The organism is Granulosicoccus sp. 3-233 (genome assembly GCF_052681095.1).
Window position 1 is genome coordinate 202,336 of sequence record NZ_JBQYLE010000006.1, and the last position, 57,671, is coordinate 260,006.

The following is a 57,671-nucleotide window of genomic DNA, read 5'->3' on the forward strand; positions in this document are numbered from 1 at the left end:
CCTGATGGCTCTGGGCCGCGCCGGCTTCGACGACATCACCAAGGTCAAGTACATCGGCGTGGATGGCGGAGCCGATGCCATCACCCAGACCATCGGTGGCTTCACCCAGGCGATGACTGGCGACATTTCCGAAGTGGTCGGCTTCCTCAAGGCCGGTGATGTTCGCGTCCTGGCATCGTTCACCGATGAGCGTCTGCCGGGGGAATTCAGTGACATTCCCACTGCAAAGGAACAGGGTATCGATGTCGTCGCCGTCAACTGGCGCGGACTGTATGTCCCCAAGGAGATATCCGATGACGACTACAACAAATGGGCCGATGCCCTGACGGCGGTCGCCGAATCCGATGAATGGGCCGAGCAGATGACGGCCAATGGCCTGGCTCCCTTTACTCGTATCGGTGCCGACTTCCAGGGCTATGTGGACGGTGTCATCGAGGAAATTCGCACCTTGTCGAAAGAGATTGGCGTTATCCAGTAAACGCCCCGTCCTGCGCCATGCCCGGCCACGATCGGCAAGGATGCCGTGGCTGCGCCAGCCAGGCAGATCTCCCTGTAACCCGCCGGCAGGAACACCGGCGGGGCTTGACGACCATCGATTCTGTCTGTTCAGAGCCCGGCCTGCCTTGACTGCCTGCGTCTTGGTCAGCCCCACTCCGGTACTTTCTGCCGCTTCCCGTTTCAACCCGTGTGCGAGATGATATTCAGCCATGAGTGATCGTTTGTTCGGACTGATCGTCCTGATTGCCTCTGTCGCCTATTTCATGGCAGCAGCGAATATTCAGACAGGTTTTCTGGTGGACCCGGTCGGTCCCAAGGTGTTTCCACGTCTGGTCAGCGCCATTGCAGCACTGTGTGCTCTGCTGATCATCCTCAAACCCGATGACGAGCCCAGCTGGCCCGGCGCGGCTACCTGGTTCAAGCTGTTGCTGGCCCTGCTGGTGCTGATCGCCTATGCCTATACCCTCAAGCCACTGGGCTTTCTGATTCCCACGGCCATCGCCGCGGGTGTGCTGAGTTTCCAGATCCATTCGCGCCCCGTATCGGCGCTCCTGACCGGCATTGGCCTGTCCGGCGGACTGTTCATACTGTTCAAGTTCGCACTCGGACTGAGTCTGTTTGCAGTGCCTCGCAGTTGGATGGGGGGCTAGATCATGGAAACCTTGTCGCTGCTCGCCCAGGGCTTTGCCGTTGCCCTGACACCCACCACTCTGGCACTGGCCGTTGCCGGCTGCATCATCGGCACCATGGTCGGAGCCTTGCCCGGTCTTGGCCCGTCCAACGGTGTTGCCATCCTCATTCCACTGGCTTTCTCACTGGGGCTGGATGCCACCGAAGCCCTCATTCTGATGACCAGCGTCTACTACGGCGCGATGTATGGTGGACGCATATCATCCATCCTGCTCAATATTCCCGGGGATGAACCGGCGCTCATGACCACGCTCGATGGCTACCCCATGGCCAAAGCCGGGCGCGCCAGTGATGCCCTGGTACTCTCCGGTGTGGCGTCCTTCGTCGGGGCCATGCTGGCCACGATCGGCCTCATGTTTCTCGCGCCCATGCTGGCCAGGGTTGCCTATCTGTTCGGCCCCTCCGAGTACTTCGCCCTGTACCTGCTGGCCTTCTCCACGCTGGGAGGCATTGCCTCGGACAACCAGCGCAAGGCGGCCCTGGCCGCCTGTATCGGTCTGGGCATTGCGATGATCGGACTGGACAATTCCACCGGCATGGGACGCTTTACCGGCGGTAACCTGCACCTGATGGACGGCGTGGATTTCCTGGTAGCCATCGTTGGCCTGTTTGCGGTGTCGGAAGTCTTCATTTTCATCGAGAGCCACGGCCGTGCATCAGCCATCGGGGTCAAGCTCGACGCCATAACCATCCCCTTCAAGGACATCGCACGTTCCTTCGGCACGATGCTGCGCGCCTCGGTGGTCGGATTCATTGCCGGCATATTGCCCGGGGCAGGTGCCTCTCTCGGCAGCTTTCTGGCCTACATGGGGGAAAAGGCCTGGGTACGTGACAGCAGTCGTTTCGGCAAGGGCGACCCACGCGGGGTCGCCGCTCCCGAGGCCGGCAACAATGCAGCGGCAGGTGGCGCACTGGTGCCCATGCTGACACTGGGCGTTCCCGGTTCCGGCACTACCGCCGTGCTGCTGGCGCTGTTGATGACACTGAACATCACGCCCGGCCCGCTGCTGTTCACCGAACGCCCGGAAGTGGTCTGGGGTCTGATGGCAGCCCTGCTGATTGCCAATATCGTGCTGCTGATTCTGAACGTGCCCATGGTACGCATCTTCGTCAAGGTACTCAGTGTGCCGCCCTGGATCCTGTTGCCGGGTGTCTGCATGGTGTCCTTCGTGGGCATCTACTCCCTGTCCGGCAGTTACTTCGACCTGGTACTGATGATCCTTTTCGGCCAGCTGGGCTACTTTCTGCGTAAACTCAACGTACCAACCGTACCGATCATCCTCGGCATTCTGCTGGGCAATCACATGGAAGACAGCCTGCGGCGCGCCATGGTCATTTCCGGCGGTGACTGGAAGTATCTGTTCCAATCCGGCATTGCCATCGGATTCTGGATAGCGGCGGTCACCGGTTTTGTCGCACCGGTATTCCTGCGACGATTTCTCAAGAAACCCCAGGCACATATCACATGATTTCCCGTACTCGAGTCCTGGTGCCATCCGGCGTTCTGGGTCTCGGTTTTGACAGCGAAGCGCTGGCCAGAGCGGTGGCTCTGTCCCCGAATGTCATTTGCATCGACGGCGGCTCCACCGACAGTGGCCCCTATTCCCTCGGCACCAGCACGTCCAAGTATTCGCGCGCTGTCTGTGTGCGCGAATGGCGTCAGTTGATGCAGGCCCGTGCCGCACTTGGCATACCGCTGATCATCGGCTCTTCCGGTACCTGTGGCAGCGATGACATGGTCAACTGGATGCTGGACATCACCCGGGAGATTGCCGCAGAGACCGGGCAAGACCATGATGCAGCGCCTCTCAAGGTCGCGCTGCTTTATACCGAACAGAACAAGACGAATCTGCAGGAACAACTGGCGCAGCAGCGCATCAAACCGCTGGAACCCGCCGTGCCGCTCGACCAGGCCATTCTGGACAGTTGCACCCACATCGTAGCCCTGGCCGGTGCCGAGCATATCCAGGCCGCCCTGGCTACCGGTGCCGATATCATCATCGCCGGACGCACCACCGATACGGCCGTGGTCAGCGCTCTGCCTCTGGCACGCGGCTGTCATCCCGGTGCCTGCTGGCACGCAGCCAAGATTGCCGAGTGTGGTGCCTTGTGCTCCACCCACCCCACCAGCGGCGTGATCGTCGTGGATATCGACGATACCGGTTTCACCATCTATCCAACGGCCGACCAGGCTCACTGCACCCCCCACTCGGTATCGGCCCACATGCTCTACGAGAACACCGATCCTTTCATCCTGTATGAACCGGGTGGCCATCTGGATGTACGTGAAGCCCGCTATGAGGCGCTGGACGATACCCGGGTCAGAGTCACCGGCTCTCGCTGGATACCCACCCAGCCCTATACCGTCAAACTCGAAGGAGCACGGCTCGGTGGCTTCCAGACAACCCTGCTGGCCCTGTTGCGCAGTCCTCGCTATGTGGCCAACGCCAGAGCCTGGGTAAAGCGTCTGGAAGGGCATCTGCATCGTGAGATCAGCGCAAGCCTGTCACTGTCGGAGACTGCCTTTCAGCTGGACTTTCGCCTCATCGGTGAAAACGCCACGCTGGGTGAGCTGGAAACGCAGACTTCGACCGGTCATGAAACCGGTGTGCTGCTGATCATCACGGCGGAGACGCAGGAAATGGCCAACGAAATCGGCAAGCTCAGCAATCCCTTTCTGCTGCACTATCCGCTGACGGACGATGAATCGCTGCCGACATTCGCCTTCCCCTACTCCCCGGCACAGACGGCACGTGGCCCCCTGTACGAGTTCTGCCTCAATCACATTCTGGAACTGGACGAACCGATGAGCGCCGTACGACTCGAGGAGGTCCTGGTATGAAAGTGAGCGATCTGGCAGACAGCGTGCGCTCCAAGAATGCCGGACCATTCTGGGTCACCATAGATATCTTCTGTGGCAATGAATCCGCCTTTCACAGCATTCGGGACAGCTTGCAGACAGAGCAGATTGCCACCGCACTGGGTCAGCCGACCAGCGCTGTCAAACGGTTCGACATCGACGATCTGAACGTCGTCAAGTTCAGCGTGCACCGCCCGGTTGTGCAGGGTCACCCACTGGACAGAGACCAGCATGGCGCACAATGGTCCATGCTGATCGAAGAGCTCGAACTGCGCGATTAGCGGCTCCATCCACCTGCCCATCCAGGGAACAGGTGGCAGACCGCCCCTCAGCTATGCATCCAGATCGGTACAGTAGGAATAGAATGTGGTGGTGGCCGGCCAGTCGCTGAACACCGCAGTGACTCCCACATCCCTTGCCAGCACGTCGAGCACTCGCAGCGTATCGCCGTCATCGTCGATCACCGGGCTGACACTCGAGTAGTAGAATCCTCCGCCCTCGTTCAATGAACCGGAACGCTCCAGCGTCCAGGTGATCAGTTTCAGCCCCCTGCTGCTGGCTTCGCTGGCATACACCGACGGCACGATGTTCTGCTGATCATCCAGCGTGACCAGAAACGGGATGGGAGGCGCCAGATACTGGACTCCCTGATCGACAAGCTCCTGCATGCTCGGGTTGAACGTGGTCGCGTCTGCCGGATCGAATCCTTCCACGGTATAGCGATCATCCAGAAAAACCGCCTGCTCACCGAATTCCGGTGTCTCGGTAATCCAGTACAACACGTCTTCCAGCTGAAAGGACTGAGGATAGACGCGATCGGCACTGATACCGGCTGCGGTGTAGTCGTCGATCAACTGCTGCGCATAGGCCGCCTGGGTGTAATCGCCTTGATACGGCATGTCCACCGCAGCTTCCTTGAGTTCCGGTGTCATGGCAACACCGTATTCATCGAACAGGGCAATGCTTTCGCGATGCGTGATCAGGGTACCGTAGTCAGTGGCCTCGTCAGTCGTCCAACCGGGAGTTCCTGCCAGATATTCCGCCAGCGTCGGCGCGGCAGAGTCGGCACCGTCACGCTTGGCGCGCAGTGTGCGGAACTCGGCCAGTGTCAGATCGCTGGTGCAGCACTGCACATCCTGATAAGGCGTTGCACTGTCCATGTCCGGGGGCACGGTACATTTCTGTGCCAGATCCGTGGTGAGAATGTCGGTGGTGGTGTGCAGATCGCACTGCGAATGCCGGCAGACCAGCTCTCGATCGCTGGTGAAGGTGACATCGCATTCGATGACCCCCGCGCCCTGCTCGGCCGCCGCTCTGTAGCCTTCGACGGAATGTTCAGGGTACTGAAAGGGCGCACCACGATGCGCGATGGAAAACGCCTGTGGCCGGATAGCGGATACATCGCAGCTTTCCAGTCGGGATCTGAGCTCTCCTTCGGGAAGTTGTGCTACCAGCGATGCGGGGCGCTCACCCAGCACCACGGCTTCGACCGCAAAGCCATCCTCGTTGCCGGTATCAATCGGGTCGTTGTCCGCATCATCGTCGCTGCTGCAGGCTGTCAACAGCAACAGCAGACTCAGGCACGCAGTCCTGTACAGTTTGCACTTCATCGGCTCACCCCTTCCGGCTCTGGATCTGGATCGATCTCAAGGTGGTTACTACAATGACATGATCATTGCAGCAACCGCAAGGATTATCCTTGCGGCCGGAAAGGGTGTGTCAGCCTGACTATCGGCTCAGCAGCGAGGCGATCGTCTTGTTGTTGGCGTCAGCTTCGGTCTCGCCCAGGAAAACCAGACTGCCTGTCTGACCAGGTGCAAAGAAGACCACGCCATTGTAGGTATTGCTGTTCCAGGTAAAGCTCAGCAGGGAAACGTCGCCGAAGTTGGAAATGCTACCGTCGATGGGCACTGCGAAACTCTCTTCGCCGGCTTCATTGAGCAGAACCGTCCGACCGTCCGCATTGTTGCCACTGAAAGTGATTTCAGTACGGAGAACCGTGCAGACATCTTCATTGTTGCAGTAACGATGGTTGCCGGTCCAACTGCCCGCTATATCCGCAGCATTGGCAGGTGCCAGATCACCAGCGACGGCAAAACCCAGGCTGACGTCCGCGCCTGAAAGACTGGTGATGGTCTGACCATTGATGATGTTCAGATCGAATTCCGTCGGCGCAATCACATCGGCCAGTTCACCCGGTTCACCGGCTGCGAAAGAACCCTCACCCGCCGGGGTATTGGCCGGATGCGTGTAGGAGCGCAGCGATCCGTTGAAGGTATCCCCGGCGCCGATGTCCCCGAACAGGGAGTTGGCCGAGCCATTCGCTGCCAGCGCAAGACCCGAAAGGTTGTTGTCATTGTCGATGACATATACACCGTTGCCAGAGCCGAAATCACCGATATAGGCGCCCGCCTTGGTTGCAGCCGCCGGGCCTGAATTGCCATCGGTGCTGCCACCATCCGTCGCCCCACCATCCGTACCACCATCAGTTCCACCGTCCGTGGCGCCACCGGTCGTACCGTCAGTTCCGCCGGTATCACCATTGGAATTTGAATCACTGCTACTGGAACAGGCTCCCAGTGCGAAAACCATCGTTGATACAGCCAGAATGTTCTTGATCATTGGATATCCGTTTACTTGTTGAACTTGCCGTAGATTGACAGCGCAGTGTCATTATCGTGTGCAACGACTTGCCTGTGTGAGAACTGCGTCTCATCGAGTAGTCCATCGAACAGCCGATAACTCTGGCATGTCCAACTCACTGATGACCATTTCCCTGCAGGCGCGCTGGCAAGTCCGACATGTGCTCTGGCTGTTGTTGCTGAGTTTACAACTGTTGGGGCTCCCGGATACGAGTATTGCCGCCATATACACTTGTCCTGCAGCGGATGGAAGCACCATATTTCAGGATCGCCCCTGCCCGCAGAAGGCGAGTGCCGGGACCGATAGCCGTGCTGTTCGAAAACTGCCATTCGACATCCACCCTTCCTGGTTCGAGCTTCCCGAGCAGGCCGAAGAACGCGCCTTCTGCGATCGGCGGCGTTGTGAATGCGGCTTGCACGAACGAGAGCATGGCAGCGCTCTGGCTCGTGCCGTGGCCGATGCGCTCTACATGGACGGTGGCTGGCATCGGTATCAGGTCAGCTATCAGCTGTGGCGCAACGAACCGGCCGCCTCCGCACGAAACCCGCAGCTGAATGCCGCCATGCAGGAGGCCGCTTGCAGCGTCATGATGTCACAGCAATTGCTGCGCGATTTTTCCGATGAAGTGAGCGAAGAACTGCGCCACCGGGTCCGATCCGCCGAGGAACGCGGATTCGACGAAGCCGGCCCTTGCGAGGCCGATGTCGAGCAGGCATGCGACTATCTGGACTCTGTGGAGCTGTATCAGCGTCTGCTGCTGGACGCCAGGGCACTGCAGTCGCCACGCGAACTGATCACCAGTAACGAACGCCTACCAGTTGATGAGTGACCACCTGCCTTCGATTCGTCTGCTACTGATGGTGCGATCACGATAGGCCGGCGAAGGAGTCGCTCGATCTCCGTTCTCCCGGATCATTCTGACGATTCGCAATCGCGCGTTGATGGACTTGTCTGCATTGGTTACCCGAATCTGGTCGATACTGATATCGAGTTTCGAGAACTGTGACATGAGCTGTCGGAACAGCGCGTTCTGACCGGAAGGCTCGGTCAGGGACTCCACCACCGCCACATCGTTGTCCTCGATGGCCCTGCGCAACCGATCGAAGCGCTCGATGACCTGATCGAAATCGCTGTCGCTGACCGGTGTACGGGCGTCGATCAATGCGACTCTCCAGCGGCTTCGCAAGGATTTCAGTTCCGCATCATTGCGGTCCAGAGAGGCCGCCTCATCCAGAGCCGCTTCGGCCTCGTCCAGCAAGCCCTCATCCAGACGGAGCTCAGCGGTACTCAGAGCCTGTGCCAGTTGCTGACGTCGCGCCCGCAGGCGAGCCCGTCGATCGGTTTCGAGCGCCTCCAGTCTTGCCTTTTCCGCAGCAGCTTCGGTTTCGGCAAGCCGGCGTGCCTCTTCGGCAGCAGCCTCCTGCTTCTGCAGGCGAGCAGCCTCAGCCTTCTCACGAGCCGCTTCAGTCGCCAGTTCCAACTGATCGTCCGTCGAGCCCGTTTCCGTCAGTCCTGCCTGCGTCGGTGCAGCACTGTCCACACCGGCAGATGCGCGTTCACCAGCGTCCGTCCCGGCCGTGGCGGCATCGCCCGACCCGGAAGAGCGAGCCTCCCCTGAATCAACCGAGACCTGCCTGTCCGAGGCCGCCGGGTCTGTGCGCGTCGAGGCACCTTGCTTGTCAGGCCCCACATCGTTGATGACCAGCACCAGCCAGGACATCGCCAGACCACTGGCAATAACCAGAGGAGCCAGCCAGTACAGTGTGCGAAAACGCTTGCTTCTCTGGCTACGGCCTCGCGTCTGCGTTCGCGCCGCCAGTCTCTGCGTGGGACGCCGATCTTCGCTGTCTCGCCCGTGAAAGGCTCTGGCCCCGGACCCTCTGCCCGCATTGCCTCGTCGGTCTCGCACTGCCCTGATTTCCGGCGGCACCGCTTCATCCAGCATGGATATACCACCCAGGGAGTCATCGGAAGCGGTGACCTTGTCAGCCAGATCTGTTTCATCAGGCGTCACCTTGCGCGTGATCCGGGCACTGATCCTGTCGCGAAACAAGGCCGGAACCCAGTCTGCGAGGGTCTGCGGACGATCGGCAATACGGAACGCCAGCGCCCAGTCGATGGCGCTCAGAAATTCCTTCGAGTATCGCCCCTGCCCCAACAGCCCAGCCGGCAACAGAGGATCCTTGCCGCCATTGAGCAGGGCGGACCCGCGTTTGACGCTGTCAACCGGTTCGCAACCGGTCACCGCAAAATACAACACGGCACCCAGCGCATAGATATCCGTCCAGGGACCCTGCTGCTGGTCACCGTCGCCGCTGTACTGTTCCAGCGGTGAATAACCGGCCGATACCAGCGCCGTATGAACATCGCTGGCAGCCTGCGCCGAATTGCGGGCCGAGCCAAAATCCAGCAGCACCGGGGAGCCATCGTTGCGCACCAGGATATTGGCGGGCTTGATGTCACGGTGAACGAAGCCATGTCGATGAATTTCGGCCAAACCCTTGGAAATCGGGCGGATCAGCGCCTTGAGCGCTTTCTCGGTGGCGTTCTCCGGCTTCTGCAAGTGCTCCCGCAGATCGCTGCCCTCTTCGAACTCCATGACCATATAGGCCGTGTCATTGAGTTCGAACACCGACATTACCCGAACAATGTTCGGATGCTTGAAGCGCACCAGATTACGCGCTTCACGGATGAAACTCTGCACACCGTCTCTGGCAGCGTGTTCCGACTGGCTTGTGCTGCCTTGCGTCTCCGAGTCGCCACCCGGCAACAGTACCCGATACTCCTTGATGGCGACCAGCACATCCAGATTGGTATCGGTAGCCAGATAGATGACACCAAATCCCCCACGCCCAAGGATTCGCTCGACGCGATACCAATTGAGCATCTCTCCATGACGGAGTGATCGATAAGGGGCGTTGGTTTCCATCTAACGCAAAAGTGGCCCGATGAGTTGAGTGTGAGATAGTACTCGATTCATGTCATTGATTCACAACTGATGTCAGATTTGGCATCGTAATAGTGAGTATTTTACGTTTCTCCACGCGCGAGCCGCTAAGATCTGCGTCCGATAGCGACACATTCCTTCTCGACTCACTCACAAAAGGCAGCGCAGTGACAGAACCCCGCACCCATCTGACCAACTATATCGAGGAACAAGGACTCGCCGAGCGAATGATACCGGCAGTTGGATCCCTCTATCGCGATCGCGGTGTCATCATCACCGTATTCGGCCGCAAATTGATGAACGGTTCCACCATCGACATCATCAAGGCTCACCAGCAGGCCCAGCAAGTCGTTGGCGAAACGGTGTCTCTGGCAGAGACCAGTGCCGTGCTGAAGATCATTTCCGACATTCAACCCGGCAGTTCGCGTGTCGATGTCGGCAAACTGGCCTTTGCCGCGCGCCAGGCTGGTAAAGCCGACGACCAGACAGAACTCGACGCCTTCCTGCGTGATGCCTTGCAGGGCATCCCCGATACACCTTCGGTGCTCGACAAGCCGCGGGACGTGGTGCTCTATGGCTTTGGCCGAATCGGTCGCATCCTGGCACGCCTGCTGATCGAACGCACTACCTCCAGCAATCCGCTGCGCCTGCGTGCCATCGTCGTGCGAGGCGGCAAGGACGGCGACCTGAGAAAACGCGCCAGCCTGTTGCGACGCGATTCCATTCATGGTCCGTTCAATGGCCATATCACGGTGGATGAGGCCAACAGCGCCATCATTGCCAACGGCAACTTCATCAAGGTCATCTATGCCAATCAGCCGGAGGACATCGATTACAGTGCCTACGGTATCGATAATGCCCTTATCGTGGATAACACCGGCGTCTTCAAGGACGAAGCCAGCCTGGGCCGGCATCTGGTGCCCAAGGGTGCCAGCAAGGTACTGCTCACCGCCCCCGCAGGCGGTGCCATCAAGAATATCGTGTACGGTGTGAACGAGGACATGATTGCGGACGAGGACACCATTGTCTGCGCCGCCAGTTGTACCACCAATGCCATCACGCCTGTGCTCAAGGTCATCAATGATCGTTACGGCATCATCAACGGACATGTCGAAACGGTTCACTCCTACACCAACGATCAGAACCTGATCGACAATTATCACTCGGCTGAGCGCCGCGGCCGCAGCGCACCACTGAACATGGTACTCACCTCTACCGGTGCCGCCAAGGCGGTATCGAAGGCCTTGCCCGAACTGGAGGGCAAGCTGACCGGCAATGCCATTCGCGTACCGACACCCAATGTGTCGATGGCCGTGTGCAACCTGAACCTGGGCGAAGAGACCACACGCGATCAGCTCAACGACCATGTACGCGAAGTTGCCTACAACTCGGCACTGAGCCAGCAGATCAGCTACTCCTACAGCACCGAGGTCGTATCCACCGATTTCGTCGGCACTCCGGAACCCGCCATCTTCGATTCGGTAGCCACCATCGTGGATGGCAACCGCTGTGTCCTGTACGTGTGGTACGACAATGAGTTCGGTTACAGCACCCAGGTACTACGCGTCATGCAGCACATGGTAGGCCTGCACATCCGCAACGTGCCGGCCGACTGAGACGCTGCGCCGGAATGCGTGCTCAATGCGTCATGCCATACATGACGTAGTTGACGCCCAGGCGATACGCCGTGGCGGTATACAGCGCACTGTATTCTTCCATGTCGGCATGCTCCCAGGCGTCTCCGAGATCCATGTTCCAGTTGATGATGGCCATGACCCGGCCATCATCATCGAGCACACCGCGCCATCGTGGCTGCTGCCGTGAGGCATTGCTTTCGCTGATGGCCGAGGACTTCATGATGGGCAATTCCCAGGTTTCTCCCGGGTTCAGACACAGAGCCCGCAACCCGGGAATCTGAATGAAATCGTCGATGGCGAAATGCACGTTGAAGATCTCGTGCGTGGGCGGAATTTCAACGATGGGGCGTTCCGGAAACACCTGTCGCATCCAGCCCTCGAATTCTTCCCACTGATAGGAACCATGGAAGTCATCGACCAGCAGGAATCCGCCCCGCAACAGATACTCTCGCAGGTTGTCGGCTTCCGGCTGACTGAATGAGGCAAAGCCGGCCTCGACGATATACAACAGCGGATAATCGTAGATTCGGTCATCGAGCAGGGAAATCGACTGACTGGCCGAATTCGTGTCCAGTCGTGTCAAGCGCTTGAGTGCGGCGATGAAGTGTGGCTCCGACTCGGAGCAATCAGCCTGCCAGTGCGGGTAGCCGATGCGATCGCCCAGATTCTCGATGGCAACCTGATTGTCGGCGAACATCAAACGCGAGAAGGTGAACTCCTGCCCCGCCGGTTGAGTCAGGGCCATCGGACAGTCCGGCCGCTGTGGCGTGGTACAGATGGCCAGTTCCGCGAACGTCGGTGCACTGACGAGCATCGCTGCCAGCGCGCCGCCGAATCGCAGCAACCAGGCTCTACACGTATCTGTTGTCACTTGGTTCAAGCCTCTCCTGCGTGTCCGCATGCCAATGGAAGGTAACCTCATTCTGCAAGACCTGCGCCTCAATGTCATCAGGACATGAAACGCCATCGTGCAGACCATTCGACACTTTGTCCCTGCCCTGCGCATAATGTTCCTCTGCAGGACACGGCAAGGCATCCACATCCAACAGGACATGATGCCCAACAGCCCCTGGCATCATCGCGATTTCCCGCCTCGGAACATGATAGTAGGCCAGGGCCGAATTCGGTATGTTACCGGGACACCCGATCCTGCCTGCCGATCGGATCGTCTCCTTGGCTCTCCGGGGGCAGACAGGCAGCTCAATCGTCCTGCGTGACCGCTCCCGGTCCGGGCGTCGCTCCCGGGGGGCATTTGCCCAGAATGATCATGCCCAGTACCTCGTCACGCGTCACATCACTGACCGGCGCCGTACCCACCATCTGACCATTCTTCATGACCGCAACGCGGTCGGCCAGATCGAACACGTCCTCGATGTCGTGGCTGATCAGAAAGATGCTGATGCCCTCTTCCTTGAGCTGCTTGATCAGTTCACCCACTTGCGCGGTCTCCTGCGGACCGAGTGCCGCCGTGGGTTCATCCATGATCAGGATCTGCGCATTGAACAGAATGGCGCGGGCAATGGCCACAGACTGACGTTGACCACCAGACAAGGCCTTGACCGGCTCCTTGAAACGCTGGAAACGCGGATTCAGTCGGCCCATGACTTCCCGAGCATGCGACTCCATGGCACCATCATCCAGTGTTCCCCAGGGCGTTCGCAGTTCACGTCCCAGATACAGATTGGCGGCGGTATCGACGTTATCGGCCAGAGCCAGTGTCTGATAGATGGTCTCGATACCATAGGCCTTGGCATCGCGCGGATTGTTGATCGTGGCCTCTTCACCATTGATGAGAATGGTGCCGCCGTCTCGCTTGTAGGCGCCGGACAGCAGTTTGATGAAGGTCGACTTGCCGGCGCCGTTGTGTCCCAGCAGCGCAACCACCTCACCCTTGTGCAAGTCCAGTGAGGCATGATCGACCGCATGGATTCCACCGAATGCTATCGAGCAATCCTGCATCTCGACGACCTTGGGAGCTGATGTATGCATGTTCCTGTTTCTCCCTGGATTCGTTAAATGGAGCGACGACGATAGAGGCCATCGAGCCAGACGGCCAACACCAGCACGATACCGACGACCACATTCTGGAACGGTGCATCGACGCCAAGCAGCACCATGCCGCTCTGCAGTGACTGCATGACCACGGCCCCGATCATGGCACCGACGATCGTGCCGACCCCGCCTCCGAGTGACGTGCCGCCGATGACCGCTGCGGCAATGACCAACAGCTCATCCAGCGTGCCCTGGGCATTGGTGGATGCGTTCAGACGAGCAGTGGAAATGGCGCCTGCAATGGCACACAGAACACCCATCAGGATGAAGATCCGGGTGGTCACCCAGCGCGTGTTGATACCGGCCAGTTCCGCCGCTTCCGGGTTTCCACCCATGGCGAAGACATAGCGACCGAAACGCGTACGAGTCGTGATGAAGGTCATGATGATGCCGACGCTGATGGCTATCAGTACCGGAATGGCGATACCGTGAGCAATGAACAGCCCACCATCGGGAACTTCGATACCATTGGCTGTGGCATAGCGTCTGACGATGCCTTTGGGCCAGGCATAGCTGTTGGCCACAGCCACCGCCAGAAGGACACTGCCGCAACCGACCGCAGCCAGTGTGACTTCGGCCCATACAGGACGTTGTGGAAATCCGAAGCGCGTGCGATTGCGCCGGCCCTGGTACAGCATGGCGACAATGCCGAGACAGGCGATGGCAGCGACCACCCAGCTCCAGAAGGCGCCGATGGAACCATAGGGCCCACCGCCCATGAGACGAAAGGTCGGATCCATGGGGGCAACCGTCTGCCCGGATGTCACCCACCAGGCGGCACCTCGCCACACCAGCAGGCCACCGAGCGTGACGATGAACGCGGGCACCCCGAGATACGCAATGATGGCCCCATGCAGTCCGCCAATCAGAGCGCCCAGACACATACCGATCAACAACGCGGAAAACCAGATCATGGCGCTGCCTGAACCGAACATGTCTGCCAGGAATCCGGTCTGGGACACACCCATGATCATGGCGACAAATCCCAGTATGGATCCAACCGACAAGTCGATGTGGCGAGTCACGATGATCAACACCATGCCCGTCGACATGATGGCAACCGACGAGGTCTGCACCGATAGATTCCACAGATTGCGTGCCGTCAGGAAGCGCCCGTCAGACAACAGATGGAACGCGATCCAGATCAGGAACAGGGCACCGAGCATGCCCAGCATGCGGGTGTCCACTTCGGTGGCTCGAAAAAAGCGCTTTATCGCGGATTCTTCGCTTTGCCGCGCCCCCTGCGCAGCCGCGGTCGGTCTTGGATCGCTCATGGATTGGTATTCGCTGGAAAGGAGCCCCTCTTGGGGGCTTGGCCAAAACGAGAGGCGGCAACGTCTGTTTGACGCTGCCGCCCGGCAAAGGGAACTGCGCGCAAGAGCCTGAATTACTGGCAGGCAGCTACCGACTCGGCAGCCCCTTCACAGGCCTTGTCGCGATCAATCCAGCCAGCATCGATCACCAGGTCCAGATTGTCCTGAGTGATGGCAACCGGTGCGAGGAAGACAGCGTTGAGTGTCAGACCCTGCGGACCGCCGGCCCACTGCTCGACGCCGGGAACGTCGGCCGGTGTCGAACCGTCAGCCAACATGGTGGCAATGGTCGCTGCCCCCTTGCCCAGTTCACGCGCATCCTTCCAGACGGAAACCGTCTGTGTGCCGCGCGCCACGCGGTTCAGTGCCGCATGATCGCCATCCTGTCCGGAGACCGGTACGGAACCGTCGAGGCCCTGCGCGGCCAGTGCGGCTACCACGCCACCAGCCGTACCATCATTGGACGCCACCACCGCATCGACGTTGTTGTCGTTGGCCGTCAGAATCTGCTCCATGTTGCGCTGCGCATTTTCGGGCTTCCAGCCATCGGTATAGGCCTCACCCACATTGACGACGCGACCGGCATCCATGGCCTCTTTCAGGACTTCCATCTGCCCACCGAACAGGAAGTCGGCGTTCGGATCGGAAGACGAACCCTTGATGAAGGCATAGTTGCCTTCGGGCATGGCCTCGAGAACCGCACGAGCCTGCATGCGACCCACCTCGACATTGTCGAACGTGATGTAGAACGCATCTTCATTCTCGATCAGTCGATCGTAGCCGACAACCGGAATGCCTTCAGCCACTGCCTGCTCGACCGCCGGCCCGATGGCACTGGAATCCTGAGCCAGGATGATCAGGGCGTCCGCGCCCTGCGAGATCAGTGCCTCGACATCGGTCAACTGCTTGGCCGCAGACGACTGGGCATCCGAAGAGATGTAGCTGTCGCCATTGGCTTCGATGACGCTCTTGATGGCCGCTTCATCAGTCTTCCAGCGCTCTTCCTGAAAATTCGACCAGGAAACGCCGATAGTCTTTCCTTCTGCCAGTACCGGTCCGGACAACATCGCCGAGACTGAGGCAGCTACAACAAGTGCTCCAGAAATTTTCATGCTCACTCCAGTAGTGATTGGTGTCTGCCGCATTTAATTCACGGCTGGAATAAATGGTGACTTCTGCACGGAAATGTGTCAAGTTGTTTTTTCCCGATTTACACAACAACCACGCCCCTCCATCACAGATGCAGAAAAGATCGATAATCCGCAGTGACGACCTGCGCGACGGAAATCGACGTCGCGTGCTGGATACACTGCGCACCAAGGGTCCCTGCACGCCCTCCCGGCTGGCTGCCATGACCGGCCTGAGCGCGGCGTCCATCTCGACACTCTCCAGCCAGATGATCGACCAGGGCATCCTGAGCAGTGAGCGTTACCAGAACACCAGAACTCGACCCTCACGAGGTCGACCCCGGTCTCTGCTGTCGCTCTGTCCGGAGGCCGGCCATGTGGTGACGCTGACCCTGACCATTGATCTGATACGTGTGCATCTGGTGGACTATGCCGGCAACGTACTGGGGTCTCATCTGGAGATTGTCGATACCCGCAGCCTGACTCTGGAGCAACTGCTGGCAACGATCTGCCAGTGCATCGATCTGTTGCGTCTTGAACACCCGGATATCCGGCTGCGTCACATCGGCGTCGGCTTTCAGGGTCAGACCGAACACGCCTCCGGCAAACTGCTGTGGTCTCCGGTCATCCGCATGCGCGACGTCCCGCTGGGCGATACGCTGCAACGGCGCTACGATGTCAGTGTCAGCGTACACAATGATTGTCGGCTGATTTCACAGGCGCTGAGTCGTCGGCAGGCGGACAGGCTCGGCAGCCATTTCGCCACGGTGCTGTTCGGACACGGTGTGGGCCTCGGTCTGTACCTGAACGGTCAGCCTTTCGCCGGCACGCGTTCATCGGCCATGGAAATCGGACACCTGCGGTTCCGCACCGACGGTGCCTTGTGTCGCTGTGGCAAGCGCGGTTGCATAGAGGCCTATACCGCCGACTATGGTATCGAGCGACTTGCCAGGGGCTTGCCGGCCGACACACCGCCAGCCGGTCGTGTTGCCGACACCGCCATGCAGGCGCTGTGCACTGCCGCCGAATCCGGCGACAAGGCCGCCAGCCTGGCCTTCGAAACGGCAGGCATTGCCATTGGCGAAGGCCTGATCAGTGTATTCACCCTGCTCGACCCCTTTCCCGTGGCACTGGTAGGCTGCAGTGAACGCAGCTATACCCTGATGCGTGACGGCATCTGCCGTGTGCTGGATGCTCACCTGGTCGATGGACCGGCAGCCGAGAGTCTGCTTCACCCTTTCGAAGATGACGACCGCTTGCTCATGCAGGGGCTTGCGGACAACAGCCTGAGTGCAGTCGATCGACTGCTGGCCACTCAACAATCCGTCCCCGAAGTCACCTGATGAGCAAACGAAACATGCCCGGAACCGTCGGCACCGGTCTGATGGCAGCCGTCTGTCTGGCCCTGAGCAGTTCAACGGCGGCAGAATCCAGCAGTGTGCCACTGCGCGACATCTGGTCGGAGAGAACACTCGCCGATCCGGTGTCTCCCGGCGACTTTCAGGGTCGGCTCGAACTGCATGAACTGCAGTCACTGATGGACGCAGGCGAACACCTGTTCAACGCCCGCTTCACCACACTCGATGGCGTGGGCCGGCCCATGGCCACGCAGGCCATCATCCCCACCAAGCGCAAGCGCGCATCACGCTCGGCCTTCTCGCGAACCGCGGGGATGGATGCCAATGCCTGCGCCAGCTGTCACAACGTTCCGCTGGTTGGTGGGGCCGGCGATTTCACCGCCAATGTGTTCGTCTCCGAAGGTTTCCAGCACACCGACTTCGATACCACCGACCCACAGTTTTCCAACGAACGCAATACCAATCATCTGTTCGGCGCGGGTCTGGTCGAGCTGCTGGCGCGCGAGATGACGGTAGAGCTGCAAACGCAACGTGCGCAGGCCCTGCAATCGGCCAGAGCGTCCGGACAGGCAACGCGAGTGGAACTGACAGCCAAGGGCGTGAACTTCGGCAGGCTCGATGTGTACCCGGACGGTCGAGTGGCCACGGATCATATCGACGGTGTCGATCAGGATCTGGTGATCCGGCCGTTCAGCCACAAGGGCGTGATGACCTCACTGCGGCAGTTCACGATCAACGCGCTGAACCATCATCACGGTCTGCAGGCGGTTGAACGTTTCGGTCAACGCTGGACCGGTGAAGACGATCACGATGAAGATGGCTTCAGCGATGAAATCGGCCCGGGAGAAGTGTCCGCGCTGGTTGCCTGGCAGGCAACCCTGCCGCCGCCAGGCCGCATGATACCCACCGATGAACGCTGGCAGGCGGCGGCAGCCTCGGGCGAGAAGCATTTCGAGCAAACCGGTTGCAATACTTGTCACAGAACCTCGCTGCCTCTCGAGTCCCTGGATTTCGCCGATCCCGGCACACTGGATGCTGCCGGCACCCTGCGCCGCGGCGAAGGCATTGATGCAATCTATCCACTGGCGTTGCTGGAATGGGCACAGCGGCTGCCACGTGACGACAGCGGCCGCTATCTCGTCCCGCTGTTTGGCGATCTGAAGCGTCATCGCATCGCCGATCAGACCCTGTCCGCACTGGGCAACGAACTACTCTCGCAGCGCTTTGTCGAGCGCAATGTCTTCATGACCAGCGAGCTCTGGGGTATCGCCTCGACCGCGCCCTACGGACACCGCGGCGACATGACGACACTGGCCGAAGTCATTGATGCGCATGGCGGCGAGGCGCGCAGTTCCCGCGATGCCTGGGCCAGTCTGAACGAACGGCAGAAGAGCGAAATGATTGCCTTTCTCAAGACTCTGGTGATACAGCCATGATGATCAGGACAGCATTGATCACGAGCCTGATGCTGGCTTCCTGGTCCGTCGACAGTCAGGCCGAGGCGTCGGCAGGGATCTTCACCGGCGACATTCCGCTGATGCAGGAGGAGTCTGCGGCAGCCGGAATCACTCACAGCTATGCAGGCCCCTGGGAGTATTTCGTTGGTGGTGGGGTCAGCACCTTCGACTGCAACCAGGACCGCCTGCCCGATCTGTACCTGGCAGGCGGCAATCAAGCGGCAGCCCTGTATGTGAACCGCAGTACAACGGCAGGCCCCTTGCGATTCGAGCCTGTAGACAATACCAGTCTGGCACTGGATCGCGTCATTGGCAGCTATCCGCTGGATATCGACAACGACGGCTTTCAGGATCTGATGGTGATGCGCGTTGGCGAGAATCAGTTGTTCAAGGGTGGCAGCGACTGTCAGTTCACCCCGGCCAATCTGCTGTGGAACTTCGATGGTAGCAATGCCTGGACCACCGCTTTCAGCGCCACCTTCGAACCCGGCCATGCCTATCCCACCCTGGCGGTCGGCAACTACGTGGATCGCGCAGCCCCGGGTTCCCCCTGGGGAACCTGCCATGCCAATGAGCTGCATCGCCCTGCAGACAAGAGGCGGGACGGCTCGCCAGGCCCCGACTATGCCAGTGTATTACCGCTGGAGCCCGGCTACTGTGCACTGTCGATGCTGTTCACGGACTGGAACAAGTCAGGTGTGGACGCGTTGAGAATCACCAATGATCGCCAGTATTATCGCGGCGGTCAGGAACAGCTCTGGCGCCTCGACAGTGGCCGCTACCCGCGTCTGTTCGGTGCCGCCGAAGGCTGGGAGCCCGTGGTCATCTGGGGCATGGGCATCGCCGAAGCCGATCTGAACGCCGATGGCTATCCGGAGTACGCGCTCACATCCATGGGGGATACCAAGCTGCAGGTACTGGACTTGCAACAGGCCATCGAGGAGAATCGTCCGCATTACGACGACATGGCCTGGGATCGTGGTGCCACTGCGCATCGTCCCTATACCGGTGATGACCTGAAACCCAGTACCGGTTGGCATTCCCGCTTCGAGGACCTGAACAACGACGCCTTGATGGATCTGTTCATCACCAAGGGCAATGTGGAGAGCATGAGCGACTTCGCCGCCTACGACCCTGACAATCTACTGCTGGGCACTCACGAAGACACCTTCAGTGAACAGGGTCTGGCCGCAGGCATTGCCCTGGATCGACGGGGTCGTGGCGCCAGCATCACCGACTTCAATGCCGACGGCCTGCTGGATATCGTGGTGGTCAACCGCGGCGACAATGTCAGCCTGTTTCGCAATCGTGGCATGCAAGGCGAAGATGGTCCTCGTGTCGGTGGCAACTGGCTGAAACTGGCTCTGGAACAGCCAGGTGACAACCGCCATGCCATCGGTGCCAGAGTGTCCATCAAGACCGGCAACCGCGTGCAGACCCGCCGCCTGCAATCAGGCGGTGGCCATGCCTCGGGCAAGGCCGGCTTCATTCACGTCGGTCTCGGCGTGGCCGAGCGCGCCACCGTTCGGGTACAGTGGCCCGATGGCCAGTGGAGCGCGCCCTACAAGCTGTTCGCCAATCACCATGTGATCATCGAACGCGACAAGGACAAGACCCAGCAGTGGTTTCCTGCAACACCACTACCCTGACCCCAACAGACAAACCAGTTTCATTCAACCACCAACACCTATCACATCATGTATCTGGGAATAGACTTGGGCACATCCAGTGTCAAGAGCGTCCTGATGGACGAGTCACAACACATCGTTGCCAGCCACAGTGCCAGCCTCTCGGTTAGTCGACCGCATGACGGCTGGTCAGAACAGGATCCGGCAGACTGGATCACAGCCATCGAACAGACGCTGGAAGCGCTGCAGAGCACACATGCCCATGAGCTCTCGGCCGTTCGTGGCATTGGCCTGTCCGGCCACATGCATGGCGCCACCCTGCTGGATGCCGATGATCAGGTCATCCGCCCCTGCATGCTGTGGAACGACACACGCAGTCATGCCCAGGCTCATCGTCTGGACACCCCGCAATTCCGGCAGATTGGAGGCAACATCCTGTTCCCCGGTTTCACCTCTCCCAAGCTGGCCTGGGTAGCGGAAAACGAACCGGAGAATTTTGCCCGCGTCGCCAAAGTCCTGCTGCCCAAGGATTACGCCCGACTGTGGCTGACCGGCGAACATGTGGGCGACATGTCCGATGCTGCCGGCACCGGCTGGCTGGATGTGGCTACCCGCCATTGGTCCGATGAGCTGCTGCAAGCCACTGGCCTTTCCACCGAGCACATGCCTCGACTGGTCGAAGGCAGCGACGTCTCCGGCCAGCTGCGCGCCACCCTGGCGCAGCGTTTCGGCATGCGGGAATCGGTCGTGGTCGCTGGCGGGGCCGGCGACAATGCCGCCAGCGCCTGTGGCATGGGTACCGTGCGCGATGGCGATGCCTTTGTCTCTCTGGGCACCTCGGGCGTACTGTTCGCCGCCAACAACAGCTACCAGCCCAATGCCGAGAGTGCCGTGCATGCCTTCTGTCACGCGCTGCCCGATACCTGGCATCAGATGGGGGTGATACTGGCCGCAACCGATGCGCTCAACTGGCTGGCCAGAGCCGTGCAGTCGACGCCACAATCACTCAGTGCACCATTGGACGAACTGCCTGCCGAACCCACGGACATCGTCTTTCTGCCCTATCTGGGTGGCGAGCGCACCCCCATCAATGATGCTGATGCACGCGGCGTCTTCATGGGTCTGAAACACTCCAGCGACAGCATCGCAATGACGCGAGCGGTGTTGCAAGGCGTTGCCTTCGCCTTCAAGGATTCTCAACTGGCACTGCAAAGTGCCGGCACCACGCTCCAGCGGGCTGCCGCGATCGGTGGCGGCGCCAAATCGGATTACTGGCTGCGCGTGATTGCCAACACCTTGAATATCCCGCTGGATGTCACGGCCGATGGCGATTTCGGTGCCAGCCTCGGGGCCGCCCGACTGGGCATGATTGCCGCCGAGCAGGCAGACCCTTTCAGCATCTGCACGCCACCGGCCATTGATCATACGGTAGAGCCCGATGGTTCCAGTGAGGCCTTTGCCGCCGAGCATGAGCGCTACAAGGCAACCTACGCAGCACTGGCACCGCTGATGCGCAGCGAAACGACATGATCAGGCCCTGGCGGTCCGGCGCCGGGGCAGTGCCGGACTGGATTGTCTAACCGCCCTTGACCACGGATTCCAGCAGCGCCCGCTCGATGACGCCACTGCGTGCACCTGCCAGCTCGCCAGCGGGGTTGTACAGCAGGTAGGTGGGCGTTGCCCGGAAATCCTTGCCCGTCAGTTCCTTGTACTGCCGATGAAAGACATCAGTGAACACCACCAGGTTCGGATACGAGGGCTGATGTCGATCGATCAGCGCCTGGATCTGCTCGCGTAGCTCCATGCCGTCCAGTGCGATCCCGACCACGCGGGCATCACGCCCTGCATGATCTCGGTGGAATGCCTCGATCATGGGCTTCTGCTGTTCGCAGGGAATGCAGTCGGTTGACCAGAACATCACCAGCGTCCATTCCCCATCACCGACGTAGTCGTTCAGATCAACCCGGCTGGCATCCATGGCCTGCAGCTGGAAGGCCTGTGCCTGACCGGACAACAGCAACAACAGGGCAAGGCTCAGCCTGCGGGCGCGGCCCCTGCCGAGAAGGGAGTTCAGGCCAAAGAGGAAGGATTTCAGCAATTTCACGTTCACTGACTGGCTCGGTTTCAGGTCTTTCTGTTGAGTGTCACCACGACTCCTCGCCGTGGCAATGCCTTGCCCGAACCGTCACTTGCCCAGCAGCCTTCATCCAGAATGCGCTCCTGTGGCACTCCGGCAAACAGCAAGGCCTCTCTGACCCGACTGGCTCTGCCCAACGCCAGCGCGGCGTTGCCGCTTTTCAGTTGCGTGGGCCCCAGAGAACAGCCAAGCACGGAGAACACATCCGTTTCGGGTTGAAAGGATTCTACCATTTGTTCCACCAGTGTCTTGTTCACCGCTCCCAGCCGCAGGGAGTCGTTGGCGAAGGTCAGTATCTGCTCCCTGACGAGCAGACTGTCAGCCAGGATATCCGTGAAGTTCGACCCACCGATGTCGAAGACATTCTCGACCCTTGGCAAGGCCAGTAGCGGCATGCCGAGTTCGCGCCGACGGTCCGTCCCTGCAATCAGCGGATTCAGAGGATTGGCCTCCTGCGGCACCGCCAACCCCCGGGTGCCTGTGCTCGAGACCGGTCTCGACATGGTCGTGTCAACCGACTCGGAACCATTCGGTGCAGAGCGACCGGCCAGCTGTGATGATGGGCTGAAACGCGAGTCATCCATCACCACATCAGAAGCATCGGCTCCTCGGACATACAGCGGTGTGGCCGGAGTGATCAGACCCGATCCATCGGTGGCGAAACGGCGTCGCAATTCAACATGGCCAATGGCAACCTCATAGAGGTCCTGCCTTGACGCCCGGTCTACCCCGTTTTCATGACGGTACTGGAACAACAGCCCCGGCGCAGCGTTCTGTACCCAGCGAGTGCCATAGCCGGCAGCCTGCAAGGCCTCTCGCATGTGTCGGGTAAAGGGATCATCCCGCTCGGACTGCAGCAATGAGACGGTCGTGGAAACCGGTGGCAGAGCGGGAATCTGCCGTAACGCGATGACAAAATCCTGCGCAATGAGCTGCATGGCGGATGCCTGCCGCTGCTCTGCGGTGACTGTCGAACTGATGTCGGGTGAGCCCGGCTCCTGCCAGCTGGCGCAGCCCAGAGGCAGACTCGCCGCGATGAGAACCCCGATGAAATGACCTGAACGCATGAATCCGTTTTTGCCCTGAGTCTGATTTTTTATTGAACGATTACCGAGCCATGCGGTAATTTGCGGCTACTATACCGGTCCTGGACAGGTCGATTGAGTGGCCTGAATCACGTTTGAGAAAGGTCGTCGGGACAAAGCGTGACCCATTCTGAAATCGTCTCATGCAGAATCATTCAGTCTGTGACTTGTTGATATCGTTGGGCCCACTTCCCGGTCGGCTTGCCGATCAGCGACTCACCAAAAACCCGGAGCAGTAACCGTGATTCAACTTTCCGGCAACAGTGCCTTCACCCCTGCCCCTTGCGGCAAGCGAGCCCTGGTTCGTCTCTCGGCAAGCTGCCTCGTCATCGCATCCTTGTCATTGACTGGCTGTGCCGTGTCCAGTAGCAATGGCGGCCATGTCCCGGCGGGAACTGCAACCGCATCCAGGCCGAGCACGATCACGATCTCCGAGAAGGCCATGTTCGACGACCTCTCCGGTATTGTTGTCCAGGTCTTCGAACCGCTCAGCACGACACTGCAGATCAATCGCGACAACGATGACCCGCGCATGACGCATCTGGTGGACGGACTCGCCAGCAAGGGCTTCGGCATTCAGCGTGTCAGTGCCGACCAGGGAGCCAACTACCTGTCCTATGCGCTGAAGACCGACGAGGCAAGCGACCAGGTGCAGCTGAACATAGCGGTTGGCGCTGTCGAGCTCAGCCGGGACTATCGCAAGCTCAGAGGCAATTCGATCACGCCCGTCAGCATGGTGCGCGTAGCCGGCAGCCGCAGCCCGGTTGTGGTCAACGACGCCGATTCCAGACGATTCAAGGTAGAGGACCCGGCCCTGTCGGAAGTTCAGTATGTTGCCTCTCTGGGTCTGGAAGATACCTCTCCGATCATTGCCCTGATCACGCCAGAGATTGTCAGCAACGTGAGCAGGAGCGCCGCAGACGGGCCCAGCCTGCAAGCCCTGAACTCCAGCCAGGTAGAGGTCAACAATCTGTTCTACGGCAACGAGTCCACCTTTGCATCGATCCTGGATGATTACCAGCGCATCGACAAGCAGATCATCGTCTTCGGCAATGACTCCATGGTGCTGGGCGATACCAACAAGCAGCTGATCGAACAGTTCGTCGATGCAAAGATGAAAGACAATGATGTCATCAGTCTGGTAGGTTGCAGCAATGGTCCGACGGCGCTGGATATCGGAAATGAAGGTCTGGCACTGGGTCGTGCCCAGCGAGTCACACAGGCGCTGCTGGCCCGAGGTGTGGCTCGCGACAAAGTACTCGACGAAGGCTGTTGGGCGCCCACCAATGTCGGTGATCGCTTTCCCAGTCGTGGTGTAGTCATGGAGTTGTGGCGGAGTAATTCATGAGTTTTTTCCCCGAGTTCGCGAGAACGTCTGCCGTTCTGGCATTGGCAGCTACCCTGTCGGCCTGTGCCGGGTCCAGTGGCCCTGGTGTAGGCGAGGAAGATCTCATGCCTCGTCTGGCTGGCAATGAGGAAGCTCTGAAGGATATCAGCGCCCGGGAACGAGCCCATCTGCAGCTCATCGCGACCAATCTCGTGGCCACGCTGGTGCAGATACCCGAGATGCGTCCCGCCACGGCAACCCTGCAATTCAACAAGCCTCAATCAGCCTATGGCAATGCAGTGATCCGCGCCCTGGAAGATGCAGGCTTCGGCATGCAGATGGTCAGTGCCGACCAGGGCCAGCATTTCGTGTCCTACAGCAAGAGCCTGTCGGAAACCGAGTCGGGCACGATCACCGACTATGCCCTGGCGGTCGGCAAGATCCAGCTCTCGCGCGAATATACGGTTGACGGCAATGGCGTGTTCCCGTCCTCCCTGCTGGAAATCTCCGGCACCGAGCATATTGCCGATATCGAACTGGCGGACAACATCTTCGCCGAACAGGGAGGCGACGGAATGGTCTTCATCAGTGGCGCCCAGCGGCAGGGTACGCCAGACCCGACGCTCAGGGCCAGCACGGTCGATGTGCGCGAATTCGATCAACTGCCACAGGACAAGCGCACCCCCCAGGAATCGGTGTTCAATGAGGCTCGTCAGCGCTTTTTCGAAATCGATGCCAGACGTCAGGCGCCCGATCTCGATCGCTATGTCAAACATCGCCGTACCGTGCTCATCTTCGACGACAATCAGACCCAGATGATGGGCAGTGCCAACAAGCAGGCCGTTCGCTTGCTGGTTCGGGAATTCGATGACAAGGACATCATGGTCATCAAGGCCTGCCTGGACGCCGATGGGCGTGACCAGGCATCCATGAATCGCGCCATCCGCGTCGAGGAAGAGCTGGCCGGTCATGGCGTACCGACAGAATCCGCCTATATCGCACCCTGTGCACGCGCCAGCTATCGTCACGCCTCCGACAACTCCCCCACTCCGGTGGAACTCGTTCATTACCGCCCGCGATGATTACCATGCAGAGCAGAAAATTCCTGGCACTGGCCGCGCTGCTGGCCGGCGTCACCGGCAACAACGTTTCGGCAGCCACTCTGGAAAGCGTCTCTCAACGAGGTGCACTGCGCTGCGGTGTCAATCTGGAGCTGGCGGGCTTTGCCCGGGCCAACAGCCTGGGCGAATACAGCGGTTTTGATGTCGACGTATGCCGTGCGGTGGCCAGCGCGGTGTTCAATGACAGTGAGGCAGTTGAAATGGTGCCGGTGTCCTCCGGTGACCGGTTCACGGCCCTGCAATCCGGCGCGCTGGACATCCTCTCCAGAAACACCACCTGGACGCTGGCTCGCAACGCACAGTTCGGAGAGTTCGTCGGTGTGAACTTCTACGATGGCCAGGGCTTCATGGTCAAGAAGAACAGCGGCATTCGTAGCGCACTGGAACTGGACAACCAGCCAATCTGTGTCAGCAGTGATACGACATCGGAACTCAACGCGGCTGATTTCTTTGCCGTCAGCGATCTGCGCTACCGCCCGGTCTTCTATTCGGACCAGAGCGAGGCCGCCACCGGCTACCGCGAAGGACGCTGCAAGGCGCTGACCACCGATCGTTCGGCGCTGGCCGCCCTGCGCACCAGCCTGGACGAGCCCGACGCACACGTCGTGCTGCCAGAAGTCATTTCCAAGGAACCGCTGGGTCCGGTAGTGGCTGCCAATGATACCGAGTGGGAAAACGTGGTGCGCTGGACGCTGAACTGCATGATCAATGCCGAAGAGCTTGGCGTCAGCAGCCTCAATGTGAACCAGATGGCCAGTTCATCCACGACTCCGTCCATTCGACGCCTGCTGGGCAAGGAAGGCGATGCCGGTGAGCTGCTGGGTCTGCATCCTGACTGGTGCAGCCGCGTCATCATGCAGGTAGGCAATTACGGCGAAGTCTACGAGCGCAACATCGGCCCCGACACTCCCATCGGACTGGCGCGCGGGATCAACGAACTGTGGACCAATGGCGGGCTGATCTATGCGCCGCCGGTGCGTTGATGTAGCAGCCGCGCAATGGATTTGCACACAGTGATAGCTGTGTGCCGACGTGGAACTCGGCAATCGGATCAGAGGGACCGGGGGACACAGGTGAAGGTCGGTAATCCAGTGACCGGGAACTTTCTCGGCCCACTCTGCTCCCAGTCTGTGCATCACCGCTCAACCAGACGATCCATGATCACTGCATGACAATGAACCCTCCACAGTCGTACCGTTCCACGGGGCCTTCGGGTATCCGGGCGAATGCCGTACGCCTGCGTGTGGCGTTGTTGGGCATCTGGGTTGTCACGAGCTTCCTGTTCATGCAATTACCGATGTTGCCGTTTTCAATGCCGATGGCGAACGTCAGTAGCGCCGTCGAAGTGAATGCGGACATCCATTCAGCCGGGCTTGAAGTGCAAGACCGCGAGCCCAGCGACTGCTGTACTGAACCGGACTGTAGCGACTCGCAGGCTTGTTCCATTTCGTGTGCCTCGAGTTGCGCGGCACCCTCAGTCGCAGCGTTTGATCGCCACTGGCAGCAAGAGCTGTCGAGCAGTGGCGAGATAAATTCGGCACTGGATGGTGATCGATTCGTCCAACCCGGCGCCACAGCGCCATTCCGCCCCCCTATCGTCTGACGTCCATGCTGTCGCGCGTGTCTTGCGCTGTCGCACCAGCCCTCTGCGTTTGTTCGCTGATCTGCCGTTTCCACGTGCTGTAGATCACTGACTCACGCTTGCGCCTAGGTGGTCTCTCAGTGTTTTTCTGACCATGGCCAGATCGATATGTCCATCAGTGCCTTCGATTCTGCGTAGCGGCAGGTGCCTTTTAGCCCCCCTCGCCAAAGCAGTTACAGGCGGGTGGAGCATCGCTTCCAAGTTCGCTGATCGTCGAGTTGCGAGAAGCCACCACCGTCGATCGTGACGCTACCCGAGTACTCGGTCACTGGCGACTCGGGAGCAGTGACTACGTGGGCAATGGCTCGACAGGAACCACAGTGGCCATTCCCGCCGCGACAGCACTACCCGCAGAAATACCGCAGAACGCCTTGAACAGATTGATGCAGCGCGATCGGCATTGATTCAGGCTTTTCGACTCCACGGCGTACAACGCCAACAACGGATACATTTTTGAATGATGAATAGTGACATGATGAACGACAACATGATGAGTGGTGGAATGATGTGGGCGATGGGATTTGTCTGGCTCCTGGTCGTCATTCTGCTGATCCTGGCGATCGCAGCGTTGGCGAAATATGTTTTCGTCGGTCGCAAGAAGCGGAATGACACGCCAGAGTCCCACAGTGATGTCCATTAACCGTACAAGCACATAGACGCTGGACTGTCCCCGCACTGCAGTGGATCGTGATTCCCGGGCTGGCATTCGCCTGGGCGCTGCGTCCATTTCGCCCATCACTCAGGCAGTAGCGAGTCGACCGAGATTGCCGACATCGGCACCGTCGCCGCCTTTCTGGCCGGTGCCAAGTTGTTTCCACGCGATCAAGGCGCCAGAAGTCGGGGCCGACAACGATGAATACTGCAGTTACGCCAAGGGATTTCCAGCGGAAACATCAGACCAACGCCCACTGCAATTTTCACCGGATGGAGAAGAGTGGGCCATTCAGAATCGAGGGTTACGGCCAAGCCGTGTGGCGCCAGATGAGCGCAGCCATTGAGACCTGACAAGGCATCAATGGCGGAGAGGGAGGGATTCGAACCCCCGGACCTTTGACAGTCAACGGTTTTCAAGACCGCCGCATTCGACCACTCTGCCACCTCTCCGTGAGGCCGGAAGTTTACAAGATTCTGGCCGATTTGTGCACTTCAGAGATGAAATTCCGCGTTATATGGCAACTTTTTTTTCCCCGCCGCTGTCTCAGGACCTGTGGACTCATTATTACCGGCTTGAAATCGAACGCGCAAACCATATCTTGCGCGTACCGAAACCACTGATTCAGCACCGCTTTTCCCGAACTGAATCAGCGAAAAATACGTGTGATCTGCTGTAGCAGAAAGTCGCTACAAGGTTATAGTAGGTAAACCAAATCATACCGTGACAGATCTCTGTCCGGATTCATCGAGGAGCTTTCATAGTCATGCAAAACACCAATACCATTACACGGTCGGCAGAGAGCGTACTCTCCACCAACCGCGTATTGCGTAACACTTACGCATTGCTGGCAGCCACGTTGCTGTTCAGTGGCGTCATGGCCGCAATATCCATGGCTGTTGCACCACCTCGCGGCATGTCCCTGATCTGTACTCTGGGCGCGTTGGGTGTGTTGATGTTCCTGCTGCCCAAGTACGAAAACTCGTCAACAGGTGTCGGTATCGTGTTCCTGGGCACCGGCCTGCTGGGCTTCGGCCTGGGCCCCATGCTCAACGCTTACGCAGCCCTGCCCAATGGCTCTGCCATCGTGGCGACTGCCATGGGCGGCACGGGCGTGATCTTCCTGGCCTTGAGCGCCTATGTGCTCACTACGAAGAAAACCTTCGAGTTCATGGGCGGCATGCTGTTTGTCGGCCTCATCGTGGTCTTCGGCGCTGCCATCATCAACATCTTTGCGCAGATTCCGGCCCTGTCACTGGTCATCTCGTCAGCCATCGTATTGCTGATGAGCGGCTTCATCCTGTTCGATACAAGCCGCATCGTCAACGGTGGTGAGACCAACTACATCCGCGCCACGGTATCCATGTTCCTGAACATCTTCAACCTGTTCACCAGCCTGCTGCACCTGCTGGGCATCATGAGCGACGACTGATCGACCGCTCAGCCTGAGTCCGCTACCAGCGGACGCCAGTTGAACACAAGTTCAGTCTCGTAACGCCTCACCGGGCTGCTGTCATGGCAGCCCGGTGTCGTTTCCGCTTTCGAAAAGTCCCCCTTACCCGGAGAACCGACAATGGACAGCAATCTGTGGTTTCAGATACCCGTCGCGCTCGTCATGGGCTTCATGATCTGGCGCATGATCCCGGCTGCCAAACACTGGCTGCAGAATGGCCCCAAGGGCAATTCCAAGGAGTGGCTGAGCGTCTCCATGCTGATGGCCGCCGTGGTGTTGTTCGTCACCTTTCTGATCGTCATGGTCAGGGGCTGAATCACCAGCGCTCCGCAAGCGATGTCCAATCGGCGGTCGACGGGTGTCGTCCCGTCGAGATGACGTCAGCTTGAGACAACCCGTTCGAAGGTCGCCGTAATCGGCGCATGGTCCGATGACTGGTAGTGCTCGAGCGAACGTACCTCATGCAATGTCAGACCGCGATAGAACACGTGGTCCAGGTGCTGATTCATGTGCGCCAACCGGCTCTGCCGCTGCATTACGGCCTCAGTCAATCCGGCATTGCGCGCGACCTGCTGAAAATAGCCCAATCGCGCCGGATTCCAGGTATTGAAGTCCCCTGCCAGAATGACTGGCCCTTCATGAGGCTCCAGCGCGGCTCGCAGCTGGTCCAGTTGTTCGACGTATTTCTGCACGGTGACAAAATTGATCGCGTGCATGTTGAGTACCAGCAGCTGCTCCGTTTCACCCTCCAGTGGGTACAGGGTGGTCAACAGCAACTTCTGTGTCTGACTGACGGGTTCGCAATGCGGCGATAGATAGAAATGCTGTTCTATCGGCGCTACAACGCAGCCGGTCTTGACCCCGTGTTCGACCTGTGTACGCGGATGCCGGAAACTGCGCGCCATGATCCATTGCAAGCCATCGTTGGTAGTGAACAGGGGATCCGAAGGCGCGTTCCACACAGCCTCCTGCAGAAGCGCCAGATCCCTGTCTCCCATGAGTTCCTGAAAATCCGCTGCCCAGGTAGCACGCTTGGCCTTGAGAATGTTCCAGACCAGACAGCGGATCACGGGTCCCAGTACCGGCTGCCTGGCGGTGCCCAGATGCTGCAGCTCATCGTCTGCGGTATAGCAGTGAGGTAACAGATGCCGGCGAATCATGAGAACCTCCGCGCTCCTAAGTCCGACTCAGAGATAAGGAGAAAACAGACGAAAGAAGTTATTGCGCAAGCGCAGCAGAAAGTGTCTGTCCGAGCATTCGTTGATCTCCCGCGAGTGTGCCAGCTTGCCTTCGATGATAGCCGCCAGCTGACGGTTCATCGTCGAGTCATAACATTCGAGATTGATTTCGAAATTCAGTTCCAGACTTCTCGAGTCCCAGTTGCTCGACCCCACCATGCTCCAGTAGTCATCCACGATGAACAGCTTGCTGTGATCGAACGGCGCAATGGACTCATGCAGATGCACGCCGATTCGCAGCAAGCGTCGGCGATTGGCGCGCATGGCCCAGCCCACGATCAGCAGATTATTGTGTTCGGGCACGCAGATATCAACACGCACGCCTCTCAGCACCGCCAGTTGCAAGGCACTGAACACGGTCTTGTCCGGAAGAAAATACGGTGACACGATGCAGATGCGCGATCTGGCGATCTGGATGGCGCCCAACAGCGTCAGCTGCAGCTTCTGGTAATTGTCATCCGGCCCGTCAAGCAAGGCGCGCAGAAACACCGACCCGGCATGGCCGCCACGCCAGACGGGGGGCTTCAGCTTCTCGCGAGCGGCAAACTGCCAGTCTGCGGCAAATACCGCATTGATCTGATTGATGACCGGCCCCTGAACCTTGAAATGCACATCCTGCGTCCGGTGCTTGCCCATGACTTGAAAGGCATTTCCCAGACCTGAAGTGGTGCTGCAGTTGTCCACTTCACCCGGTGCAGCTCCCAGCAGATTGCCGGCGCGGATGTTCATGCCGCCGATGAAGGCCAGCTCGCCATCCACCGACAGAATCTTGCGGTGGTTTCTCAAGTTGATGAAGCGGGTACCACTGGAAGACCAGGTCGACAGGAATCGGGCTGTTCTGACGCCACGCCGGCGCAGAACCCGATCTGCGCGAACCAGACTGAAGCCATAACCGACGCCGAGACCGTCGATCATGACGCGCACCGCCACACCACGATGATGTGCATTCACCAGCGCCTCGACAAATTGCACACCCACCTGGTCGTATTCGAAGATATAACTGGACAGATAGACGGAATGACTGGCTTCGTTGATGGCGTCGATCATGGCCGGGTAGGCCTGGTCACCATTGATCAAAGGCTCAACCCGGTTGCCCGACACATAGCGGGTATCGTGGACCCCCATTCCCAGTCGCATGTGCGGCTGCCAGGCCTCAGGCATGGTATCGATGTCCACCATCTGATCTGCGGCAGACTCCCTGACGGAGATCGTGTAATCCGGCAACTCGGCCTGCGCGCGGCGGCGAATGCGATTGATGCCGAACAACCAGTAGAGAACGGCTCCAACCAACGGAGCCAGAACAATGATACCCAGCCAGCTGAACGCTGCCGCCTCGTTCTGCTTGTTGAGAACAACGTGCGTGCCCGCAGCAATGGCGAGCACCAGGTGAAGAACTCCGACAAGCGAGAAAGCCGTACCGGGATCGACGTTATCCAGCGTATCGCCATTCATTCAAAGAGGTGCCTCTCGGGGGCTGTGAACTGAGCCACAAGTATACGCAGTGGCGCATCGATTGCCCGATCCCTGCCAGTCAAGATAACAGTCGACACGCCGACATCCGCATATATCATTCATTTTTCCCGGTGTCTCCCTATGGCTCGTTCGTCAGACTCCAACTTCCTGCTCGCCATTTTGCGCGACAAAACCTTTCAGGCGCGTGAAATCCGACGGGTCGTCATGCTGACCTTCGTCTACCTGATCATCACCACGGCCCTGGTCGGCGTCTTCTACCATCAGATGCTGGGACGACTGATCGACGGCATGGCTCCTCTGCTGTTCGTCTCCGAAGACATGGCTCTGGCCAATGAGGCACTGCCCACATTATCGGACGTACTTGGCAAGTGGCTCATTGCCATGCTGCTGATCAACGCCACGATCACCATCGGCCTGGGGGTGTTCATCACCCGTCGACTGGGTCATCCGATCCTTGCCATCAAGCGCAGCCTGCGGGAGATCGGAGACGGAAACCTCGATGTACGTCTGCGTGCGTCCGACAAGGGAGAGTTCGGAGAGATTGCCGGTGAACTGACGGCGGCCATGCGCAGTGTCCGTGAGCAGATTCAGGCAGCCAAGTCGGGTATCGCACAGGTGGGGGACCTCGACGCTTCTGCAACCAATGCCGAATCGATCAATCATGCCCTGCAGGAATGCCGCACCGCTCTGGACTATTTCCAGTTGGAACGAGACGCCAAAGGCGCGGCCGGTGACGCCTCAGCGGCCAACGACAAGGCTGCCTGAGATGAGGTATCACGACATGAGTGAGGCGCGTTGCCGAAAACCATCAGTCCTGCGACCGTTGCTGAGTGCCGTGCTGACCGCTGCAATATTGCAAGCCTGCAGCAGTGGCGGCAGTGGCAGCTCTGGCGGCAGCAAGGCCACGCCGCTGATTGGCCAAAACGGTACCTATCTGTTCATATCCACCCCCGATTTCTACTTCGGCACACTGGACGTCGGTACCGTCAAGACGCAGAAAATCCAGATATCCAATCGCGGTGCCGATGTCTATACCCTGAAGTCTCTGGGAATCGAATCGAGCAAGGAAGGCGGTAAGGACGATGTGGAACAGTACACCACCGATATCATCGATGAAGTCGTACTCAACCCGGCCGAGGCCATATCGGTCGGTGTCACTTTCCAGCCCATTACAGAAGGCCGCAAGTTCGCGGATTTCACCGTCGATTACGAGACTCTGCAGCAGGTTGACGAGTCCGTGAACGTCAATGAACAGAAGTTCTACAAGGCGAAGGATCTCGAGGATTCAGGCGATTACCAGGCAGCCAGACAATCATACAGTGACTACATCGACGGCGATCCGGTGACCGTCAACAAGCGCAAGGCAGCCATCAAGCTGCCGGTCATCAGTGAGTCCGGGATCTATGGTGACGGAGAGGACTTCGACCTGTATCTGGACGCCCTTGACCAACGTGAATCGGGAGACCTGGAAAACGCCAGCGTACAGCTGGAAATCATCCACACACTCTACTCGGATGGTTATCTCGCCGACGACGCCCTGTACCTGCAAGGCTACATCCAGTTGATGGATGAGAAGGACTATAGCGCTGCACTGCAGACCATGCAGAGGCTCCGCAACGAGTATCCGGATTCGACGTACTACGATACGGCCCTGTACAGTGAAGCCATGGCACAGCATGAGTTGGGCAATTCGGCCATAGCCCGTGAAATCCTGCTGGACCTGCGCTATCGCCATACAGGGGTCGATACACTGGGAATTACACTGGCCAAGGACAACCTGGTGTCACGCCTGTGGTTTGATCGCGCCAACGAGGCACTGGAGCGCATGGGCACAGCCTGAAGAACCATCAGCCTGCGCTGGCGATTCGCACTGGTAATGAATGACGCGGACGAGACGCTGCTCTCCCTGCCCGGGTCATTCCCGTACAGTCGCTGCTGAGGCTTTCTCACACCCAACGGATACAGACTGCAACCAGGGCGCCAGACAGATGATCGTCTGGCGCCCGGCAATCAGACCCGAAACACTATGCCGTGAATTCGGCAGGCAACAGCCCTTCCGGAAAGTTCTGATAGGACACGGGGCGCAGGAAGCGTCGAATGGCCAGTGTGCCGACCGATGTGGTTGCCACATTGGTAGACGCCGGATAAGGGCCACCGTGCATCATGGCATCGGCCACTTCGACGCCAGTCGGGAATCCGTTGCACAGAATGCGACCAGCCTTCTCTTCCAGCTCCGGCAACAGCTCGGCGGCCAGTGCATGATCGCCTTCATCCAGTTGCAGAGTCACGGTCAACTGACCGTCGAGACTCTGTGCGATGGCGTGCATGTCATCTTCACTGGCAACAGAGACGATGATTCCCACCGGACCGAAGACCTCATGCGCCAGATCCGGGTTGGCGATGAAGTCGGCCGCCGATACCGCCAACATGGCAGGCGCGGCGCTTCGTCCACTGCTCTCAGCCGAGTGCAGCACGCGGACCTGTGGATGGTCGGACAATGCCTTCAGTCCCTGATGATAGGCATCGGCAATGCCGCTTGTCAGCATGGGCGTGGCCGGTACATCGGCCAGAGCCTTGGCAGCCGCCGCTTCGAATGCCTCTGCCTGTTCGGCAGGAATGACGACGATCCCGGGGTTGGTGCAGAACTGGCCGACACCCATGGTGACCGAACCCGCCCACTGAGTTCCCAGTTCCGCGCCTCTGGCGCTGGCTGCAGCGGGCAGGATGAAGACAGGATTCACCGAGCCAAGCTCTCCGAAGAATGGAATGGGCTCTTCTCGGCGGCACGCCAGATCGAACAGTGCTCGTCCCCCACCGAGTGAACCGGTGAAACCGACAGCCTTGATGTACGGAGACTGGACCAGAGCGGCACCCACTGCCCGACTGTCGGCACCGCCATTGCCGGGGCCGCCATCATTGACCTGTGAAAAAGTACCGGGATGCAGACCGCAGCGGGCGACGGCGGCATCGATCGCCTCACCGACCAGAGCCGCAGTACCCGGGTGTCCGGGATGACCTTTCACCACGACCGGGCAACCAGCCGCCAGCGCAGATGCTGTATCACCGCCAGCCGTGGAAAAGGCCAGAGGGAAATTGGAGGCACCGAATACCGCTACCGGCCCCAGAGGGCGCTGCATGAGCCGCAGATCGGGGCGTGGCAATGGTGCACGATCCGGCAGGGCTTCATCATGTCGCACATCCAGATAATCCCCCTTCTCGATATGCTCGGCAAACAGTCGCAGCTGTCCCACCGTACGGCCCCTCTCGCCTTCCAGGCGTGCGGCAGGCAGACCTGTTTCACCGGTACCCATGGCGGTGATCTCGGCACCCCGCGAATCGATCTCCTCGGCAATGGCACGCAACAGCTCAGCTCGTTGCGCGCGGCTGCTGCGACCATAGGTCTTGAAAGCCTCAGCGGCTGCCTTGGCTGCCTCTTCAACCAGCGCTACCGTTCCTGCCGTAATGGAGGAAGGTTCTCCTGAAACGGGATCATTCTCGAAGACCGGGCCATCTTCCTGGATCTTGCCGGCAATACGGTTGCCATACAGCGTCATGTGAAGTTTCCTGTCGGTGTGTTGAAGTATTCATGCCCCGGGATTCCGAGGCATGCAGCTACATGCAGGCTCATTGTCCCCAATTCAAGGCAATGATGTCGAGTTCTCTTGCCAGAGACAGCAATCGCTCTCGCGTACGAGCCGACAAGGGCCTCAGTGGATGACGCACACGGTCGCTGCCAATGACACCGCCTTCCTTGAAGACAGCCTTGCAGGCTCGCAGACCGCACTGCCGATTCTCGTGATTGATGAGTGGCAGGCATTTCTGCCATTGTGCCAGCGCTGCCTCGTGCTGGCCATCACGATAGAGGGTGACAATCGGTCTGATCATCTCGGGAAACAGGGCCGAGGTCATGGTGCCGGTCACGCCGGCATCCAGATCGGCCAGCAAGGTCACCGCCTCTTCACCATCAAAGGGTCCATCGATGTGGGCGCCTGCCCGTTCGATCAATGCCGCCAGCTTGTCGGCCGCAAACGCGCATTCCATCTTGAAGTAACTGACATGCTCCAGCTTCATGGCCATGTCCGCCAGCAACTCGACACTCAGGTTGACGCCACTGAGCGGCGCATCCTGCACCATGATGGGTATCGAGATCGCATCGTTGACAGCGGCGAAGTGCTCGAACACACCCTGCGCGCTCGGGGCAATGCCGACCCCGTGGTATGGCGGCATCATCATGATCATGTCAGCGCCCTGCGCCTCGCAGTCGACGGCTCGCCGACGTGCGATATCGGTCGAGAAATGACTGGTGGTGACGATCACCGGCTTGCGCCCGGCAACATGCTCCAGACACAAGCGTGTCAATGAGGCACGCTCGTCATCGGATAGCAGAAACTGTTCCGAGTAATTGGCGAGAATGCAGATGGCATCCACCCCCTGGTCGATCATGCAATCGAGGACTCGCCGCATCCCCTCCTCATCAACGGTACCGTCGTCATGAAACGGCGTGGGAGCAATCGGGGCAATACCGGTCAAAACGGTTTTCATCGTGGTCATCGCTAGTCAGAAGAAGAAGGGGTCTGTGTGGCGACGCCGCCCCAGCATGAAGGCATCCGCCACATGCATCAGGGGCGACAGATCCATGTCCATCGTGCCGTCCACGACCAGCTCGGCCATGCGCTGGTACAGGCGACGGTATTCGATATCCATGGAAGCCGCGCCGAATGACAGCACCCTTGAGCCATCATCCGTCTCGATCATGATCTGCCATTCGGGATCGCCCACCAGACGCCAGTCGAACTCGGCCTCCACGCAGGCTCCCGCCGAGTGCTGGAAGGACAGGCTGGCAGCGATCGGCGTTTGCCGGTTCTCGGGCACGTCCAGGGTGGCAGCATTCAGGTGAACGGGTTCCGGCAACACGCTGGTCAGAATGGACAGGGCATTGATACCGGGATCGAAGACGCCGAGACCACCCGGCTCCCAGACCCACTCCTGGCCGGGGTGCCACACCCGCACATCTTCTTTCCAGCTGATGCGCAGAGACCGCAGGCGACGTCCTGCCAACCAGTCCCGCGCTTCCGCGATGCCTTCGGCATGACGTGCATGCCAGGTTGCGTACAGGGACACGCCCTGACGCTGCGCCAGCACTTGCAGATTCAGGCACTCCGCCACCGACACACCCGGAGGCTTTTCCAGCATGACATGCCTGCCAGCCTCGATAGCCAGTCTGGCATGCTCGAATCGTGGCTGTACGGGAATGGCCAGGGAAACCGTGTCGATGTCGGGTCTGGCCGCCAGCAAGGCATCCAGAGTCGGGTAGTTCTCGATACCCTCGACGCTGGCATTCCGACTGACGGTCGCTGCCAGAGACCAGTCGGGATCCGCGTGAATCGCCGGGATATGCTGGTCTCGAGCAATCTTGCCGATGCCGACCAGTGCAATGGGCTTGCTCATCAGTGAGAGTCCTTGCCCACGGCCGAACCGCGACAACCGACCAGAAAATCGAAATCCGCCCCGGTGTCTGCGCCCTGCACATGGGTATGAAAGAGGTGTTCGTAGCCGCTGGCAGGTACGGGTACTGCCGGTACCCAGCTCTCCAGCCTTGCCGCCAGTTCAGCCTCCGTGATCTCGAGTTGCAAGCGCCGTTCAGGCACATTCAGTTCGATGATATCGCCATCGCGGACGACCGCCAGCGGACCACCGGCTGCCGCCTCCGGTGTCGTATGCAGCACTACCGTGCCGTAGGCTGTGCCGGACATGCGTGCGTCCGATATTCTCACCATGTCGGTGATGCCCTTCTTCAGCACCTTGGGCGGTAGTCCCATGTTGCCCACTTCGGCCATCCCCGGATAGCCTTTGGGGCCGCAGTTCTTCAGTACCATCACACAGTTTTCATCGATGTCGAGATCATCGTCACCGATCTTGCGCTTGTAATCGTCGATATCCTCGAACACGACCGCTCGTCCACGGTGTACCAGCAATTCAGGCGTCGCTGCCGAGGGCTTGAGCACCGCGCCACGGGGCGCCAGATTGCCGCGCAGGACAGCAATGCCACCCTGACTGGTCAAGGCCTTGTCCACCGGCAGGATGACATCCTCATTCCAGTTGCGAACCTCCTTGACCTCTTCCCAGAGACTGTTCCCCGACACGGTCATGGCCTCTCGGTCCATGACACCGGCCTCGCACAGATGTCGGATGACCACGGGCAAACCACCAGCGTAGAAGAATTCTTCCATCAGGTATTTGCCCGAGGGCAGCAGATTCACAAGGGTGGGGATATCCTGTCCGCAACGATCCCAGTCGTCCAGGCTCAGATCGATACCGACGCGCCCGGCAATCGCGAGCAGATGCACTACCGCGTTGGTGGAGCCACCAATGGCACCGTTGGTGCGGATGGCGTTCTCGAAGGCGCTGCGCGTGAGAATGTCGGAAGGCTTCAGGTCATCCTTCACCATGTCGACAATACGCCGCCCGGTCAGATGAGCCATGACCCGTCGTCGACTGTCGACGGCAGGAATGGCAGCATTGCCCGACAAGGCCATGCCCAGCGCCTCTGACATCGAAGCCATGGTCGACGCCGTGCCCATGGTATTGCAGCTGCCCGGCGAACGGCTCATGGACGCCTCTGCCTCCAGAAAATCTGCCTGCGACATCTCACCTGCCTTGACGGCTTCTGAGAATTTCCACAGATGCGTACCAGAGCCCACTCGTTCTCCGCGGAACATGCCATTGAGCATCGGGCCTCCGGATACGACAATGGCCGGCAGATCGACTGAAGCGGCCCCCATCAGCAGTGCCGGGGTCGTCTTGTCACAACCGGCCAGCAGTACCACTCCATCCATGGGGTTGCCGCGTATTGCCTCTTCGACATCCATGGCGCACAGATTGCGGAACATCATGGCAGTCGGCCGCAAGGCACTCTCTCCGGGTGAAAACACCGGAAACTCCAGCGGCAGCCCACCGGCTTCGAATATGCCATGCCTGACCCGATCGGCCAGGTCCCGCAGATGCGCATTGCAGGGCGTCATTTCAGACCAGGTATTGCAGATCCCGATGACCGGACGCCCATCGAACAGATCCGCTGGCAGCCCCTGGTTCTTCATCCAGGAACGGTGATAGATATGATCACGCGAGGTTCCGCCAAACCATTCTGCCGAACGCAGTTTACGGGGCCATTGCGCTTTCGTGAAAGTCATGTCAATCGGTTCTCAGCGTTGCTTCTGTTTGTTGTAGACATCGAAGATGACGGCCGCCAGCAACACCAGCCCCTTGATGACCTGTTGATAATCGATGCCGATTCCCATGATGGACATGCCATTGTTCATCACGCCCATGATGAAGGCACCGACCACGGCGCCCACGATCATGCCAACACCGCCGGACATGGAGGCGCCACCGATGAACACCGCCGCGATCACATCCAGTTCGACGGCGAAGCCGGCCTTCGGTGTCGCCGTGTTGAGACGAGCGGCGAAGATGAGACCTGCCAGTGCTGCCAGCACCCCCATGTTGACGAAGGTCAGGAAGGTCAGGCGCTCGGTACGGATTCCCGAGAGCTTGGCGGCTTTCTCATTGCCGCCCAGTGCATAGACGCGCCGCCCGATCGTGGTGTGTTCGGTCACGAAAGCGTAGATCACGGTCAAGACGCCCATGGTGATGAGCACATTGGGCAGCCCGCGAAACGTCGACAACTTGTAGGCCACGAACAACAGCGCACCACTGACGATGGCATTGCGGGCAATGAACACGGCGAGCGGCTCGTCGACCATGCCGTAGGCACTGTTCCGACGCCGTTTGCGAAGCCCCAGGCAGACAATCGCCAGAGCAGCAACGGCACCGGCCACCAGAGCGGTGACATTGGGTCGACCAACACCGAATACATCAGGTATGAACCCGGTAGACAGTAACTGGAATGACTTGGGAAAGGGTCCGACGGACTGCCCTTCAAGCAACCAGAGCGACAATCCCCGAAAGACCAGCATGCCGGCCAGCGTCACGATGAAGCTGGGAATCTTCCAGTACGCGACCCAATACCCCTGAGCCGCTCCGATCAGGCCACCGACGAACAGGCAGACCGGAATGGTGACGGCTACCGGCACATCCAGATTGACGATCATCACAGCCGATAGAGCACCGATGAATCCCATGACAGAGCCGACGGAGAGATCGATGTTGCCGCCCACGATCACGATGAGCATGCCCAGGGCCATGATGATGATGTAACTGTTCTGCAGGAACAGATTGGTGATGTTGACAGGCTTGAGCAAGGTTCCCTCGGTGACCACCTGAAAGAACAGCATGATGGCGATCAGGGCGAACAGCAGGCCATAATCACGCATGTGGTTCAGCAGGTATCGCGACACGCCACCCACTGCCGTGTTCCCGCTACTTGGCGATTTTTCCGACATCAGATTTTTTCCCGGTCACTGACAATGAGCGACATGATCCGCTCCTGACTGGCTTCATCGGCGCTCAATTCGCCCACGAAACCACCTTCATTCATCACATGAATGCGATCACTCATGCCGAGCAGCTCAGGCATCTCGGAACTGATCATGATGACGCCCTTGCCCTGTGCGGACAGCTCGTTGATGATGCTGTAGATCTCGAATTTCGCCCCTACATCGATTCCCCTCGTGGGTTCATCGAGGATCAGTACCTCGGGCGAGGTGAACAGCCATTTGGACAGAACCACCTTCTGCTGGTTGCCGCCGGACAGGTTCACCACGCGCTGAGCCACTGATGGGGTGCGGATGTTCATGGCCGCGCGATAGCCTTCGGCAACCCGGGCCTCTTCTGCCTGATTGATGACGCCCGAGGAAGAGACATCCCGCAGATTGGCCAGGGTGATATTGCGGTGGATCGACTCGTCCAGTATCAGCCCCAGTTCCTTGCGATCTTCGGTCACATAGGCCAGCCCACCACGTATGGCCGCGCTGACTGTGGAGGTGTCGAGAGGCTCACCCCGCAATCTGACGCTGCCGGAGATGTTCTGTCCGTAGCTGTGCCCGAACAGACTCATGGCCAGTTCGGTACGCCCTGCTCCCATGAGGCCGGCTATGCCGACAACTTCACCGGCGCGGACATGAAAGCTGACATCGTGTATGACCTGACGGGACTTGTGTTCCGGGTGCCAGACATTCCAGTGGCTGACCTCCAGCAGCATGTCGCCGGCCTTGCGTTGACGTGCGGGGTAGCGCTGCGACAGATCCCGTCCCACCATGTCACGGACTATCCGCTCTTCGCTGACCTCCTGCTGCCGGGCATCGAGCGTCGAGACCGTTGCCCCATCGCGAATGATGGTAATGGTGTCGGCAACACGCCGCACCTCGTTGAGCTTGTGACTGATGATGATCGAGGTGACACCCTGCGCCTTGAGTTCCAGCAGCAGATCCAGCAGTACCTGACTATCGGACTCCGACAATGCAGCCGTGGGTTCATCGAGAATCAGCAGTCGAACATCCTTGGACAGAGCCTTGGCTATCTCCACCAGTTGCTGCTTGCCGACACCCAGCGTATCGACAAGCGCCGCAGGCGGCTCCTGCAAGCCGACCTTGGCAAGCAGAGCTTCCGTCTGCCTGAATGTTTCCGGCCAGTTCACCATGCCCCGATGAGCTCTTTCATTACCCAGAAACAGGTTCTCGGCAATTGACAACAATGGCACCAGAGCCAGTTCCTGATGAATGATGATGATGCCCAGCGCTTCGCTATCGCCGATTCCCGCGAAGGCCGTCTTCTGTCCGTCGAAGAGAATCTCGCCCTCGTAGCTGCCATCGGCATGGACACCGGACAACACCTTCATCAGCGTGGACTTGCCTGCACCATTCTCGCCGACCAGGGCGTGTATCTCTCCGGCGCTCACCTTCAGATTGACATTGTCGAGCGCCTTGACGCCCGGAAATGTCTTGGTGATGTTGCGCATCTCCAGAATCGTTTGCATCGATACGGTATCTCCAGGCTTGATCCTGCCTCCCGAGTTGTACAGGAGGCAGGTAATGCCAGCTGATTCGGCAGACCGGCTCAGAGATCGTCTTTCGAGTGATAACCCGAATCGATCACGATGGCTTCGTAATTCGATGCATCCACCGATACGGGTTCCAGCAGATAGGACGGCACAACCTTGACACCGTTGTCATAGGTCGTGGTGTCATTGATCTCGGGTTCACCGCCCTTGATCAGGGCATCAGCCATGCCGACCGCGACACGAGCCAGTTCCCGAGTATCCTTGAACACGGTGGAATACTGTTCCCCGGCAATGATCGACTTGATGGATTGCAGTTCTGCATCCTGGCCTGACACGATGGGCATCGGCAGATCGCCCGATCCATAACCGACACCTTTCAGCGAGCTCAGTATGCCGATGGACAGACCGTCGTAGGGACTCAATACGCCCTGAACCGTGGCATCGGTGTAGTGAGCCGAAAGGAGGTTGTCCATGCGTGCCTGGGCGACAGCACCGTCCCAGCGCAGGGTACCGACCTTGTCCATCCCCATCTGTCCGGAAACGATATTGATCGAGCCATCGTCTATCAGCGGTTGCAGGACTGACATGGCCCCGTCGTAGAAGAAATAGGCGTTATTGTCATCCGGTGAACCACCGAACAGCTCCACATTCCAGGGGCTGCTATCCGGAAACCGTTCCTGCAGCCCGGCGACAACGGAACTGGCCTGCTGCACGCCGACCTTGAAGTTGTCGAAGGTTGCATAGTAATCGACGTATTCACTGTCCCGGATCAGACGATCATAGGCAATGGTCTTGATGTCTGCGAAATGGGCATTCTCGAGCGCATTGGACAAGGTGGTGCCGTCAATGGCGGCGATGACCAGCACGGATACGCCCTTGGTGATCATGTTCTCGATCTGCGCCAGCTGATTGGGAATGTCATCCTCCGCGTATTGCAGATCAACTTCATAACCTGCCGCCTCGAATTGTTCCGCCATGGAGTTGCCGTCGGATATCCAGCGCGCCGAGGACTTGGTCGGCATGGCAATACCGATGGTGTCCGCTGCCACCGACACGGCGGGCAGCATCATCAGACTGGCAGAAACCGCAAGGGTCGACAGACCCGTAAGTAACTTTCTCATATTCGCTCTCCTGGAGGCCGGGGAACTCTTCGGTTCCGCCAGCCGGTCGTCGTGTCGAAAGTGCCTGATGCACTCGACTTGCAACTGGCCTGCAGTGTAGTCACACCACGGCATATCATTCAAATTACATTAATTGACTTCTGCATACCATTTATGGAATATGACTTGCCATGCGACACCTGACTCAGCGCCTCCAGTGGCGCCACCTGCGTTTGCTCAGTGCCATCGATGAATCCGGCCAGCTATCCATGGCCGCCGAGCGACTGGCCATCACGCAACCGGCGGCCTCACGCATGCTTGCGGAAATCGAAGGCATGGTCGAGCAACCCCTGTTCGTGCGCAAACCCAAAGGCATGGTGCCCACCCCCATCGGTCAGGTCCTGATTCGTCATGCCGTTTCACTGCTACGCGGCCTGACAGCCACGGCCAATGAAGTGAATGCCTTCGCGGCCGGCAAGACCGGTAGCGTCAGGGTCGGCTCCGTGACCGGAGCGGCTGTAGCCTACGTCGTGCCGTCCGTGCAGAAGCTGCGTGCCGATACTCAGGGTGCCGATATCACCATTGCGGTGGCACCCAGTGAGGAACTGATTCAGGGGTTGCACAATGGCGATTATGATTTCGTGCTTGCCAGAGTGCCGCCGCCTCACGACAGACGACAATTCGAATTCATGCAGGGCCGCGCCGAGACCGTGGAGTTTCTGGCCAGATGCGATCACCCTTTGCTGAGCCTCAGGAAACCGACCTTGAAGGATTTTCGTGGTTATGCCTGGGTCATACAGGGAGTGGGAACACCCATGCGCGATGCCGTGGAACGCGCCTATATCGAGCACTCCATACCGCTGCCTGACGAGATCATCAACACCACCTCCCTGCTCGTCATGATTGCCAGCCTGCAGTCCTCTGACGCACTGTCGCCGATTTCCAGTGAAGTCGCCGAGTTGCTGGCGGGGACGACAACCGGTGACATGACCACTCTGCGCTTCCCGGCACCGATCACCATTCAGCCCTACCATCTCATTCAGAAGAAACAACAGACACTGAGCCCGCTCGCCGTTCGACTTCGCGACCTGGTCATCGAGGCTCTCAGAGTCGGACCGTAGAGAGAAACCATCGACAACGGTGCTGCGGAATTCATTGAAAACACGGCATTCTGGCACCACAATAGCTTGTCAACTGCCCTCCACTCACTCCCGATTCCCTCGAAAAACAATGGATATGCTATTGAGTTCTGCCTCGGCCTTCTGGATAGGCCTGGCTATCGTGACGCTGATCGTACTCAACTCATCGGTTAAGTTCGTCCCTCAGAACACGGCTTTCGTGGTCGAGCGCTTCGGTAAGTTTCGAACGACGCTGACCGCAGGCCTGAAGTTCGTTCTGCCCATCGTCGACCGGGTAGCCTACAAGGTATCGCTCAAGGAAATGGCTCTCGACGTTCCCTCTCAGTCAGCCATCACCAAGGACAACATCACACTGACCGTTGATGGCGTGCTCTACCTGAAGGTCATAGATCCGGAAAAATCCAGCTACGGCATCGACAACTACGTCTTCGGTGTGACGCAACTGGCCCAGACCACCATGCGTTCGGAAATCGGCAAGATCACGCTCGATCGCACCTTCGAAGAACGAGATCTGCTCAACGCAGCCATCGTGGCAGCCATCAATGAAGCCGGCGAGGCCTGGGGAACCACTTGCCTGCGTTATGAAATCAAGGACATCACGCCGCCCAAGAGCGTTCTGGAAGCCATGGAACGACAAATGAAGGCCGAGCGAGACAAGCGCGCCACCGTGCTGGAATCCGAAGGTCAGCGCCAGTCCGCCATCAACGTGGCCGAAGGTCAGAAACAGGCCATCGTGCTGGCTGCCGAGGCCCAGCGGGAACAACAGATTCTGGAGGCCCAGGGTGAAGCTGAAGCCATCACGACCGTAGCCATGGCGCAGGCTGGAGCGCTGGAAACCATCGGCAAGGCCGCCGCAACCGCAGAGGGCCAGAAGGCCGTTCAACTGGATCTGGCCACCAAGGCCATTGATGCCAAGGCCCGAATCGCGAAGGAATCGACGATCGTGCTGATGGACGGCAAGAAGAGTGAAGCCGGCAGTGTCGTGGCTGAAAGCATGGCCGTTGTTGCCGCCATGAATTCCAGCGAGGCCTTCAAGTCCGGCAATTCCTGACATGGACACCCTCTCCATCAATCAAGCCACAATCTGGCTGACCCTGGGCTTTCTGTTGCTGGCCATTGAAGCCATCGCCTTCGGCTTTACCAGTGGATTGCTGCTGTTCGGCAGCCTGGGGGCCTTGTTGACGGGAGGGCTGCTGTGGCTTTCTGTGGTGCCGAATTCCTTTGTTGCCGCCATTGCCTGCTTTGCCGTGGCGACCAGTGTCATCACGCTGGTACTGTGGCGACCGCTCAAGCGCCTGCAAAGCGGCGCGGAACTGGGCCATGACCGCAGCAGCGACCTGATCGGGCTCAGTTTCGTGCTGAGCAGTGACGTGTCCGACTCGGCGCCGGGTGTCCACAAGTATTCCGGAATCCACTGGCGCGTGGAACCGGCAGAACAGGTCCCGGACAGGCTCATCAGTGCCGGAACACGCGTGAAGGTGAGTGCCGTCAGCGTTGGTGTATTCTACGTCGAACCATTCACGGAACCGACTGGAAACCCATGACGAATACCCCTGATCACGCACAGCTGCTGGACGATCTTGCTCCCCATGGGGTACTGCGCGCCGGCATCAACATGAGCAACTTCCTGCTGGTGAACCAGACCGACGAAAACGGTCAGCCTGACGGTGTCTCTCCTGCCATGGCACGCGCACTGGCAGATGAGCTCGGTGTCGAGCTCAAGCTCATTCCCTACGAAGGTCCAGGCGATGTCGCCGATGCTGCAACACGCGATGAATGGGATATTGCCAATATCGCCCTGGAAACCGAGCGCGCCAAGGTCATCCACTTCAGTCCGGCTTATTGCGAAATCCAGGCAACGTATCTGACACCACCCGACTCTGCGATCACGTCCATGGAACAGGTCGATCAGCCGGGTCATCGTATTGCAGTGAAAGCACGCAGTGCCTACGACCTGTGGCTGACCCGTCATATCACACAGGCGACGCTGATACGAGCCGCTTCACTCGATGAATCCTTCGAGCTGTTTCGCGACGAAAAGATGGATGTACTGGCAGGCCTGAGACCCAAACTGCTGCAACAACAGGCGCTGATGCCCGGTTCACGGCTGTTCGATGACAGCTTCATGGCCGTTCAGCAGTGTATGGGCTGTCAGGTCGACAAGCCGCTGGCAGCTGACTTCGTGCAGGATTTCGTCAACCGTGCCAAGACATCCGGCCTGGTGGCCAGTCTGATCCGGAAATTCGATGTGGAAGGCCGCTTGTCGGTAGCCCCCTGAGTGTCGTCCTGAAGCTGCACGGCATTACGACAGCACGGGCCCGGCCCTTCTGATTACCGCCCGAAGATGCCAGGCCTGCCCGCAGGACAAACAACAAGGCTCGCGCCCGGATGGTCAGTCATGCTGATGGACAGAGAAACCAGCCTGTTGCTCATTGTCGATGTACAGGAGAAGCTCGCTGCATCGATTCTGGATATCGACCCGTTGGTGGCGGTGGTTGATCGCCTGATCGATGTCGCCGACCTGTTGAACGTGCCGGTGTGCGCCAGCGAACACTTCCCGGCAGCCATCGGGGCCACGCTTGCGCCACTGAGAGAAAAACTGCGGAACGAGCGTGTTGTGCAGAAAGTCCATTTTTCAGCGGCTCTGGAAGACGACTTTCAGGCACTGATGAAACACCTGCAGCCGAAGCAGATACTGGTATGCGGCACCGAAGCCCATGTCTGTGTACTGCAGACTGTCCTGATGTTGCAGGCGCAGGGATTCGATACCTTTCTGATTACCGACGCCTCATCGTCGCGTCACGCATCCGATCGTGATGCCGCCTTTCAGCGAGCAGCTCGGCAAGGCGTACAGCTGGTCACCTCCGAAATGGTGATGTTCGAGTGGATGCAACGTGCCGACATCCCCGAGTTTCGAGAAGTCCTGAGGCTGATAAAGTCCCGCGCCTGACGGTGAAACACGGTGACGGTGACGCCAGGGCTTGCTGTTTGAACGTCGTCGATAGCTCGGCCGACCGGTTTCGTACCGACCACTGGCGACACACCATCAGAAGAGCGGCATCTGCTGTCCGATACCGGGTTCTTCCATTGGTGGAGACGGCGCTCGGAATTGCGATACATCCGTGGTAAACACGCCTCGTCCACTGGCCAGACCATGACGCCGGCAGGCACTTTCGAAACGTTGCCGGATGATGTCTGCTCTTGGTCCTTCGCCCGAGAAACGTGAGGCGAAATCACTGTTGTTCAATTTGCCGGAACGCAGAGAACGTATCGCCTTCAGCACCCGCTCCTTTTTCAATGGATAACAGGCTTCCAGCCATTCCGGGAACAACTCTGCCAACTCGTGCGGCAGACGCAGCACGATGGCATTCGCACCCGATGCCCCGGCCAGTGCAGAGGCCTCGAGGATGGCATCCATCTCGTGTTCGTTGAGCGCCGGGATGACGGGCGATACCGATGCTCGCACCGGCACACCGGCCTCTGCCAGAGTCCTCATGGTTCTCAATCGACGATGCGGTGCGGCGGCTCGCGGTTCGAGGCGATGGCTCAGGGTATTGTCCAATGTTGTCATGGAGATCGACACCGTCACCAGATTGCGATCAGCCATTTTCACCAGCAGATCCAGATCGCGTTCGATCAGTGAGGATTTCGTGATCAGATAGGCCGGATGCCGGCATTCGAGCAATACCTCCAGAATCTGCCGGGTAAGGCCGAGTTGCCGCTCCAGGGGCTGATAGGCATCCGTGTTGACACCTATGGCAAGTGGCTTGCACCGATAGCGAGGACTGGCCAGCTCCTGCCGGAGCAACACTGCCGCATCGAGCTTGGCATAGAGTCGGCGTTCGAAATCCAGACCAGCCGAATGCCCCAGAAAGGTATGAGATGGCCGGGCAAAGCAGTAGGCACAACCGTGTTCGCAACCACGATAGGGGTTGATCGATTGATCGAAATGCACATCCGGTGATTGATTGCGGGTGATGACCCGCCGGGCCTTGTCCGGCCGCCAATGCGTACGCAATGTGGTCGGCGCTTCAGCATCGGGACGAGACTGGAAGTCGTTTGGACCGAGCGAACAATGGTCATCCTCACTGCCCGAATGCGGGGAGTCCGACCACGCCATGACTTGCCAGCCATCGTCGATATCGACACGCTGTGTCGATTCGAACCTGCCACTGCGATTGCTCTGCGCACCCCGCCCACGACGCCTGTACGGTGTATCGAACATTGACCACGCTCCGTCTGCCGGAATCGAAATACCGTTCAATCATACAGTATAGTGGCAATATATACAGTAGTAGGAACGAACCGGGCAATCGACGCAGAGGCCGTTGGCAACCACTGCCCGCTACCGGCAAGGTTGACTGGATCGTGCAACGGGCGGGCCGCGTTGTGCCAGAGTGCTACAGAGAGCTCACCAGATGCCCGCCGTCCACGGGCAGGGCAATTCCATTGATGAACGATCCGGCGTCGCTGCACAGCAGCAACAAGGGCCCATCCAGCTCTGTCAATCTACCCGTACGGCCGGCAGGCGTCGAACGGATATAGTCGGCACCTTCGGGGGTCGCGAAGTAGTCGGCATTGATATCGGTCGCAATGTAGCCGGGGCACAAGGCATTCACGCGGATACCCCGCGGCCCGAGCTCCAGCGCCATCGACCTGGTCAACTGAATCAGACCGGCCTTGGAAACGGCATAGGCACTGTGACCGAACCCGACGCGCAGGCCCAGAATGGATGCGATATTGACCACGACACCCGCCTGCCCTTCGGCTATCAGATGACGAGTCACCTGATGGGCAACTCGCCATGCACCATCCAGATTCACCGTCAGCGTGCGCCGCCATTTATCCTCGTCCAGTTTATGAAAGGTCTTCGACTCAGCCATTCCGGCATTGTTGATCAGAATGCCGATGGTTCCCAGTTGCTCATGCACCGTCTGTAGAGCCTGCGCAACACTGTCTTCATTCGTGACGTCCATGGTGACGGCCATGACCTGCCCACCGTCATCGCGTATCGAGGCTGACACGGTTTCCAGCTTGTCCCGTCGTCTGGCAGCGACTACCACGATGGCCCCCGCTCTGGCGAGCACCTGGGCAAAATGTGCACCCAGACCACTCGATGCACCGGTGACGAGTGCGACCCGACCGGCAATTCCTTCAACTGGATTGTTCATGACTCAGACTTGTGGCAGTGGATAGGCATGCAGTTGTGATTACGTGATACGCGATGAATATTGCTGAAACTTTTGCTCTTGCTTTTGCTTTTGCTTTTGCTTTTGCTTTTGCTTTTGCTTTTGCTTTTGCTTTTGCTTTTGCTTTTGCTCTTGCTTTTGCTCTTGCTTTTGCTCTTGCTCAATCAGGATGTGTTGCCAGACGACGGCCTTCTGCCGATGAGCGGTACACCAGCTGCTCCAGCCGGATATTCTCCAGATAGTCGCCTGCGGCTGTCTCCAGTACCGTACCGTTCAGGAGATGCGACACCACATGTTGCTGGAAGGCGTATACCGAGTCCCCGGCAAAACCCGCCCATGGCTGCGTCGGCATGATCACGTGGTCATCACTGTGACCAAAAGACCGCTTGCGCACCTGACCATCGCCATGTAGCGACAAGCTCCCTCTGGTCCCCTCGACGAGTGCTTCGCCAAAGGTCAGACGTGTTGTCTCTGCAGCATGATCAAGATGGCGATTTCCATCGAACAGTGCCTGCACACCCTGGTCCATGCCGAGCAGGATATGACCCGCATCCTCTCCGGCAATAACCGGGTTCAGTCGCCGCAGATCAGCATAGACCGTATGCACCTCACCAAACAGATAGCGAAAGGTATCGATGTAATGAATGCCTGTTTCGTGCACAAGCAGGCGCGGCATGCGCTGGAAGTAGGGTTGTCGTTCCAGATAGGCGTCGGGCCCCTGACCATCTCCGGTACGCAGGCGGAAACAGGCCTGTTGCACATCACCGATCTCACCCGCTTCCATGGCAGCGGCCATCATCCGAAACCAGGGTTGAAAACGGAAGTTCTCGTGAACGATCAATGTCACACCGGCAGCCGATGCGGCCTCAACCAGTTGCGTGGCATCCTGCAGGGACTCGCAAAACGGTTTCTGGCAGATGATGGTGGACACCCCGGCATCCAGGGCACACCTGACCGACGCCACATGCGTGTCGGGTGGCGTGGCAATATCGAGAATATCGGGAGTCACAGCATCAAGCATGGCACCCAGCTCTTCAAAGGCAACGGAGCTGACAGCCTGGGCTCGAGACAGATCGGTATCGCAACAGGCCACCAGACTGACGTTCTCCATTCGCTGCCAGGCATCGTGGTGAAAACGGGCGAAATACCCGGCTCCCTGACAGGCTACCGTTAGCATCTGCGTTGACATATCACTACCGCCTCGTCGGTGTTTGACTGATCGAGAATGATGCCTGAACGGCCTTCATTGCGCATGACACGCCTGCCTGCCTGCCCGAGCCCGAGCCCGCCGGCAGCCGCGATCTGCACTGTGCCAGACTGTCACCCCGGAATCAAACCATGTCGATGAGTGCTCCCGTCTTCCCGTATCCACGAGCAGCACCTGGTCTCAGCCGCTGCTTGCTCATGTCCAGCGGCAACTTGACCTATACTGTGCTCCCCCCCAGGCAGACTGTCGACATCTGCCCCCGCGTCAAGGCAAACGAGTTTTCATGAAGGACAAATCCGGCTGGAACAAGTATCGGCACAAGCGCAAGGCGGTCGAACCGCGTGACGTCGAACTGCTCATCGACTCTCTGACCAATGCCGGAGACGGTCTCGGCAGGCAGGACCAGCGCGTGGTTTTCGTCCCCTATACACTTCCCGGTGACCGGGTAAGAATCAAGGTCACGCAACGCAAGAAAACCTATGCCCTGGGCAGTGTCGAAGAGATTCTGGAACCCTCCAGTGACCGGATCGAAGCGCCCTGTCCGTATTTCGGACGCTGTGGTGGTTGCGACTGGCAGCATGTCCCCTACTCGATCCAACTGGCAGCCAAGCAGGAGCAATTGCTCGAGACACTCAGTCGCATCGGCATGCTGAAAGACCTGCCCATGAAGGATATCGTTCCCTCGGCTCGAGAATATGGCTATCGAAATCGCATTCAGGGTGAGATTCGTGCAGGTAGTTTTCACTACAAATGGCGTCGCAGCGACCAGCGAATTGCCATCGATCGATGTGCCATTGCCGAAGAGCCCATCAACGACTTTCTGCAGAACACCGACCTGAGTCAGACCGTGCAGGGCCGCGTGGAAATCGCCGTCGTCGACGGTGAGGTCACCGTGGTCGAGGTCAATGACAGGAATTCAACCGAACTGGGCTTTCGCCAGGTCAACACCGAGGTCAGCAACGCATTGACAGCAGGGTTGCTGGCCAGTGTCGAGCAAAGCCAGTGTACGGCCATCACCGATCTGTATTGTGGTCGCGGGCACTGGACCAATCATATTGCCGAACAACACCCGGACAAACAGGTGACAGGCGTGGATTCTTCTGCCGAGAATATCTCCGTGGCGCGTGACCAGGCACACGAACGCAATCTGGGCAATGTGCGCTTTCACCAGGCTGCCGTCGAGAAGACGCTGGGTAAACTGGACATTGGCAACAGTCTGTGTATTGTCGATCCACCGCGAGCAGGACTCGACGGTTCGGTTACTGATGCGCTGATCGCCACGCCATGTCAGGAACTGCTGTATGTGTCATGCCATCCGGCAACGCTTGCCAGAGACCTGAAGCAGCTGACGGAAAAAGCCTATCGTATAGAGTCCCTGACGCCCATGGACATGTTCCCGCAAACTGCTCATCTGGAATGTGTCGTCAGACTTCGCCGGAATCAGTAGTCAACTGAAGCGAGACTGCGCCGGTAATCGTCAATCAACGCGACATCCAGCTCACCTTCCTCGCCGGAAAACCCGAAGGCGCTGAGGACCGGGTCGGCTGTCGCTTGCCGTCGGCACGACGCATGAAACGACTCGATGCCGATTTCCGCCTGAATCCGTTTCGCCAGAGTGGGAGTCAGACCGGCACCTGCCATGATCTGAATCCGCCGACCAGCGTGCATCTGTATTGCCGACAATCGCGACAGGCCATCAGCCACGGTAGGCGCTCCGCCTGAAGTCAGTATCCTCGTGAAACCCAGTTCAACCGCCTGGTCGATAGCCAGCAAGGGGTCATCCAGCACATCGATGACTCGATGCAGTGTCAGTTGCAAGCCTTCAGCGGCGTGACACAATCGCGCCAGAATTGGCAGGTCCAGCGTGCCTTCGGCTGTGGCTGCGCCCAGCACCACACCGGCCAGACCGGCTTCTCGGGCAACGGCGATGTCCTCACACATCAGCGTTGTTTCCATGGTACTGAAACAGAAGTTGCCCGAACGTGGCCGAATCATGGCCAATACCTGCGTTCGCGGTGGCCTGCCAACGGATCGCTTGTCATCACCTCTGATGCCGCCCACCCCGGAAACAGCCGCTGATTCAGCAAGCCTGCCAGCGAGCTTCATGAGGCCGTAGGATGGCGTCAATCCACCGACTGCCAGTGCCGAGCACAGCTCGACCCGATCGACCCCGGATCGCAGGCAGCTGAACAGAGCAGCTGAGTTATCCACACACACTTCCAGCTCGGCCTGACTCACGAAGCGATACCGCTCAGACGCTGTTGCACCATCCAGGCGGCACCTGCCAAGCCCTGCTCCGGACCACTGGCCGTCGGATACAACAGCGACGTTTCCTGTCTGACCAGGGAACGCCTGCGCACCTCCTGGTCCAGGGCTGAAATCAGCTCCTGCGATCTGGCCAGCCCACCGCCCACGGGAACGACTGAGGGTCCGATGAGGTTGACCGCTGCAGCCAGTGCGCCGCCGACGATATCGAGCCAGAGATCCACAATCCGCGTGGCCATTGCGTCTCCGGATTGCCAGGCATTGACAATGGATACACTATCCAGCGATGTCCGGTAGGCATGCAGGTAAAGGCGCTCCAGTCCGCGAGCACCACCCAGTGTATCCACACAACCTGTCTGGCCACAGAGACAGGTGAGGATCGGCAGAGACTCACCGGTTCTCATGGCACTGGCTGGACCGTGGCCCCACTCACCGGACAGACCGGCCTGCCCGACATGCAGACGCCCGTTCAGCACGATCGCACCACCGACGCCTGTGCCCAGTATGATCGCCATTACCGAGGCATGACCACTGGCCGCCCCCCAACGGGCTTCTGCCAGCGCGAATGCATCCGCATCGTTGAGGAGAAAGACAGGCCGCCTCAGACGTACCTGCAGTTCTTCCGCAAGCCGCAGGCCACTGATACCCGGAATATTGGCACTGGTCAGCTGACCGCTCTGCGGCTCGATCACCCCGGCAATGGCGATGCCGACAGCCTCATCACCTTCGGGGCACAAAGCCTTCAGTGCCTTGAAGAACCGGCTCGGGTCATCGACAGGCGTCGCTCGTCGTCCGCGCTCCTCTATCCGCCCCTGATCATCAACGTGGGCAGCCACGATCTTCGAACCACCAATATCGAAACAGAACGTCATTGCTCGAACCAGTCTTGCAGAAACGGGAAAGCGGCAGAAGGCACCGCACCAGAGAACGGCACGGGTGCCATCACTACCAGCGCGTGCTTCCCACGCTACCATACTGCGCGATGATTCAGGCGGCTACCGGATCAAGCGTGACCTTGTACAGCTCGGTATCATCACGATCCATCAAACGCACGGTGAGCTGACGACTCTGGCCATCGATATCCACCAGCCCGAAGAACTGCAGACCCATGGAAGGCGGCAGGTTCACTCCCTGGTCTGCCGTGGGTGCCTTGACGTAACGGACTTCGGGGCCGAACGTTCCATCCAGTTCATTCGGTCCGAAGGTTCCCGCATGCAAGGGTCCGGAAACAAATTCCCAGAACGGTGTGAACTCCTGAAAGCTGGCTCTGTCCGGATGATAGTGATGAGCAGCCGTGTAATGCACATCAGCAGTCAGCCATACCACGTTGTCAATCCCGCTGTCACGCATCCAGCGCAGCAGTTCGGCGAACTCGAGCTCGCGACCAGCGGCTTTGCCTGAATTGCCGTTGGCAACCGCTTCCACATGGTTCTCCCCATTGAACTTGTCCCACACTACCAGTCCCAGCGGCATGTCCGATGCAATGACCTTCCAGGTGGCTGTTGAATGCGCCAGCTCATCTCGCAACCACGCGAGTTGCGCCGCCCCCAGGATACGTGATTCGTCCGTGATCTCCGATTGCATGCCTTCGGTGTTCGGCCCTCGATAGGAACGCAGGTCCAGAAAGAAGACATCGAGCAAGGGACCATAGGAAAGTTTGCGATAGACGCGACCGGGCTCTTCCGCGGTGTAGCTGATGGGTGTCATTTCATGGAATGCCTGCGCACTGCGCGAAGCCAGCGTCATGATGGATTTCTCGGTATAGCGATCGTCACCGGTCAGATCCTTCGCGGCAGACCAGTTATTGACCACCTCATGATCATCCCACTGGTAAAAGACCGGTACTTGCTGATTGAAGGCACGAACATGCTCATCCAGCATGTTGTACTTGTAACGCCCACGATACTCATCCAGCGTCTCGGCAACCTTTTCCACACCTTCCGCCACAAGACTGTTCCAGATACTACCATCGGGCATTTCCGCAGTGGCACTGATGGGGCCATCGGCATAGATCGTATCGCCGCTGTGGATGAAGAAGTCCGGATCGTGAGCGGCCATGGTGGCATAGGTCTGCATGCCACCACGCTCCTTGTCGATCCCCCAGCCCTGACCTGCCGTGTCACCTGACCAGGCAAATCGAATATCGCGTGTGGCGGACGGAGCTGTTCTGAAGTGACCGGTCACCGCTTCCGACACGTTCCGGCTGTCCTGCAGATCGGCAAAGCGCACTCGATAGAAGATCTCCTGGTCGGCAGGCAATGTGTTCAACAGGCGTTTGACGGCAAAATCGCTACCGGGCATCGCTGTGGTGGGAGCCAGGGCAGTGGCTTGGGTAAAACTCTCATTGCTTGACACTTCCACCAGCATTCTCGCCGGCCGGTCCGTTCGAGCCCAGATGACACCGCTGTTGGCGGAGACATCACCTGATTGCACACCATGGGTGATGACGGGCCTGGCCGAGGCTCGAGAGATACTCGGAAAACCCGACACAGCACCGGCTGCCAGCGCTCCACTGCTGCTTGCAGCCAATTTGAGCAATCGACGACGCGCGGGTAGAAAGATGGATCGTGACATGACTTGTTCCTGGCGAGAAGAGAGATTCACTATCATCAGACCTGCACGTGAATCAGCGATGACAAGCCCGTTCCCTTGTCATTGACTCGATGACCCGTCTCAACTTTTCTGCCGAGACCGGTTTTGTCAGACACTGAAACCCCGAATCTTCCATCAACGCAGTTTCCTCGACACCACAAACCCCACTGACCAGAATGGCCGGCATATCGACAGCCAGACGGTCACGGATCAAGTGGATGACATCCAGACCGCTCTTGCCATCGGCCAGCTGAAAATCGCAGATCAGCAAATCGGGAGTGCATGTCAGCGATTCCAGCGTGTGCAGGGCACTCTGTACACCCAGCTCGCAGATGGCCTGACACCCCCAGGCAGCCAATGTGTTGCCCATGGCCCGACAGATCTCCGGATCATCATCGACAAACAGTATGCACCGCCCTTGCATTGATGTCGTCGATTCGAACTCTTCACTCTCCAATCTCCCCGACCTGTCGGCCGATGCAACACATGCCGGAAGAAGGGCTGGCGATGCAGAGAGAACACTGTTCGAGTCGGACTGCGTCAGGCAGTCCATGCTCAGCGTGACCAGTGTCCCTCCGGAATCACTCATGTCCAGTTGAACCTTGATATCCAGCAATTCGCACAATCGCCGGACGATAGACAAACCCAGGCCGACCCCCAGGGTGCAGAAACGCTCTTCACCTTCCAGTTGGTAGAACTCCGAGAAAACGTTCTGTCGTTCCTCTTCAGGTATGCCCCGCCCAGTGTCACTGACCTGTATGTGCAGTCGTAACCCGCGCTTTTCTGTTCTGATCGTGACACCCCCTTCCTCCGTGAACTTGATGGCATTACTGATCAGATTGCGCAGGATACGCGCCAGCAGAGTGCCATCCGTATGCAACCTGATCTGCGTGGTGATACAGCAGAAATACAGATCCTTCTCCTGCGCCACTGGTGCGAACTCCTGCTCCAGTATGCTGCAGACAAGCCCAAGCTCGATGACCTCGATCTCCGGTTTGACCACATTGGCATCCAGTCTGGACACATCCAGCAGACTGTCGAACATGGAATTCAGCACATCGGTTGACTGATCGATGGATTGAAACAGCTGCTTGTTGGAGGCATCTTCGCTCTTCAATCTCAGCGCATGGTGAAACAGTCCCAGAGCGTGCAGGGGTTGACGCAGGTCATGACTGGCCATCGCCAGAAACCGACTCTTGTCGATGACAGCCTGCTCTGCCCTGGCCTGGTGTTCAGCGGCGATCCGCTGTTGCTCTGACAGGCTCTCTACCAGCGCCTTGTTCTCCTGATTCAATCGAGCGAGATCACGGTATCGTTGCTGCGACAATCGACCGAGAAAGACGGTACACGCGATGGAGGCGACGATCAGCAGCGCCAGCAGAATCAGCATGGGTCGACCACTGAGCATCAGCGCAATGGCCACAGGGGCGGCAAGACTGGGAAGCATGGTGCGCGATATCGGCGTGAACAAGGCCGTAGCCGCCGACAGATTGGCAATCATTGCGCAGAATACGCCAACCAGCAGCAGACGATTCTCTTCGGGCAAGGGCAGGAACAGCACCAGACTTGCTGTACCGTATACCAATCCGGAATAGATGGACCCGGCATCGAATACCAGCCGCCACTTTGCCTGCTTCTGTTGCTCGGGAGGCAAACCCGTGAAATGTCGGCTTGCCGAGATCTTGATGAGCACTTCGACCACGAACATGGTCAGAAACAGCATCAGCCAGATCGTCTGAACGTGACCCCACAGCGCGTGGATGGCGAGACCGAACATGAGGCTCAGCCACAGTGCATACCAGCAACTGTTTTTCAGAATATTCCGGATCAGCGCATGTTCGAGGGCAGACAGCGGTGCCGTGCGGTAGCGTCGCAGGCCTTCC

Annotated in this window: 51 protein-coding genes and 1 tRNA gene (2 of these 52 only partly in view); 25 read left to right on the plus strand and 27 right to left on the minus strand. The window is 58.9% G+C overall.

Features of this window, described 5'->3' with window-relative positions; translation table 11 throughout:
- The 5 genes from ACUNV4_RS16985 to ACUNV4_RS17005 form a co-directional block, all read left to right on the plus strand.
- Nucleotides 1-478, plus strand: partial view of a Bug family tripartite tricarboxylate transporter substrate binding protein gene (locus ACUNV4_RS16985; protein WP_430879785.1) — the 3' portion only. It extends 494 nt beyond the left edge of the window; only the last 478 of its 972 coding nucleotides appear in the window; its start codon lies off the left edge, out of view; the stop codon is at nt 476-478.
- Nucleotides 479-707: 229 nt separating this feature from the next.
- Nucleotides 708-1,148: a tripartite tricarboxylate transporter TctB family protein gene (locus tag ACUNV4_RS16990; RefSeq protein ID WP_430879786.1), complete on the plus strand. Its 441-nt coding sequence runs from the start codon at nt 708-710 to the stop codon at nt 1,146-1,148.
- 3 nt (nt 1,149-1,151) lie between these two features.
- Complete coding sequence (locus ACUNV4_RS16995) at nt 1,152-2,657, plus strand: tripartite tricarboxylate transporter permease (protein WP_430879787.1); 1,506 nt, start codon at nt 1,152-1,154, stop codon at nt 2,655-2,657.
- Nucleotides 2,654-4,030 (plus strand): acyclic terpene utilization AtuA family protein, encoded by a 1,377-nt coding sequence (locus ACUNV4_RS17000; protein ID WP_430879788.1) that lies wholly within the window; start codon nt 2,654-2,656, stop codon nt 4,028-4,030. The genes ACUNV4_RS16995 and ACUNV4_RS17000 overlap by 4 nt, the downstream gene beginning before the upstream one ends.
- Nucleotides 4,027-4,329 (plus strand): DUF4387 family protein, encoded by a 303-nt coding sequence (locus tag ACUNV4_RS17005; RefSeq protein WP_430879789.1) that lies wholly within the window; start codon nt 4,027-4,029, stop codon nt 4,327-4,329. Before ACUNV4_RS17000 ends, ACUNV4_RS17005 begins: the two co-directional genes overlap by 4 nt.
- Before the next feature lie 51 nt (nt 4,330-4,380).
- On the opposite strand, the gene ACUNV4_RS17010 is transcribed toward ACUNV4_RS17005, so the two are convergent.
- Entirely contained in the window at nt 4,381-5,658 is a 1,278-nt protein-coding gene (locus ACUNV4_RS17010; RefSeq protein WP_430879790.1) for a glycerophosphodiester phosphodiesterase family protein, read from the minus strand.
- A gap of 118 nt (nt 5,659-5,776) precedes the next feature.
- Nucleotides 5,777-6,670, minus strand: coding sequence for a hypothetical protein (locus ACUNV4_RS17015; protein ID WP_430879791.1), 894 nt, complete (start codon nt 6,668-6,670; stop codon nt 5,777-5,779).
- A gap of 127 nt (nt 6,671-6,797) precedes the next feature.
- Between ACUNV4_RS17015 and ACUNV4_RS17020 the strand changes: the two genes are divergently transcribed.
- The gene (locus tag ACUNV4_RS17020; RefSeq protein ID WP_430879792.1) at nt 6,798-7,520 is read left to right on the plus strand and encodes a hypothetical protein; all 723 of its coding nucleotides are present in this window, start codon (nt 6,798-6,800) and stop codon (nt 7,518-7,520) included.
- On the opposite strand, the gene ACUNV4_RS17025 is transcribed toward ACUNV4_RS17020, so the two are convergent.
- Nucleotides 7,503-9,620, minus strand: coding sequence for a serine/threonine-protein kinase (locus ACUNV4_RS17025; RefSeq protein ID WP_430879793.1), 2,118 nt, complete (start codon nt 9,618-9,620; stop codon nt 7,503-7,505). The two genes, ACUNV4_RS17020 and ACUNV4_RS17025, sit on opposite strands and share 18 nt — an antisense overlap.
- 185 nt (nt 9,621-9,805) lie before the next feature.
- Here ACUNV4_RS17025 and ACUNV4_RS17030 point away from each other — a divergent pair, with 185 nt between their 5' ends.
- Nucleotides 9,806-11,254: a glyceraldehyde-3-phosphate dehydrogenase gene (locus tag ACUNV4_RS17030; protein ID WP_430879794.1), complete on the plus strand. Its 1,449-nt coding sequence runs from the start codon at nt 9,806-9,808 to the stop codon at nt 11,252-11,254.
- A gap of 22 nt (nt 11,255-11,276) precedes the next feature.
- On the opposite strand, the gene ACUNV4_RS17035 is transcribed toward ACUNV4_RS17030, so the two are convergent.
- The 4 genes from ACUNV4_RS17035 to xylF all read right to left on the minus strand — a co-directional run bounded on the left by ACUNV4_RS17035 (nt 11,277) and on the right by xylF (nt 15,752).
- A complete protein-coding gene (locus ACUNV4_RS17035) occupies nt 11,277-12,146 on the minus strand; it encodes a DUF4159 domain-containing protein (RefSeq protein ID WP_430879795.1) in 870 nt (289 codons plus the stop codon).
- 329 nt (nt 12,147-12,475) lie between these two features.
- Nucleotides 12,476-13,264 carry an ATP-binding cassette domain-containing protein gene (locus ACUNV4_RS17040; protein ID WP_430879796.1) on the minus strand — a complete coding sequence of 263 codons (789 nt, stop codon included), beginning with the start codon at nt 13,262-13,264 and terminating at the stop codon, nt 12,476-12,478.
- A gap of 23 nt (nt 13,265-13,287) precedes the next feature.
- Nucleotides 13,288-14,601 (minus strand): sugar ABC transporter permease, encoded by a 1,314-nt coding sequence (locus ACUNV4_RS17045; protein WP_430879797.1) that lies wholly within the window; start codon nt 14,599-14,601, stop codon nt 13,288-13,290.
- A gap of 113 nt (nt 14,602-14,714) precedes the next feature.
- Entirely contained in the window at nt 14,715-15,752 is a 1,038-nt protein-coding gene (xylF, locus tag ACUNV4_RS17050) for a D-xylose ABC transporter substrate-binding protein (RefSeq protein WP_430879798.1), read from the minus strand.
- 185 nt (nt 15,753-15,937) lie between these two features.
- On the opposite strand from xylF, the gene ACUNV4_RS17055 reads away from it, so the two are divergent.
- Genes ACUNV4_RS17055 through xylB form a run of 4 tightly spaced genes read left to right on the plus strand, consistent with a single transcriptional unit; the run spans nt 15,938 to nt 21,740 of the window.
- Nucleotides 15,938-17,110: an ROK family protein gene (locus tag ACUNV4_RS17055; protein WP_430879799.1), complete on the plus strand. Its 1,173-nt coding sequence runs from the start codon at nt 15,938-15,940 to the stop codon at nt 17,108-17,110.
- Complete coding sequence (locus ACUNV4_RS17060; protein ID WP_430879800.1) at nt 17,110-18,561, plus strand: di-heme oxidoredictase family protein; 1,452 nt, start codon at nt 17,110-17,112, stop codon at nt 18,559-18,561. The genes ACUNV4_RS17055 and ACUNV4_RS17060 overlap by 1 nt, the downstream gene beginning before the upstream one ends.
- A complete protein-coding gene (locus ACUNV4_RS17065) occupies nt 18,558-20,231 on the plus strand; it encodes a CRTAC1 family protein (RefSeq protein ID WP_430879801.1) in 1,674 nt (557 codons plus the stop codon). Before ACUNV4_RS17060 ends, ACUNV4_RS17065 begins: the two co-directional genes overlap by 4 nt.
- Nucleotides 20,232-20,279: 48 nt before the next feature.
- Complete coding sequence (gene xylB / locus ACUNV4_RS17070; RefSeq protein WP_430879802.1) at nt 20,280-21,740, plus strand: xylulokinase; 1,461 nt, start codon at nt 20,280-20,282, stop codon at nt 21,738-21,740.
- A gap of 46 nt (nt 21,741-21,786) precedes the next feature.
- Here the strand turns inward: xylB and ACUNV4_RS17075 are convergent, their stop codons facing one another.
- Together ACUNV4_RS17075 and ACUNV4_RS17080 are read right to left on the minus strand one after the other, a co-directional pair.
- Entirely contained in the window at nt 21,787-22,314 is a 528-nt protein-coding gene (locus ACUNV4_RS17075) for a TlpA family protein disulfide reductase (RefSeq protein ID WP_430879803.1), read from the minus strand.
- 20 nt (nt 22,315-22,334) lie between these two features.
- Nucleotides 22,335-23,414: a hypothetical protein gene (locus ACUNV4_RS17080; RefSeq protein ID WP_430879804.1), complete on the minus strand. Its 1,080-nt coding sequence runs from the start codon at nt 23,412-23,414 to the stop codon at nt 22,335-22,337.
- A 259-nt stretch (nt 23,415-23,673) separates the two neighbouring features.
- Between ACUNV4_RS17080 and ACUNV4_RS17085 the strand changes: the two genes are divergently transcribed.
- The 3 genes from ACUNV4_RS17085 to ACUNV4_RS17095 are packed head-to-tail and all read left to right on the plus strand — an operon-like array spanning nt 23,674 to nt 26,863.
- Nucleotides 23,674-24,780 (plus strand): hypothetical protein, encoded by a 1,107-nt coding sequence (locus ACUNV4_RS17085; RefSeq protein ID WP_430879805.1) that lies wholly within the window; start codon nt 23,674-23,676, stop codon nt 24,778-24,780.
- Nucleotides 24,777-25,841 carry a hypothetical protein gene (locus ACUNV4_RS17090; RefSeq protein ID WP_430879806.1) on the plus strand — a complete coding sequence of 355 codons (1,065 nt, stop codon included), beginning with the start codon at nt 24,777-24,779 and terminating at the stop codon, nt 25,839-25,841. Before ACUNV4_RS17085 ends, ACUNV4_RS17090 begins: the two co-directional genes overlap by 4 nt.
- Before the next feature lie 5 nt (nt 25,842-25,846).
- Nucleotides 25,847-26,863, plus strand: a complete 1,017-nt coding sequence (locus tag ACUNV4_RS17095; protein ID WP_430879807.1) for an amino acid ABC transporter substrate-binding protein — start codon at nt 25,847-25,849, stop codon at nt 26,861-26,863.
- Between the two features lie 178 nt (nt 26,864-27,041).
- Here the strand turns inward: ACUNV4_RS17095 and ACUNV4_RS17100 are convergent, their stop codons facing one another.
- Nucleotides 27,042-27,239 (minus strand): hypothetical protein, encoded by a 198-nt coding sequence (locus ACUNV4_RS17100; protein WP_430879808.1) that lies wholly within the window; start codon nt 27,237-27,239, stop codon nt 27,042-27,044.
- Between the two features lie 755 nt (nt 27,240-27,994).
- On the opposite strand from ACUNV4_RS17100, the gene ACUNV4_RS17105 reads away from it, so the two are divergent.
- Nucleotides 27,995-28,162, plus strand: coding sequence for a hypothetical protein (locus ACUNV4_RS17105; RefSeq protein WP_430879809.1), 168 nt, complete (start codon nt 27,995-27,997; stop codon nt 28,160-28,162).
- Nucleotides 28,163-28,538: 376 nt separating this feature from the next.
- Here the strand turns inward: ACUNV4_RS17105 and ACUNV4_RS17110 are convergent.
- Nucleotides 28,539-28,626: transfer RNA gene (locus ACUNV4_RS17110), tRNA-Ser, on the minus strand.
- A 314-nt stretch (nt 28,627-28,940) separates the two neighbouring features.
- Here ACUNV4_RS17110 and ACUNV4_RS17115 point away from each other — a divergent pair.
- Together ACUNV4_RS17115 and ACUNV4_RS17120 are read left to right on the plus strand one after the other, a co-directional pair.
- Nucleotides 28,941-29,606, plus strand: coding sequence for a Bax inhibitor-1/YccA family protein (locus ACUNV4_RS17115; protein WP_430879810.1), 666 nt, complete (start codon nt 28,941-28,943; stop codon nt 29,604-29,606).
- Nucleotides 29,607-29,747: 141 nt separating this feature from the next.
- Nucleotides 29,748-29,942 (plus strand): hypothetical protein, encoded by a 195-nt coding sequence (locus ACUNV4_RS17120; protein ID WP_430879811.1) that lies wholly within the window; start codon nt 29,748-29,750, stop codon nt 29,940-29,942.
- A 65-nt stretch (nt 29,943-30,007) separates the two neighbouring features.
- On the opposite strand, the gene ACUNV4_RS17125 is transcribed toward ACUNV4_RS17120, so the two are convergent.
- Nucleotides 30,008-30,787, minus strand: coding sequence for an endonuclease/exonuclease/phosphatase family protein (locus ACUNV4_RS17125; RefSeq protein ID WP_430879812.1), 780 nt, complete (start codon nt 30,785-30,787; stop codon nt 30,008-30,010).
- 27 nt (nt 30,788-30,814) lie between these two features.
- A complete protein-coding gene (locus ACUNV4_RS17130) occupies nt 30,815-32,317 on the minus strand; it encodes a phospholipase D-like domain-containing protein (protein ID WP_430879813.1) in 1,503 nt (500 codons plus the stop codon).
- A gap of 141 nt (nt 32,318-32,458) precedes the next feature.
- Here ACUNV4_RS17130 and ACUNV4_RS17135 point away from each other — a divergent pair, with 141 nt between their 5' ends.
- Complete coding sequence (locus tag ACUNV4_RS17135) at nt 32,459-33,103, plus strand: HAMP domain-containing protein (protein ID WP_430879814.1); 645 nt, start codon at nt 32,459-32,461, stop codon at nt 33,101-33,103.
- Nucleotide 33,104: 1 nt separating this feature from the next.
- Nucleotides 33,105-34,178, plus strand: a complete 1,074-nt coding sequence (locus ACUNV4_RS17140; RefSeq protein WP_430879815.1) for a tetratricopeptide repeat protein — start codon at nt 33,105-33,107, stop codon at nt 34,176-34,178.
- 184 nt (nt 34,179-34,362) lie between these two features.
- Here the strand turns inward: ACUNV4_RS17140 and ACUNV4_RS17145 are convergent, their stop codons facing one another.
- From ACUNV4_RS17145 to chvE, 7 genes are all read right to left on the minus strand, one after another.
- Nucleotides 34,363-35,892 carry an aldehyde dehydrogenase (NADP(+)) gene (locus ACUNV4_RS17145; protein ID WP_430879816.1) on the minus strand — a complete coding sequence of 510 codons (1,530 nt, stop codon included), beginning with the start codon at nt 35,890-35,892 and terminating at the stop codon, nt 34,363-34,365.
- Between the two features lie 70 nt (nt 35,893-35,962).
- The gene (locus ACUNV4_RS17150) at nt 35,963-36,880 is read right to left on the minus strand and encodes a dihydrodipicolinate synthase family protein (protein ID WP_430879817.1); all 918 of its coding nucleotides are present in this window, start codon (nt 36,878-36,880) and stop codon (nt 35,963-35,965) included.
- A gap of 15 nt (nt 36,881-36,895) precedes the next feature.
- The gene (locus ACUNV4_RS17155; RefSeq protein ID WP_430879818.1) at nt 36,896-37,786 is read right to left on the minus strand and encodes a Gfo/Idh/MocA family protein; all 891 of its coding nucleotides are present in this window, start codon (nt 37,784-37,786) and stop codon (nt 36,896-36,898) included.
- A complete protein-coding gene (araD, locus tag ACUNV4_RS17160; protein WP_430879819.1) occupies nt 37,786-39,528 on the minus strand; it encodes an L-arabinonate dehydratase in 1,743 nt (580 codons plus the stop codon). Before araD ends, ACUNV4_RS17155 begins: the two co-directional genes overlap by 1 nt.
- Nucleotides 39,529-39,540: 12 nt before the next feature.
- On the minus strand, nt 39,541-40,740 hold the full coding sequence (gene mmsB / locus ACUNV4_RS17165; RefSeq protein WP_430879820.1) for a multiple monosaccharide ABC transporter permease: 1,200 nt from the start codon (nt 40,738-40,740) through the stop codon (nt 39,541-39,543).
- The gene (mmsA, locus tag ACUNV4_RS17170) at nt 40,740-42,272 is read right to left on the minus strand and encodes a multiple monosaccharide ABC transporter ATP-binding protein (RefSeq protein ID WP_430879821.1); all 1,533 of its coding nucleotides are present in this window, start codon (nt 42,270-42,272) and stop codon (nt 40,740-40,742) included. The genes mmsB and mmsA overlap by 1 nt, the downstream gene beginning before the upstream one ends.
- Nucleotides 42,273-42,352: 80 nt before the next feature.
- On the minus strand, nt 42,353-43,417 hold the full coding sequence (gene chvE, locus ACUNV4_RS17175) for a multiple monosaccharide ABC transporter substrate-binding protein (protein WP_430879822.1): 1,065 nt from the start codon (nt 43,415-43,417) through the stop codon (nt 42,353-42,355).
- Nucleotides 43,418-43,587: 170 nt separating this feature from the next.
- Here chvE and ACUNV4_RS17180 point away from each other — a divergent pair, with 170 nt between their 5' ends.
- The 5 genes from ACUNV4_RS17180 to ACUNV4_RS17200 all read left to right on the plus strand — a co-directional run bounded on the left by ACUNV4_RS17180 (nt 43,588) and on the right by ACUNV4_RS17200 (nt 47,485).
- On the plus strand, nt 43,588-44,517 hold the full coding sequence (locus tag ACUNV4_RS17180; protein WP_430879823.1) for a LysR family transcriptional regulator: 930 nt from the start codon (nt 43,588-43,590) through the stop codon (nt 44,515-44,517).
- 109 nt (nt 44,518-44,626) lie between these two features.
- Nucleotides 44,627-45,586: an SPFH domain-containing protein gene (locus ACUNV4_RS17185; protein WP_430879824.1), complete on the plus strand. Its 960-nt coding sequence runs from the start codon at nt 44,627-44,629 to the stop codon at nt 45,584-45,586.
- A 1-nt stretch (nt 45,587) separates the two neighbouring features.
- Nucleotides 45,588-46,079 carry an NfeD family protein gene (locus tag ACUNV4_RS17190; protein ID WP_430879825.1) on the plus strand — a complete coding sequence of 164 codons (492 nt, stop codon included), beginning with the start codon at nt 45,588-45,590 and terminating at the stop codon, nt 46,077-46,079.
- Nucleotides 46,076-46,813: a transporter substrate-binding domain-containing protein gene (locus tag ACUNV4_RS17195; RefSeq protein ID WP_430879826.1), complete on the plus strand. Its 738-nt coding sequence runs from the start codon at nt 46,076-46,078 to the stop codon at nt 46,811-46,813. Before ACUNV4_RS17190 ends, ACUNV4_RS17195 begins: the two co-directional genes overlap by 4 nt.
- A 120-nt stretch (nt 46,814-46,933) precedes the next feature.
- Entirely contained in the window at nt 46,934-47,485 is a 552-nt protein-coding gene (locus ACUNV4_RS17200; RefSeq protein ID WP_430879827.1) for an isochorismatase family protein, read from the plus strand.
- 96 nt (nt 47,486-47,581) lie between these two features.
- On the opposite strand, the gene ACUNV4_RS17205 is transcribed toward ACUNV4_RS17200, so the two are convergent.
- The 3 genes from ACUNV4_RS17205 to ACUNV4_RS17215 form a co-directional block, all read right to left on the minus strand.
- Nucleotides 47,582-48,760 carry a PA0069 family radical SAM protein gene (locus ACUNV4_RS17205; RefSeq protein WP_430879828.1) on the minus strand — a complete coding sequence of 393 codons (1,179 nt, stop codon included), beginning with the start codon at nt 48,758-48,760 and terminating at the stop codon, nt 47,582-47,584.
- Between the two features lie 175 nt (nt 48,761-48,935).
- Nucleotides 48,936-49,706: an SDR family NAD(P)-dependent oxidoreductase gene (locus ACUNV4_RS17210; RefSeq protein ID WP_430879829.1), complete on the minus strand. Its 771-nt coding sequence runs from the start codon at nt 49,704-49,706 to the stop codon at nt 48,936-48,938.
- A gap of 178 nt (nt 49,707-49,884) precedes the next feature.
- Nucleotides 49,885-50,913: a Gfo/Idh/MocA family protein gene (locus ACUNV4_RS17215; protein WP_430879830.1), complete on the minus strand. Its 1,029-nt coding sequence runs from the start codon at nt 50,911-50,913 to the stop codon at nt 49,885-49,887.
- A 301-nt stretch (nt 50,914-51,214) separates the two neighbouring features.
- On the opposite strand from ACUNV4_RS17215, the gene ACUNV4_RS17220 reads away from it, so the two are divergent.
- Nucleotides 51,215-52,378, plus strand: a complete 1,164-nt coding sequence (locus tag ACUNV4_RS17220; RefSeq protein ID WP_430879831.1) for a class I SAM-dependent RNA methyltransferase — start codon at nt 51,215-51,217, stop codon at nt 52,376-52,378.
- Here ACUNV4_RS17220 and ACUNV4_RS17225 read toward each other — a convergent pair.
- The 4 genes from ACUNV4_RS17225 to ACUNV4_RS17240 all read right to left on the minus strand — a co-directional run.
- Nucleotides 52,372-53,169, minus strand: a complete 798-nt coding sequence (locus tag ACUNV4_RS17225) for a copper homeostasis protein CutC (protein WP_430879832.1) — start codon at nt 53,167-53,169, stop codon at nt 52,372-52,374. The two genes, ACUNV4_RS17220 and ACUNV4_RS17225, sit on opposite strands and share 7 nt — an antisense overlap.
- Nucleotides 53,166-54,068, minus strand: coding sequence for an ROK family protein (locus ACUNV4_RS17230; RefSeq protein ID WP_430879833.1), 903 nt, complete (start codon nt 54,066-54,068; stop codon nt 53,166-53,168). The genes ACUNV4_RS17225 and ACUNV4_RS17230 overlap by 4 nt, the downstream gene beginning before the upstream one ends.
- A 115-nt stretch (nt 54,069-54,183) precedes the next feature.
- A complete protein-coding gene (locus tag ACUNV4_RS17235; RefSeq protein WP_430879834.1) occupies nt 54,184-55,770 on the minus strand; it encodes an alkaline phosphatase D family protein in 1,587 nt (528 codons plus the stop codon).
- 52 nt (nt 55,771-55,822) lie between these two features.
- On the minus strand, nt 55,823-57,671 hold the 3' portion of the coding sequence (locus ACUNV4_RS17240) for an ATP-binding response regulator (protein WP_430879835.1). Its footprint extends 26 nt past the window's final position; the window shows 1,849 of its 1,875 coding nt (coding positions 27-1,875); the start codon falls outside the window, past its right edge; the stop codon is at nt 55,823-55,825.

Excerpts from the sequence above, each read along its gene's own strand:
- ACUNV4_RS17015 (WP_430879791.1), bottom strand. The coding sequence starts at position 6,670 with ATGATCAAGAACATTCTGGCTGTATCAACGATGGTTTTCGCACTGGGA.
- ACUNV4_RS16995 (WP_430879787.1), top strand. The coding sequence starts at position 1,152 with ATGGAAACCTTGTCGCTGCTCGCCCAGGGCTTTGCCGTTGCCCTGACA.
- ACUNV4_RS17135 (WP_430879814.1), top strand. The coding sequence starts at position 32,459 with ATGGCTCGTTCGTCAGACTCCAACTTCCTGCTCGCCATTTTGCGCGAC.
- ACUNV4_RS17010 (WP_430879790.1), bottom strand. The coding sequence starts at position 5,658 with ATGAAGTGCAAACTGTACAGGACTGCGTGCCTGAGTCTGCTGTTGCTG.
- ACUNV4_RS17065 (WP_430879801.1), top strand. The coding sequence starts at position 18,558 with ATGATGATCAGGACAGCATTGATCACGAGCCTGATGCTGGCTTCCTGG.
- ACUNV4_RS17130 (WP_430879813.1), bottom strand. The coding sequence starts at position 32,317 with ATGAATGGCGATACGCTGGATAACGTCGATCCCGGTACGGCTTTCTCG.
- ACUNV4_RS17230 (WP_430879833.1), bottom strand. The coding sequence starts at position 54,068 with ATGACGTTCTGTTTCGATATTGGTGGTTCGAAGATCGTGGCTGCCCAC.
- ACUNV4_RS17180 (WP_430879823.1), top strand. The coding sequence starts at position 43,588 with ATGCGACACCTGACTCAGCGCCTCCAGTGGCGCCACCTGCGTTTGCTC.
- ACUNV4_RS17080 (WP_430879804.1), bottom strand. The coding sequence starts at position 23,414 with ATGCGTTCAGGTCATTTCATCGGGGTTCTCATCGCGGCGAGTCTGCCT.
- ACUNV4_RS17060 (WP_430879800.1), top strand. The coding sequence starts at position 17,110 with ATGAGCAAACGAAACATGCCCGGAACCGTCGGCACCGGTCTGATGGCA.
- ACUNV4_RS17155 (WP_430879818.1), bottom strand. The coding sequence starts at position 37,786 with ATGAGCAAGCCCATTGCACTGGTCGGCATCGGCAAGATTGCTCGAGAC.
- mmsA (WP_430879821.1), bottom strand. The coding sequence starts at position 42,272 with ATGCAAACGATTCTGGAGATGCGCAACATCACCAAGACATTTCCGGGC.
- xylB (WP_430879802.1), top strand. The coding sequence starts at position 20,280 with ATGTATCTGGGAATAGACTTGGGCACATCCAGTGTCAAGAGCGTCCTG.
- ACUNV4_RS17095 (WP_430879807.1), top strand. The coding sequence starts at position 25,847 with ATGCAGAGCAGAAAATTCCTGGCACTGGCCGCGCTGCTGGCCGGCGTC.
- chvE (WP_430879822.1), bottom strand. The coding sequence starts at position 43,417 with ATGAGAAAGTTACTTACGGGTCTGTCGACCCTTGCGGTTTCTGCCAGT.
- ACUNV4_RS17120 (WP_430879811.1), top strand. The coding sequence starts at position 29,748 with ATGGACAGCAATCTGTGGTTTCAGATACCCGTCGCGCTCGTCATGGGC.
- ACUNV4_RS17185 (WP_430879824.1), top strand. The coding sequence starts at position 44,627 with ATGGATATGCTATTGAGTTCTGCCTCGGCCTTCTGGATAGGCCTGGCT.
- ACUNV4_RS17145 (WP_430879816.1), bottom strand. The coding sequence starts at position 35,892 with ATGACGCTGTATGGCAACCGTATTGCCGGCAAGATCCAGGAAGATGGC.
- ACUNV4_RS17125 (WP_430879812.1), bottom strand. The coding sequence starts at position 30,787 with ATGATTCGCCGGCATCTGTTACCTCACTGCTATACCGCAGACGATGAG.
- ACUNV4_RS17140 (WP_430879815.1), top strand. The coding sequence starts at position 33,105 with ATGAGGTATCACGACATGAGTGAGGCGCGTTGCCGAAAACCATCAGTC.
- ACUNV4_RS17200 (WP_430879827.1), top strand. The coding sequence starts at position 46,934 with ATGCTGATGGACAGAGAAACCAGCCTGTTGCTCATTGTCGATGTACAG.
- xylF (WP_430879798.1), bottom strand. The coding sequence starts at position 15,752 with ATGAAAATTTCTGGAGCACTTGTTGTAGCTGCCTCAGTCTCGGCGATG.
- ACUNV4_RS17235 (WP_430879834.1), bottom strand. The coding sequence starts at position 55,770 with ATGTCACGATCCATCTTTCTACCCGCGCGTCGTCGATTGCTCAAATTG.
- ACUNV4_RS17100 (WP_430879808.1), bottom strand. The coding sequence starts at position 27,239 with ATGTCCGCATTCACTTCGACGGCGCTACTGACGTTCGCCATCGGCATT.
- ACUNV4_RS17000 (WP_430879788.1), top strand. The coding sequence starts at position 2,654 with ATGATTTCCCGTACTCGAGTCCTGGTGCCATCCGGCGTTCTGGGTCTC.
- ACUNV4_RS17150 (WP_430879817.1), bottom strand. The coding sequence starts at position 36,880 with ATGAAAACCGTTTTGACCGGTATTGCCCCGATTGCTCCCACGCCGTTT.
- ACUNV4_RS17045 (WP_430879797.1), bottom strand. The coding sequence starts at position 14,601 with ATGAGCGATCCAAGACCGACCGCGGCTGCGCAGGGGGCGCGGCAAAGC.
- ACUNV4_RS17115 (WP_430879810.1), top strand. The coding sequence starts at position 28,941 with ATGCAAAACACCAATACCATTACACGGTCGGCAGAGAGCGTACTCTCC.
- ACUNV4_RS17190 (WP_430879825.1), top strand. The coding sequence starts at position 45,588 with ATGGACACCCTCTCCATCAATCAAGCCACAATCTGGCTGACCCTGGGC.
- ACUNV4_RS17220 (WP_430879831.1), top strand. The coding sequence starts at position 51,215 with ATGAAGGACAAATCCGGCTGGAACAAGTATCGGCACAAGCGCAAGGCG.
- ACUNV4_RS16990 (WP_430879786.1), top strand. The coding sequence starts at position 708 with ATGAGTGATCGTTTGTTCGGACTGATCGTCCTGATTGCCTCTGTCGCC.
- mmsB (WP_430879820.1), bottom strand. The coding sequence starts at position 40,740 with ATGTCGGAAAAATCGCCAAGTAGCGGGAACACGGCAGTGGGTGGCGTG.
- ACUNV4_RS17215 (WP_430879830.1), bottom strand. The coding sequence starts at position 50,913 with ATGTCAACGCAGATGCTAACGGTAGCCTGTCAGGGAGCCGGGTATTTC.
- ACUNV4_RS17210 (WP_430879829.1), bottom strand. The coding sequence starts at position 49,706 with ATGAACAATCCAGTTGAAGGAATTGCCGGTCGGGTCGCACTCGTCACC.
- ACUNV4_RS17195 (WP_430879826.1), top strand. The coding sequence starts at position 46,076 with ATGACGAATACCCCTGATCACGCACAGCTGCTGGACGATCTTGCTCCC.
- ACUNV4_RS17005 (WP_430879789.1), top strand. The coding sequence starts at position 4,027 with ATGAAAGTGAGCGATCTGGCAGACAGCGTGCGCTCCAAGAATGCCGGA.
- araD (WP_430879819.1), bottom strand. The coding sequence starts at position 39,528 with ATGACTTTCACGAAAGCGCAATGGCCCCGTAAACTGCGTTCGGCAGAA.
- ACUNV4_RS17090 (WP_430879806.1), top strand. The coding sequence starts at position 24,777 with ATGAGTTTTTTCCCCGAGTTCGCGAGAACGTCTGCCGTTCTGGCATTG.
- ACUNV4_RS17020 (WP_430879792.1), top strand. The coding sequence starts at position 6,798 with ATGTCCAACTCACTGATGACCATTTCCCTGCAGGCGCGCTGGCAAGTC.
- ACUNV4_RS17205 (WP_430879828.1), bottom strand. The coding sequence starts at position 48,760 with ATGTTCGATACACCGTACAGGCGTCGTGGGCGGGGTGCGCAGAGCAAT.
- ACUNV4_RS17025 (WP_430879793.1), bottom strand. The coding sequence starts at position 9,620 with ATGGAAACCAACGCCCCTTATCGATCACTCCGTCATGGAGAGATGCTC.
- ACUNV4_RS17040 (WP_430879796.1), bottom strand. The coding sequence starts at position 13,264 with ATGCATACATCAGCTCCCAAGGTCGTCGAGATGCAGGATTGCTCGATA.
- ACUNV4_RS17105 (WP_430879809.1), top strand. The coding sequence starts at position 27,995 with ATGATGAACGACAACATGATGAGTGGTGGAATGATGTGGGCGATGGGA.